The organism is Celeribacter sp. (assembly GCF_048259695.1).
Lineage (GTDB): Bacteria > Pseudomonadota > Alphaproteobacteria > Rhodobacterales > Rhodobacteraceae > Celeribacter.
The window spans coordinates 621,553-678,722 of record NZ_JBLXHL010000001.1 but is presented as its reverse complement, the minus strand read 5'-3'; the positions used below and the strand labels follow the sequence as shown (position 1 = coordinate 678,722).

Below are 57,170 nucleotides of genomic sequence, written 5' to 3'. Positions count from 1 at the left end.
CAACCTCGCCTTTGGCCAGTTCGTGGTCGCTATCGTAGCCGGTTTGAGTGGGGAGGTCGAAGGCCACCGAGAGGCCGGTTTGGCCCTTGGCGAGGTTGCCACGGTACAATTCATTTGAGGCTTTGGCGGTGGAATGTCCTGCGTAGGTGCGAAAGAGCCACGGACGATCGACTTGGCGATCGGACAAAGATGCCTGACGATCGACTTGGCGATCGGACTGCGGGGGCTGAGGCTGTGTTGCGTTCGGAGTGCTGTCGCGTTCGGGGGCGTTTTTAGCATCTGTCATGGCAGTCCTCGGCTTACTGTCGGGCAATAATGTTTCTCAAAAACAATTATGGGTGGAATATTGTACTGTTGTCAATTCGCCGCAGCGCGGCAGGGCCAGTTTTCTCAAGGCACGTAGGGTAATTACGTCACCTAGGCGGCCTGAATCGCCAATAATAATTGGCTTTGGTCGTGCTTTTCTGCATTTGCTCGGTTATAAAATTACAAAATATAGCAAACTAGAGTTGCAAAGTTACCTTGTCGTCCGTACTTCTATCTTTAGAGAGCCCGCGATTCTGCATTGCGGCGCAGGACGGGGCGCCCCACCGCACGGGGCGCCCCCCGACATTCAGCAAGGAGGGCATCCCATGGCGCTCGATACCAATCAGCCAGCTTATGACGCAGAACAAAAAGATCTCTACGAAATCGGTGAAATCCCGCCGATGGGCCATGTGCCGGATAAAATGTATGCGTGGGCGATCCGCCGCGAACGTCATGGCGAGCCTGACAAGTCGTTTGTTCAGGAAGTCGTAGGCACCCCCAAACTTGACAGCCACGAAGTGCTCGTTCTCGTGATGGCTGCGGGTGTTAACTATAATGGCGTCTGGGCGGGCCTTGGCGTTCCGATTTCGCCGTTCGATGGTCACGGTGCCGATTACCACATCGCGGGGTCTGATGCCTCGGGCATCGTGTGGGCCGTGGGCGACAGGGTCAAAAACTGGAAAGTGGGCGACGAGGTTGTCATCCACTGTAATCAGGATGACGGTGATGACGAGGAGTGCAACGGCGGCGATCCGATGTATTCCCCCTCACAACGTATTTGGGGCTACGAGACGCCTGACGGATCATTTGCGCAATTCACCCGCGTGCAAGCGCAGCAACTTTTGCCGCGCCCGCAGCACCTGACATGGGAGGAGAGTGCGTGTTACACGCTCACCCTCGCCACGGCCTACCGTATGCTGTTCGGTCACCATCCGCATGAGTTGAAGCCCGGCCAAAACGTTCTGGTTTGGGGGGCGTCGGGGGGGCTTGGCTCGTTTGCGATCCAACTGGCCGTCGCCGCAGGGGCCAATGCGATTGGCGTGATTTCCGGTGAGGACAAGCGTGATTTCGTGATGGGCCTCGGGGCAAAGGGCGTTATCAACCGCAAAGAGTTCGACTGTTGGGGGCAATTGCCGACGGTCAACACGCCTGAATACGCTGCATGGTTCAAAGAGGCGCGCAAATTTGGCGCAGCCATTTGGGAGATCACGGGCAAAGGCAACAATGTCGACATCGTATTTGAACATCCGGGTGAGGCCACGTTCCCTGTGTCGACGCTCGTGTGTAAAAAGGGGGGCATGGTCGTGATCTGTGCGGGAACGTCCGGATTTAACTGTACCTTTGACGTGCGATATATGTGGATGCACCAAAAGCGCCTTCAGGGGTCGCACTTTGCGCATCTCAAACAGGCGGCCTCTGCCAACCGTTTGATGATTGAAAAGCGGATTGATCCGTGCATGTCCGAGGTCTTCCCATGGGCGGAGATCCCCGCGGCGCACATCAAGATGCTGCGCAACGCGCACAAGCCCGGCAATATGGCTGTGTTGGTTCAGTCCCCAAAACCGGGTCTGAGAACGCTCTCGGATGTTCTCGGCGCCTAAGGCGCCACGCGACCGGAATTTAAAACTTATGTGCCGCTCCCGTTGTTCGGGGGCGGTATTTTTGATTCGCTTTCGACATAAATAGGTACACGCTAAGGTTGAATAAAATTTTATTAAAAATTACGAATAAGTATGTTAAAACGCTGCCAATTAGTATTAACAGGGACTTGAAAAATATCTCCTCGCTATTTCTGGGGAGTGTGAACTTGTGAATACCGTCAAGTTGCCTTCGTGTTGTACACTTAAGATCCTGCCACTTTGTCGAGGCGAGAGACTTTACATGCAAGATGAATGGATACTTGATGTTCTAGCAGATCTGCGATCTTTCGCGGAGCAAAAGGGTATGGACGCAACCGCGGACATTCTCACAGACGCATGCCTTTTGGCCGCAGCGGACCTGAAACGGGATCATGCGCGCCGGCAGCAGGAACTGATGGATCTACATGACCACGGAGTTGGAAACATTTCTGGAATCTATCCAGGACGTTGTCTCGTTTGAAGAGTTCCAGAGTGCGTCCGAACAGTTACGCGACATTTTGGCGGTTAAGCACGTTGTCTATCACTGGGTGAGCAGTACGGGCGAACAATTTGGCGTGGGGACCTATTCGTCTGATTGGGTAGACCGCTATCTTGAGCGCCAGTATTTGAGAATAGACCCCGTTATATTTGGGTGCTTTCAAAGGTTTACCCCAGTAAACTGGAAGCAGTTGGATTGGTCGTCCCGCGCCGCGCGGGCCTTTTTCATCGATGCATTGGCATATGGTGTAGGAACTCAAGGGTTCACGGTTCCCGTTCGTGGTCCTAATGGGCAATTTGCATTGTTTACTTTGAATGACGACACTAGCGACGCTAAGTGGGAGAGCTTTGTCGCACACAAAGAGCGGAACTTGGTGATCCTTGCCCATGAGTTTAATAAAAAGGCACTGGCATTCGAAAAGGACGCTATTGGAGTTTTTGCACAGCCTTTATCGCCAAGGGAGGTTACTGCAATGACCTACTTGGCTAATGGGTTGAGTCGTGCACAAGCCGCACAGAAAATGGAAATCTCTGAACATACTCTTCGTGTTTATATCGAGGCTGCTCGACATAAATTAGGAGCGCTTAATACAACGCATGCTGTTGCACGCGCGCTTTCATCGGGCGCTATTGTGATTTGACGTAACAAAGAGCTGTGTCTGAGCGTGCAACACTTGCGCGACTCAACCTAAAAGAGAACTCTGCGACTCCACGAGTTGCGGGCCTCCCGTTCATGGGTGTCTGTGATTCCTAATTCTTCCAGACAGGAGTCCTAATTATGCTACACTATATTTATGCCGACGAGCTTCATATGTACCCAACGCTGCGCGACACAATGTTTTGCGACCGTGCGGACCAATTCAAGCGTCGTCTTGAGTGGGATGTAAGCGTGAATGAGAATGGTGAAGAGCGGGATGAGTACGACAAACTTAACCCTCTCTACGTGATTTGGAAAAATGCCAATGGCACGCACGGTGGTTCTATGCGGTTGTTACCGACCACTGGGAACACAATGGTGAATGATCACTTCCTTGATTTAATCGACGGTGTACGCATTGAAAGTCCTTTCATTTGGGAGTGCACGCGGTTTTGCCTTGGGGCGAATGCAGATAGCCGTGTTGCAGCCGCGTTGATGCTTGCAGGGGGAGAGGTGATGCGTCAGTTTAATGTTAAACATTATGTTGGCGTGTTCGATGCGAGAATGGTTCGCATCTATCGTGCAATTGGCTCTTCGCCAGAAGTCCTTGGATCCCAAGGTGAAGGTCGCGACATGATTAGCGTCGGACTTTGGGAGTTCACAGAGGAAGCGCGGGCAAAAATTGGTGCACGCGCCAAGATTTCTCCTGATCTGTCCGAGTTCTGGTTCAATCAATCCTTTGGCCGACTCTCGGATGAGAAATTGCGGGCCATTGCCTAAGATCTATCTATCTGACTGGCACCTGATGCGGCGGCCCTGTAGGGTCGTCGCATGTCTCAAAGCCCTGTCATATATTCCGACGATCAAGCCGAAGCATTTGATGCGGTCAGCGCGTTGCTAAAAGCGGCGGGCGTTGATTTGGATGATGGTCTGACCACGCCGCGTGTCGATGAACGTAGCTCCGTGCGGGCGGTTATCGGTAAGGCGGGTTCGGGAAAAACGCTATTGCTCGCGCAACTTTACAAGGCTGTTGAGGATGCGGGTGTTGATGTGGTGTCCGGCGATTGGGAAGGGCGCAAACGCAAGGACCGGCGCACCTTGGCCATTCTTGCGCCCACGAACAAAGCGGCATCGGTGTTGCGCAATCGTGGTGTCCCCGCAACGACGATCCACCGTATTTTGTACACGCCGGTCTATGATCCCGAATACGAAAAGCTCGCGGAATGGCTCGCGGGGCAGGGGGATCGCCCTGTGGATGTCGAGGGATTAAGCGAAGAGGCGCTTGATCGTGCCTATGCGTTTTACCAGAACAACAAGTCCATTCCGGGGGCCTTGGCCGCGGCAGGTTTGCGCGGATCCGATTTCATCACGGGATGGAAGCGGCGCGAAGATCCGCTTGATATCGGGTTTGTTGATGAATCCTCGATGTTGGACAAAAAGCAGTTCGAGGATCTTCAGGAGATTTTCCCCACCCTCGTGTTGTTTGGCGACCCCGCACAGCTTGCCCCCGTCAACCAAGCGGGCGAGATGGTGTTCGAGCGGTTGCCAGAGGGCAAAATCAATACCTTGTCGCGCATCCACCGTCAGGAAAGCGACAGTCCCATTCTTGACCTCGCCCATGCGTTGGCCGACCCGGGTCTGAGCTATGATCGGTTTGACCGGATGATCGAGGAGGCCGCCAAACGCGACGACCGTGTGGTCTATGCGCAGCGGGTCGAAAGTGATCTGATGGCGCGCTCGCCCACGTTGGTGTGGCGCAATGCCACCCGCATCCGGTTGATCCAGGCCTTTCGCGGGGCGTTCGATGCGCCCGCTGATGCGCTCTTGCCCGGTGAGCCATTGATTTGTGACGGCATTGAATTGCCCGCCAAGCACCGCAAGAAGCGTCTCGACCTTGAGGCGCGGGGCCTGATCAAAGGGGCGCAGGTGGTCTATCTGGGCCCCGGGCGAAAACCCGGATTTTCGAAATTGCATGTGATGGGCGCGGAGGATCCTAATATCTCGGCGGCCTCAATTGTGAAAATCGAGTTTCCGGATGAGGAAGAGCCGTTTATTCCCTTTGCGGCCCGCATGGGGGCCACGTTCCTGCATGGTGCGGCGGTCACAATCCATAAGGCGCAAGGGTCGCAGTGGGAGAATGTTCAGGTGTTCGCCCCCGATCTCTATGCCGCGGCACGCGCGGGGCGGATGGAGGCGGGCATTCCCTTGTGGAAACGTCTGGCCTATGTGGCGATCACGCGGGCGGAAAAGCGGCTGTTCTGGGTGACGCGGGCGCGGTTGGCCAAGCCCTCCGATCCGTTGGACGTCGCTGACCTGACACAGCAACAGGCGGCTGGCTTCAGCTTGGAAATGCAAGACGATAACGGGCTGTGAGGCGCGGGCTGTGAGGTCGGCGTCAGCGCCGCAGCAAACGGAACCCTTCGGATGCGATCCACCCCGACAACGCCGCGATGAACAGCGCCAAAATTCCGTACACATAGGCGTGATCTTGGGCGAGGCGGTAAAGCCAACGCTCAATGCCGACCTTTTGCACATTGATCGAGGTGGCGTAACTGTCGATCACTTTGCCCTCGCGCAACAGGAATATCCGTGTGGTGTATTCCCCTTCGACGAGGTTGGACGGCAGTGTCACAGACGTGGAAAACAGGGTGTCCTGTGTCATCTGCACCGCGCCTTCGCGCACACGGTACAGATCGTCGGCCATGCGCAGGCGCAACAAGGCCTCACGTGATGGCGCCCCGCGCATTCCGGGCAGGATTTGCGCATTCGGTGTGATGCTCCACAGACTGTCGGTCAGCGATGTGATGGTCTGGTCAAGGGCGCGGCTTGAGGCCACTTCGTAAAACGTAGGCGTGTGGCCGATGATGGTATTTTCGACATTGATCCAGATGCCAAGGCGACGATCCTTGCGGCGGATGGTTTCGACCTGTTGCGGTCCCGCGACGGTGATGATCACGTCAAGCGGGCTCTCGTCGGGGGCCGGTGCGTCCCGTTTGACGGCGCCGTAAATCAAAATCTCCGACCCGTCGAAATTTGCGGTGATCGAGATGCGGTTCTGGCTCAGTGCGGCGACGACCTGTTCGGCCTGTGCGGCGAACGGGGCCAAAAGAACAGCCAGAACAACGAGGGGGGCAAGGCGCATCATATCATTGCCCCAACGAGAAAAGTTCGGACGGGGTCAGTAGCAAATCGATCCCGAGTTTGAGACAGACGGAGAGCACCAGAAGCGCCAGAAGGATGCGCAATTGCTCGGCCTTGAGCCGCAATCCGATTTGTGTGCCGAACTGCGCGCCGATAACGCCACCGACAAGCAGCAGCATGGCGAGCATGACATCTACCGTCTGGTTGGTGACGGCGTGCAGCATGGTGGTAAAGGCGGTCACAAAAATGATCTGGAACAGCGATGTTCCAATCACGACCTTTGTGGGCATCCCGATGAGATAGATCATCGCAGGCACCATGATAAAACCGCCGCCCACACCCATGATGGCAGCGAGCATCCCGACCAACACGCCGACGCCGAGCGGTGGAATGACGGAGATATACAGGCCCGAGGTGCGAAATTTCATCTTGAGCGGGAGGTTGTGGACCCATGTGTGTTTGGTGCGTTCCTTACGGGCGCCGGGGCGCCCTTTGGCACGTTTGAGCGCCCGCAGGGATTCCACCAACATCAATGCGCCGATGATGCCGAGAAAGACAACGTAGCACAGGGTGACGAGCAGATCGACTTGTCCCATGGCCTTGAGCATGTTGAAGATTTGCATGCCGATGGCCGATCCGACGAGCCCTCCGGCCAACAACACCATCCCCATGCGCAGATCGACGGTTTTGCGTTTGAGGTGTGCGAGAACGGCGGAGACCGAGGAGGCGACGATTTGATTGGCGGAGGTGGCCACGGCAACCGCAGGGGGGATGCCGACAAAAAACAGTAGGGGCGTGATCAGAAACCCGCCACCGACCCCGAACATGCCCGACAGGATGCCGACGAGACCACCAAGCCCCAAGAGGACGAAGGCGTTTACGGAGACCTCGGCGATGGGCAGGAAAATCTGCATATGGGTACTTTCGGCGTGCGTTTATTCAGGAATGCAATGAATTGCGCTCCGCGTCAAACCCAAGCCCGCCATTAAACGCGAAAAGCGGAGCCGAAGCCCCGCTTTTGTGCGCCCTGTGTGACCGTGGGGTCAGCGTTCCTTGACGTAGGGCTGTCCTCCTGCGCGTGGCGGGATCGCTTTGCCGACAAATCCCGCGAGGATAATCACGGTGAGGATATAGGGCAGCGCCTGCATGAACTGCACGGGGATTGTGAACTCGCCCAGTGAGATCGACTGGTAACGGTTGCCCAGAGCTTCCAACAGGCCGAACAACAGCGTGGCGGAAAGCGCATACCACGGACGCCATTTGGCAAAGATCAGGGCGGCAAGAGCGATATACCCGCGTCCCGCCGACATGTCTTTGACAAACCCCGCGGCGAGGGAGGCCAGATAGGTGCCGGCCATGCCGCACAGGATGCCCGCGATGACCAAAGCGGCAAAGCGCAGCCTGACGACCGAAACGCCCGCCGTGTCGACGGCAGAGGGGTTTTCGCCCACGGCGCGCAGGCGCAAGCCAAAGCGTGTGCGGTAAAGCACCCACCACGACAGCGGCACCGCCAAAAGTGCCAGATAGGTCAGTGCGGTGTGGCCGGAAATCAGGTCGTCATAGAACGGGCCGAAATAGGGGATGCCGGCCAGTTGGTCGGAGAACGGCAGGTTCCATTCCTGAAACCGCCCGTTGCCCGTCAGTGGCGGTGTGCGCCCCCCCAGTTGGAACCACGATTGACCGATGACAACCGTCAGGCCCGCCGCGAGGAAGTTCAGCGCGACACCGGAGATAAGTTGGTCGCCCTTGAAGGTGATAGAGGCCAGGCCGTGCAGCATGGAAAATGCGAGCGATCCGGCGATTCCCGCCAAAAGGCCGATCCAGATTGACCCCGTGGCATAGGATGCCGCCCCCGCGAGAAATGCTGCGGCAAGCAACTTACCCTCAAGGCCGATGTCCACAACGCCGGCGCGTTCGGAAAACAGACCCGCAAGACAGGTGAGCAAAAGTGGCGTGGCAAGGCGCACGGTACTGTCGAGAATTTGGATGAGCGTCAGATAATCCATATTACGCCTCCTCTCTCTTGCGTCCAAAGGTGAGGAAGAGCTTTTCGAGCGGACGGCGCACCATATTATCAAGCGCACCTGTGAACATGATCACGAGAGCCTGAATCACGATGACCAATTCGCGCGGAATGGCCTCCCACATCGAAAGTTCTGCACCACCTTGGTACAAAAAGCCGAACAACAGGGCGGAGAGCACGATGCCGACGGGGTGGTTGCGCCCCATGAGGGCCACGGCAATGCCGATAAAGCCCGCGCCCTCAACGGCATTGTCGATCAGGCGCTCGGCCTCGCCCATCACGTTGTTGATGGACATCAGACCGGCAAGCCCGCCGGAGATCAACATGGCCACAACGGTGATTTTGGTCGGGTTGATCCCCGCATATTTCGCCGCCGATTCCGAGTTGCCGTAGGCGCGAATCTCATAGCCCAGGCGTGACCGCCATATCAAAATCCAGAACAGGAAGGCACACAGCAGGGCGACGAGAAACGAGATGTTCGCAGGGGCGTGTTGGTTGAAATTGATCCCGAGCGGTGCAAGCATTTCGTGGAAGGTCGGCAGATGCGCCCCCGCCGGAAAGCTCGCCGTCTCGGATGCCATGCCGCCGGGCTTCTTGAGCACTTTCGTGAGCAGATACCCGAGCAATGCGGCGGCGATAAAGTTGAACATGATCGTGGTGATCACGATGTGCGAGCCGCGCTTGGCCTGAAGGTAGGCCGGGATAAACGCCCATGCCGCGCCAAAGGCCGCGCCGCCGATCATCGCCGCCGGAAGGGCGAGTGTCCAATGGGGCCACGGCACCGCGAGACAGACAAGAGCCACACCCAAGCCGCCGAGCATCGCCTGGCCTTCGCCGCCGATATTGAAGATTTTGGTGTGTGAGGCGACCGCGAACGACAGGCCGGTGAAGATAAAGTTGGTGGTGTAATACAGCGTGTAGCCCAAGCCGTTTGTGCTGCCGAACGCGCCGTTGACCATTGTTTTGATGGCCACAACCGGATCTTTGCCGATGGCCCAAATCACGATTCCCGAAAAGAAAAACGCGATAAGAATAGAGAAGATGGGAATGAGGACCGCATCGGCCCATTTTGGCATTTTCTGCATTATGTATCCTCTCCCGTCATACCCGCCATCATCAGGCCCAATTCACCTTCGTTCGTTTCCGAGGGGAGTTTTTCGCCCATGATATGCCCGTCGAACATCACCGCGATGCGGTCCGAGAGCGACAGGATTTCCTCCAACTCGACCGAGACGAGCAAAATGGCTTTGCCTTCGTCGCGCAGGGCCACAATCTGTTGGTGGATAAACTCGATCGCGCCGATGTCGACGCCGCGCGTGGGTTGTCCCACCAGCAACAGGTCGGGACTGCGGTCGATCTCGCGTGCGAGCACGATTTTTTGTTGGTTGCCGCCCGAAAAACTCTTTGCCTCAAGGCGCGGATTGGGCGGGCGCACGTCGAACTTTGCCATTTCTTCGGCGGTCTTTTCGCGGATTTTGGCGTTATCCATCAAAAAGCGGTTTTTTTGGTATTCGGGTGCGTGGTGGTAGCCGAACACCATGTTTTCCCACGCTTGGAACTCAAGGATCAGACCCTCATCGTGACGGTCCTCCGGGACATGCGCGATGGAGCGTTTGCGACGTGATTGCCCGTCGGAATGTTTGCCGGTGAGGTCCAGTTCCTGACCGTTCACGCGCACGATGCCGGTGCCGTCCTGATAGCCGCCCAATACTTCGAGCAACTCGGTCTGGCCGTTGCCCGCAACGCCCGCGATCCCGACGATTTCGCCCGCCCGCACGGTGAGGTTGATGCCTTTGACGCGCTCGACACCCTGTTCGTCGATCACGCGCAGGTTTTCGATTTCCAACACGGGATGCGTCGGCGTGGCGGGTTTTTTGTCAACCTGTAGCAACACCTTGCGTCCGACCATCAGCTCGGCCAGTTGCTCGGGCGAGGTCTCGGCGGTTTTCACGGTGGTGGTCATTTCGCCACGGCGCATCACGGAGACCGTGTCGGTTACTTCCATGATTTCACGCAGTTTGTGCGTGATCAGGATGATGGTCTTGCCCTGTTGTTTGAGCCCGTCAAGAATGCGAAACAGGTGACCGGCCTCGGCAGGGGTCAATACCCCCGTTGGCTCGTCGAGAATCAGAATGTCGGCCTGGCGGTACAGCGCCTTGAGGATCTCGACCCGTTGTTGGTGACCCACGGAGAGATCTTCGACCAAGGCATCGGGATCGACGGAAAGTTCATACTCGTCCGACAGTTGCTTGAGCAGTTTGCGCGCTTTGGCGAGAGACGGGCGGAGCAATCCGCCCTCTTCGGCACCCAAAATCACGTTTTCAAGAACTGTGAAATTTTCAACCAGTTTAAAGTGTTGGAACACCATGCCGATGCCGGCGGAAATCGCCTCCTGGCTGTCGGTGATCGAGACCTCTTTGCCGTCGATCAACACCGTGCCTGCGTCGGCTTTGTAAAATCCGTAGAGGATCGACATGAGCGTGGATTTCCCCGCTCCGTTTTCGCCAATGATCCCGTGAATGGTCCCTTTGGTAACGGAAATGGAGATGTCCTTATTGGCCTGAACAGGGCCGAACGCCTTTGAGATTCCACGCAGCTCGATTGCGAGCGGGGCGGAAGAGGTCGGGGCGGCAGTCTCCTGCCGCCCCTTGGTGTCTACTGCACACATACGAGCGCTGCCCTTAGTACGCGGGGCAGGTTTCGTCGGACATGTAATCGTGAACGATGATCTCGCCCGCGATGATTTTGGCTTTTGCGTCTTCGACAGCCGCTTTCATGTCTTCGGTGATCAGGTCTGCGTTGAACTCGTCGAGGGCGTAGCTCACGCCGTCGTTGGCCAGACCCATAACGGAGAGCGTTCCCACAGCGAGGTCATCGCCTGCCGTAAAGCTTTCATATACGGCGTTGTCGACGCGTTTCATCATGGAGGTCAGAACCGACCCGGGCTGCAGGTAGTTCTGGTTGCTGTCCACGCCGATGGACAGGATGCCCTCGTCGGCTGCTGTTTGCAAAACACCCATGCCGGTGCCGCCAGCCGCAGCAAAGACAACTTCGGAGCCCTGGCTGATCTGTGCCTTGGTCAACTCGCCGCCTTTTACGGGGTCGTTCCATGCGGACGGCGTGGTGCCGGTCATGTTCACGATCACTTTGGCGTCGGGTTTGGCGTATTTCACACCTTGGGCGTAGCCACATGCGAATTTGGAGATGAGCGGAATATCCATGCCGCCAACAAAGGAGACGGTGTCCCCTTTTGCTGCGAGAGCCGCAAGAACGCCGACAAGGAACGAACCTTCGTGCTCGTTAAACACGATGGAGCGCACGTTTGGTGCATCTACGACCATGTCGACGATTGCGAAATTCGTGTCGGGGAAGTCGGGAGCTACAGCGCCCAGAGCAGAGCCCCAAGAGAACCCTGTCATCACGACCGGGTTGTAGCCGCTTTCCGCAAAACGGCGCAGGGCCTGTTCACGCTGTGCGTCGGATTGCAATTCGAGATCGCGGTAGGTTCCGCCGGTTTCCTCTTTCCAACGCTCGGCGCCGTTAAAGGCCGCTTCGTTGAAGGATTTATCGAATTTGCCGCCGAGGTCGAAGATGATCGCCGGATCGGCCAATGCTGCGCCGGAGGTGACGGCGAGGGCCGCAGCCGCGCCGAGGAATGTCTTCATAAGGCTCATAGTAGTCTCCCGTTGGTACTTTAGTATTGGGGCAGCCCTTGCGCGTATTGCCAAGGCACTTGCCCAAAGAGCGAGCAGATCGCTTCTGTTCACGCACAGATTAGGGCGTGTCGGCGCGGGAGGGTCAACCGAAATTTTACCATTTGGTCGCGGACAAGGGGTGTTTGCCCGCTAACAGTCAAAGTGACGCGCCGTTATGCAACTCTGAGTAGCTTTGAGAGGACGAGTGCGTCGATTTTTGAACCGTCCGGCCGCGTGTAGTAATCCCGTCTGAGGCCAGATTCGCGATAGTGTTCCGACCGGTAGAGCGAAATTGCGGCGTGATTGTCGGCGGCGACCTCCAGAAACGAGGTCCGCGCCCCCATATCCAGAGCGCGTGCCTCATAGGCCCGAAGCATAGCGCGACCAAGTCCGCGGCCGCGGGCTGTTCCGGCCACGGCCAAGGTCAAAAGTTCGGCGTCGTCAGCAATGACGCGGCCCATGCTCATCGACGGGCCATCTGCCGCGATCAAAAAGACGCCAAAAGAATCAAGAAGCCCCGCCAATTCGGTCTGTGACCATGGGCGGGGCGTCTCGAAAGCCTCTGCGTGAAGCGCGGCCAATGCTTTTAGATCAAGGCCTTGTGGCACATCAACGGCCCGCTGTTCAGGCCGCGACGGGGCGCACTTCGAGCACCTCGGGGATATAATGGCGCAGCAGGTTTTCAATGCCCATTTTCAACGTCAGGGTCGAGGAGGGGCAGCCCGCACAGGCCCCTTGCATATGCAGGTAAACAACGCCTTTTTCAAAGCCGTGGAACGTGATGTCACCGCCATCTTGGGCCACCGCAGGGCGCACACGGGTATCGAGCAATTCCTTGATCTGTTCGACGATTTCGCTGTCGGGGCCGTCATGTGCGGCGTGGCCGGCATTTGCGGTTGCCTCGCCTTCCATGACGGGGGCACCGGATTGGAAATGCTCCATGATTGCCCCGAGGAGGGCGGGTTTGATGTGATCCCAATCGGTCGCATCGTCTTTGGTCACCGTCACGAAGTCATGGCCAAAAAACACGCCTGTGACGTTGCCGACTGCAAAAATGCGCGTGGCCAAGGGCGATGCCGCGGCGGCCTCTTGCGTCGTGAAATCCGCCGTACCTGCGTCGAGAACGGTCTGGCCGGGGAGAAATTTCAATGTTGCGGGGTTCGGTGTGGATTCGGTTTGAATGAACATGGGACGTATTCCTTACTTGTCAGGTCGGATATGCGCCTTTGGGGAACGAAAGTCAATATTTAGAACCATTCTAATACAAGGCGGGGCGCCTACGATTGCTCGTAGACGCCCCGTTTATGGGTCTGGAGTTGGTTTGGCTTACATGTCGTTTTGGTCGTCGTGGTCAAACACATACGAGTCGACCAATGTGCCGTTGATCGACAGTTCGGCCTGAACTTCATCCACTGTGATGGACTTGGTCTGGATACGGACGTCGGAGTTGTAGCCTGCGTCGATATTCACGGTGGAGATCAGTTCACCTTTCACGCCGCCGGTGTAATCGTAGAGGGCGAGTGTTGCAGGAGCGTCGGCAACGATGACGCCAAATTCGATGTAGGAACCGGGGAACTCGACTTCGGAAGAGTAGAGGCTGCTTGCGCTTGCGGCACCGAGTGTACCAACGACGAGAGCTGCGGAAATTGCGAGTGTTTTGAGAGTGTTCATGATTTTAGTCCTTGCTGGTATTGGCCACGACCACCGTGGCGTTCTGAACAATAAACGTCGCAACTCGGCAATTCGTTCGCTGTCATCGGGTAAAGAGTTTGTGATGGAAGCCGGCCTTTTTGCGCCCTTGAATTGTCTGCATGCGGACAGGAAAAGGGTTCTGGCTCATGGTGAGAGAGGCATGGTGCAGGGATGCGCAGAAGGGAGCAGGTTTCGGGCGTAAAGCCGCCGGATCCGGCGCTATTCGTGCCGAAATCTTTTTTGAATTATTTTGGAACGGGTCAGAAAAACGCCAAAAAATCTGCGGCGGGGTGCGCATAATGTCGCAGGTTGCGGGTCAGGTGATCTCTTCGAGGCGGATTTTGGAGATTTCGCCAGGCACAAGCGTCATCGGGATCGGCAAAAAACCCGCCTGTTTCGTCATCGCGGCAATAAGCGGGCCGGGGCCGTGCTTTTCCGTCCCCGCGCCAAGCACCAAAACGCCAATGCCGGGGTCCTCTTTGATCTGTGACAGGATTTCGTGAACGGCCTCGCCTTCGCGAATGACCAGTTCCGGGTCGATGCCCTGACGGTCGCGCATCCATTTGGCGAAGACTTCAAAGTGCGCGACGATCCGGTCGCGGGTTTCCTCGCGCATCAAATCGGCCACGCCAATCCAGTGATTGAACTCTTCGGGCGGAATGATCGACAATATAGTGACGCCCGCACCGGTGTTGGCGGCGCGCATTGCGGCGAACCGCATGGCGTTCAGGCATTCGCGGCTGTCATCTAGGATCACAAGGAACTTGCGCATCTGGCCCCTCCGTCAGGCGCATTGGTCATGGGGGGGATGATGACCGAGACTGGGCGTGGGGGCAAGCGACGTGAGCAAAGAAATGCCCGCCCCCAAAAGGACGGTGTGGGCGCGCATGTCTCACGGGGATGGTGTGGCACGGCTTTCGGCCTGAAGACACGGCCACCTGAACCAATTGTGAATTGCGAATATGTGGCAGGGATGAAACCAAAGGGCAAACCAAGGCCAAATGGCCATGCCGAGCAACTGCACAAGGAAACGCCACATGTCCCGACTAACCCGCCGCTCTGTTTTGGGCTTTTTCGCCGCAACGCCGTTTTTGGTCCGCAGCGCCATTGCCCAAGAGGCCGATGCCCAGATCGAGGCGCTCAATGCCCCAACGGATGGGGGGGTGCGCCGCAACCTGTCAAGTTTTCGCACGGTAAACTGGCGGGATCATTTCGACACGTTGGGCGAGGGGGCAATTGTGGCCGATACGGTCAGCCGCGCCTTGCATTTCTGGTCCAGGGACGGCGAAGACTACAAGCTCTATCCGACCTCTGTGCCGATCTCGGAGGAATTGACCAAGCGTGGCTATACCGAAGTGATCAAAAAGGTCGAAGGCCCGACATGGACGCCGACACCGTCGATGCGTGAACGCGATCCGTCATTGCCAAAGGTTGTGCCTGCGGGGCCGCGCAATCCGCTTGGCACCCACGCGCTTTATTTGTCGTGGCAATATTACCGTATCCACGGCACCCATGACACGCGCAAGATCGGGCGACGGTCGTCAGACGGGTGCATCGGGCTGTATAACGAAATGATTGCGGACCTTTATCCGCGTGTCCCCGTTGGCGCACGCGTGCGTTTGATCTAAGCGGGGCGACACCGTTACAGGACACCAAAGGGCGCCCCGATGGAGCGCCCTTTCTAATGTGATATTGGCCGCATATATCGCGCCGTATAGAACCGTCCGGTTTTGCGGCGTGCGCTTAGCGGACAAATCCCATGATGTCGAAAGTCTTGTTCAAAATCGGATCGGCGATGGCGCGGGCTTTATCGGCCCCATGCGCCATGATGCGGTCAATTTCGGCGGGGTCATCCATGAAACGTTTCATCTCTGACGAAATCGGTGCGAGTTTGTCGACCGCCAGATCGGCGAGCGCGGGTTTGAATTTCCCCCAGCCCTGACCGCCGAACTCGGCCAAAACCGCGTCACCCGATTTGTCGGATAGGGCGGAGTAGATATTCACGAGGTTGCGGGCCTCCGGGCGGTCCGCCAAACCGTCCATGGTCTCGGGCAGGACATCCTGATCGCTGCGGGATTTTTTGAATTTCTTGGCGATAGTGTCGGCATCATCAAGCATGTTGACGCGCTCCATGTCGCTCTCACCCGATTTCGACATCTTTTTCGTGCCGTCACGCAGATTCATCACGCGCATGGCGGGGCCTTCGATGACGGGGGTCGTCTCGGGGAAAAAGTCCACTTTGTAGTCGTGGTTGAATTTCTTTGCGATGTCGCGGGTCAATTCGACGTGCTGTTTTTGATCCTCGCCCACCGGTACATGCGTGGCGTGATAGGCCAAAATATCGGCGGCCATCAACGACGGGTAGGCATAAAGGCCAAGCGATACCTGCTCGGAATTTTTGCCCGCTTTGTCTTTGAACTGCGTCATGCGGTTCATCCAGCCCACGCGCGCGACACAGTTAAAAAGCCACCCAAGCTCGGCGTGTGCCGAGACGCGGGATTGGTTGAACAATATGGATTTGGCCGGATCAATGCCGGATGCCAGATAGCCCGCCGCCACTTCGCGTGTGGCCGAGCGCAGATCCTCGGGGTTTTGCCACACGGTGATGGCGTGCATGTCGACCACGCAATAGATGGTCTCGAAATCGCCACCCTGCATGCCCACAAACCGCTTGATCGCGCCAAGGTAATTGCCAAGCGTGAGGCCGCCCGAAGGCTTGATCCCCGAAAAAACGCGAGGGATAAAATCAGCGTCGGCCATGTGTTCTCTCCGTCAAACTGGATGTAGCGTGCTGTTTGGATTACTAAAGCGTTTCGCGATGGTATTGAAGCCATATTAGTCGGGAAAAGCGTGCTCAACGTATTGATGTTGCGTGCGTTTCGAAATCAAATAGGGGGTAACGCGCTCTCGAAACGCTTTTGCGCGCTCCCAAACTCAAGGAAACGCACCACATGTCCAGTCCTTTTGATGACTCTGACGACACACCAGAGTCACCGTTTAATGCGCTGCCTCCGGCCGTGATTTTGTTGGCTGTGGTGATCGGCGGCATCGAGCTGTTGTTCCAGATCGGCTCTTACGGGATCGTTGGCGGGCCGGATGCCATCGGGTGGCGGATCACCGCGATGGAGCGATTTGCCTTTTTCGATACGGTGTTCGACGCCATGCGCGACCAGAGCGTCTGGCCGTTCGAACATGTGCAGCGCTTTGTGACGTATGCCTTTGTCCACCACTCCTTTACCCACGCGGCGATGGTCGTGGTGTTCATTCTGGCACTGGGCAAAATGGTGGGGGAGACCTTTGGCGACATCGCGGTGCTTGTGGTCTTCTTTGTTTCCGTGATCGCGGGCGCGCTTGCCTACGGTTTTTTCCTCGACACCTCGACGCCGCTTGTCGGGGCCTATTCGGGGGCCTATGGCCTGATCGGGTCGTATACCTTGATGCTCTGGATCGGGCTTGGCGCGATGAAGCAAAACCAGATGCGGGCCTTTTCCCTGATCGGGTTTTTGCTTGCCATTCAATTGATCTTTGGCCTGCTGTTCGGGGCCACCCCCGATTGGCTCGCGGATATTGCGGGCTTTATCACGGGGTTCGCGGTGTCGATCCTACTCGTTCCGGGCGCACCGCGTCGCATCATGGCGCGCATCCGCGCCCGCCGTTAGATCACCCGCGTTTGACGGCGGCCTTGAGGTCCGAGAGTTTCATGGCGCCGATGGCGTAGGCGGCGGCGAAATAGACCGCGATGCCGCTTGCGACCATGATGAGCACGGCCAATCCGCGCGACAGGTCGTAGACCGGCGCGAGCAAGATGTTCACGCCATACACGTAGGCCCCCATCAGGGCTGCGGCGACCAAGATGCGTGGGGTGCGGGCGCGGAGGCGGGCATCGGCGGTGACGCCCTCGCCCATGCTTTTGGTGCCACGCCACAGCAACCACACCATTGTCCATGCCGCCAAAGTGGTGGCGACAGCCGCAGCCAGATAGCCGATTGCAAACGACAGGCTGACGGCGACCACGGCGTTGATGACCATCGCCCAAAGGGCAAAACGGAACGGCGTTTTGGTGTCTTCGCGGGCAAAATAGAGCGGTTGCAGCACTTTCTGGATCACAAATGCGGGCAGGCCGGCACCGTAAACCGAGACGGCAAGAGCGGTTTTCTGCGCGTCCTCGACCGAGAATTTTCCGCGTTGGAACAGGAACGAGATAAGCGGTTCAGGCACCACCATGAGCGCCACAGCCGACGGTACGGTCAACAAGAGGGCAAATTCCATCGCGCGGTTGGAGGCATCGCGTGCGCCCACCGCATCGTCCGCCTGAAGTCTGCGTGACAGGTCGGGTAGCAACACCACACCAATGGCAATGGCGACGACACCGAGCGGCAGTTGGTAGAGGCGGTCGGCCAGATTGAGGTACTGCAACGCGCCTGCCTCGCCAAAGGAGGCCACTTGACGGCCGATCAACAGGTTGATCTGGACCACCCCTCCCGCAAGGGCGGCAGGTCCGGCGAGGATCAACAGGCTTTTGAGTTCGGGGGTCATGCGGGGCAAGCGGAGCCGCAGGTTAAATCCGATCTTTGCGGCGGCCCGCCACACGACATAAAGCTGTGCAGCCCCCGCGACGGGCACCGACCAGATCAGCGCCTTTGACACGTCCCACCCCATCCACGAGGCGCCGACCATCGCGCCCGACAGGATAACGTTGAGCATCACAGGGGCGGCGGCGGCGGCGGCAAATTTGCCAGACGCGTTCAGGATCCCCGCAAACAAGGCCGAGAGCGCGATAAAGAAAATATAGGGAAAGGCGATGCGCCCGAACCCCACGGCGAGGTCAAACCGTTCGTCCCCGATAAAACCCGCCGCCATCGCCGAGACCAAAAACGGCATCGCCAGGGTCGCCACCAAGGTCAGCATGATGAGCATGGTGGCCAGAACCGATAGCGTGTCCTCGGCAAATTCCTTCGCGTCCTGTTGCGCCGCGAGTTTTTTGGAGAACATCGGCACAAAGGCGACGTTGAGCGTGCCTTCGGCAAAGAAGCGGCGGAACATATTGGGCAGGGAAAAGGCCACGACAAAAGCCTCGGCGGCAGGCCCCGCGCCCAAAAACGCGGCGATCAATGCGTCACGCACGAACCCCAGAATGCGGCTCATCAGGGTCCAGCCGCCAACGGTCACAAAGCCTTTGATCAGGCGGATCGGTTTCATGAGTCTTTCGCGCGTTGGGCGCCTTTGGTGATGGCCTCGCGCAGTTTGCGCTCCAATGAGGCCTGTTTGCTCTCTGCGTGAAGCTTCATGCCGAACATATCCTTGACGTAAAAGCTGTCGACAACCTGTTCGCCGTAAGTGGCGATCTGTGCGGTTGCGATAGAGATATGGTTGTCGGCCAAGGCGCGTGTGAGATCATACAAAAGACCGGCACGGTCGCGGGTGTCCACCTCGATGATTGTGAAAATCTCCGAGCCGTCATTGTCGAAGCTGATCGAGGTCGGCACGCGAAACTGGCTCTCGCGCTTTTTGATCTTGTCGCGGGAGACAAGGGCGTCGCGGGCCACAACCTCGCCTTTCAGGGTCTTTTCAATCATCTGGCGCAAACGCGGCAAGCGGCGTTGTTCGAACGGATGACCGTCGTTGTCCTGGATCCAGAATACCGCGGTCGCATAGCCATCCTTGGTCGTGTAGGTCCGCGCATCCACAACGTTCGCACCGACAAGCGCCAAGGCCCCCGCAAGCCGTGAAAAGATCCCGGGGTGATCGGCCAGAGCAAAGCAGGTGCGGGTGGCATCACGGTCCTCGTCGGGGGTGATGTCGATGCTGATATGGTCGTCTTTGATGTCCTTCAGCAGGGTCGCAAAAATGACATGGGCCGAGGTCGGCAGGCCTTGCCAGTAGGGGCCGTAATGGCGTTGCACCTCGCCGCGAACGGCGGCTTGCGGCCAGTCGGCCAAGGCCGCACGCAGGGACTTTTTCGCCTCACCCTCGCGGGCCTCGCGGTTGACGGCCTCAAGCCCGTGTTCGAGCGCATGTGCGGTTTGGGCATGCAGGTTGCGCAGCAACACCGCTTTCCAGTTGTTCCAGACATTCGGCCCCACGCCGCGAATGTCGCAAACCGTCAGAACCGTCAACAGGTCCAGACGTTCGCGGGTTTTAACGGCTTTGGCAAAATCGCGCACGGTGCGCGGGTCGGACAGATCGCGTTTTTGGGCCACGTCCGACATCAGCAGGTGATAACGGATCAGCCATTCGACTGTTTCACATTCCGCAGGTTTCAGGCCCAGACGCGGGGCGACCTTGCGCGAGATTTGCGCCCCCAAAATCGAATGGTCCTCTTTGCGGCCCTTGCCGATATCATGCAGCAGCAGCGCCACATACATGATGCGGCGATTGATCCCGTTTTTGAGGATGCCGGAGGCGACGGGCAGTTCCTCGACCAATTCCTCGCGCTCGATTTGCGCGAGGTTGGAAATCACCTGAATGGTGTGCTCGTCGACGGTGTAGCTGTGATACATGTTGAATTGCATCATCGCCACGATCACTTGGAATTCGGGAATAAACGCACCAAGCACGCCCAACTCGTTCATGCGACGTAACGCCCGTTCAGGGTTGCCGTTTTTGAGCATGAGGTCGAGGAAAATGCGCTGTGCCTCGGGGCTTTCGCGCATGGTGTTGTCGATCTTGTCAAGGTTGGCGGAGATGCACCGCATTGCATCGGGATGGATCAGGTTTCCCGTGCGCAATGACTGCTCAAACAGCCGCAAGATATTGAGAGTGTCCCCGAGGAACTCGGCCTCGTTTGAAAAATTGAGCCGGCCGCGTTCGACATAGAACCCGTGTGCAACCTTTCGCTTCCGTTTGAAAAAGCGCTGCAAGGCGGGTTCTTGTTTGACGTGCATATCCTCAAGAGTGGTGATGAAAATGCGGGTCAATTCGCCCACGCGGGTGGCGTGACGGAAATAGGCCTGCATGAAATGCTCGACCGCGCGGCGCCCCGTGTGGTCAATAAAGCCTAAAAACTCGGCAACCTCGACCTGAAGGTCAAAGGTGAGTTGGTCCATCGGGCGATCTGCAATGAGATGCATCGCATTGCGCGTGGCATAGAGAAACGTTTCGGCCTCTTCGAACTGGCGGTATTCATCAGCGGTGAACACGCCGGCCTTGACCAGATCGGCGGTACGGCGCACGCCGTGGACGTATTTTGCTATCCAGAATAGCGATTGCAGATCACGTAAACCGCCTTTGCCCTCTTTGACATTGGGTTCCACCACATAGCGTTGTCCGCCTTGTTTGCGGTGCCGCTCGGAGCGTTCTTCGAGTTTGGCCTCGATGAACTCGCGGGCTGTGCCTTTGAACAATTCATCACGCAGCTTGGCGTGCAAATCGCTGACCAACTCTTCGTTTCCGGCCAGATACCGGATTTCGAGCATGGAGGTGCGAATGGTAAAATCCTCGCGCCCCAAACGGATGCAATCCTTGATCGTGCGGGTGGCGTGTCCCACCTTGAGGTGCATGTCCCAGAACATATAGAGCATGCTCTCGACGACGCTTTCGATCCAACCGTTGATTTTGAACGGGGCAAGGAACAACAGATCGACATCGGAGTGGGGCGACATTTCCCCGCGCCCGTACCCGCCCACGGCAAGCACCGCGATCCGTTCGCCCTCGGAGGGGTGCGGGTTGGGGTGCAATTGGGTCATGGCGGTGAACAGCACGGATGTCACGAGGCAATCTGTGAGCCATGCATAGGACGTGACCGCCGGACGGGCGTTGCTTGGGGCTTGTTTGATCGAGGCTTCGATCACCGCACGGCCATTGGCGTTGGCGTCGTTGAGAACGGCAACTGTGGCCGCACGAATTGCGGCCGCATCCGATGCGTTTGCCCACGCATCGGATAGGGCGTTATTCACCGTTTCGACATCAAAGATCGCTTGCGGAGCACAGATTGTGCTGCGTGGCGGGGCCGGAACGAATGACGTCAGGCTTGGCTTAGAGGCCAAACCCACCGAAGGCTCTTGGGGCAGGGTCAATCTCAACTACCTGACTGTTTTGAATGGTGGCAATGGACAATCCGCGCTCGTTGGTGCCGTTGGGCAAGAGGCGGAACACCCCGTTTACGCCCGCAAAGCCGGAGGAGCGTGTGAGGGCCTGTGCGGTGAGCGCGTTTGCATCGCCCGATTTGACGAGGGCGCCAATGGCCGCAATGCCGTCATAGCCGAGACCGGCCAAGGCGTGTGGCTGTTGGCCATAGGTGGCGGCATAGCGGTTCGAAAAGGTTTGGGTCAGTGCCACATCGGGAATGGCAAACCAACTGTTTTGCAACCCGGGGAGGGACATCGCGGTCGGTGGAATGTTCCAACGCTGCAGGCCGATATACTGCGTACCCGGGCTTGTGATGCCATTTTCGGGGAGCATCTGTGCCAAAAGGGGCATTGCGCCATCATTGCCGGACGTAAAGAAGATCGCGTCGGCGCCCGTCGAGCGCGACGAGGTGGCAATTTCGGGAATGGCTTGGGTCACGCCCGTTTGGCTCATCTCGAAAGAGGTCTGGCCCATCATGGACGCGCCGTTCCGACCAAGCGAGGCCACAATGGCCTTTGCGCCCGCGTTCTCGGCGGGGTTTTCACCGTTCACAACAAGGATCTTTTTCTTGCCGTTTTGCACCGCGTAACGCACCAGACGGTCCGCTGTGTTGTCAAAGGTTGGCCCGAGGATAAAGACGTTGCCGCCCGCAACGTCGGGGTTGTTCGAGAAGGACAAGACGTTGACGCCTGCGTTTGCGGCGGGGATGCCTGCGAGTTTGGCAGAGCCGCCATAGACAGGGCCGAGAATGATTTTCGCGCCGTTTGCCACAGCCTGGCTTGCGGCGGCGGAGGCGCGCTCGGCCTGTCCACCCGTCGGGTAGACGGTGAGTGCGATGTTCACGCCTTGCAGGTCGGCCATCGCCATGCGCGTGGCGTTCTCGATGGATTGGGCCAATGCGATGTCGGAGGCCTGCGCCGAATCGTAGGGGACCAGTAGCGCGACCGGCACGGGTTTGCTTGTGTCGATCTTTGGGCCAGTGCCACCGGAACGCGGCATTGTTGCCATGTCACAAGAGGCGAGTGCTACGAACGAGAGCCCGGCAATGAGTTTAACGAGCGGGGTGCGAATGGCGAAAAGGCGGGCAAACATAGGGAAAATCACTCCTGACAGTGGGGTCATCTACAAGGGGTGTGTAAACGTGCGTTTTGACTTAAGGTCGCCTAGCAGACTAAGGCACTCAAGCCAATGAGTAAACGCCACATAACGGGACCCCACCGCGTGACATATCAAATCAAGCCACTTACCGCCGGCCTCTACTTTGTCGCCACACCAATCGGCAATGCCCGTGACATCACGTTACGCGCCCTCGATGTGTTGGCCTCTGCCGATGTCCTTGCCGCCGAGGACACGCGCACGTTGCGTAAGCTAATGGAAATACACGGTATTCCGTTGGAGGGGCGCCACATCATTGCCTACCACGACCAAAACGGCGTCAAGGCGCGCCCGCGTCTTTTGGGGCTACTGGCGGCAGGTAAATCTGTGGCTTATGCATCCGAGGCGGGGACGCCACTTGTCGCTGATCCGGGGTTTGTGCTGTCGCGGGAGGCCTTGGCCGCGGGCTATGCGGTGACATCCGCGCCGGGTCCGTCGGCGATGATCGCGGCATTGACCATTGCGGGCCTGCCCTCTGACCGTTTCCTGTTCGCGGGTTTCCCGCCATCGTCCAAAGGGGCGCGGCGGACATTTTTCACCGAATTCGGCCAGATCCAGGCCACGCTTGGCTTTTATGAAAGCCCCAAGCGCATTAACCGAACATTAAGTGAACTTTGCGACATCTATGGTCCAACCCGTATTGTTGCGGTGTGCCGCGAATTGACCAAACGGTTCGAGGAAGTGATCTCTGGCCCTGTGAGTGACGTGATTGCCGCCCTTGAGGGGCGTACGATCAAGGGTGAAATCGTGCTTTTGGTGGATCGCCCGTCAAAGGTCTCGACGGAGGATATCGATCTGGATGCGGAATTGGACCGTGCGCTCGAAACGCTCTCGGTCAAGGATGCCGCAGCGCAAATTGCTGCGCAGTTCGGCCTGAAAAAGCGCGAGGTCTATCAACGGGCTTTGGAGCGCAGCAATGCGGATGGTGGGGACGGCGACGAATAGGAGATAGAGGTCCATGGACGATCGCGGCGCCGACACGAAGGCTTCCGGTGAGGCGCGCAGCCTGCGCGGTCAACGGGCCTATCTGTCGGGTCTGAGTGCCGAAGGCCGCGTGACGGATCATTACCTTGCGCTTGGCTATGAGCGGGTCGAGGAACGGTGGCGCGGGACGGCGGGGGAGATTGATCTGATCTTTTGGAAGGACGCGGTGTTTGTCTTTGTCGAGGTCAAGGCCTCCAAAACCCTCGCCAGTGCCGCCGAACATTTGCGGCCCGCGCAAATGAAACGCATCATGCGCTCGGCGGAGGATTACATCGGGCGCCAACCCAAGGGGCTGTTGTCCGAAATGCGCCTCGATGTGGCGCTTGTGGACGGGCGCGGCGAGATCGAGGTCATTGAAAACGCGCTGATGTGACGGCTCCGGACGGGGGTGTTCATTTGCGCAATGGACCTTTCTCATTGAAAGCATGCGGGTGGTGGTCCATCTATTGAGAAAGCCAACCGGAGTATTCTTATCGTGACCAACGCCTCTCTCAAAGTCGCCATTCAGATGGACCCCATCGGTCCGATCGACATCAACGCCGATAGCACCTTTCGCATTATGGTGGAGGCACAGGAGCGGGGGCATTCCCTGTTTTACTACACGCCGGATAAACTGGCGTTTCAGGAGGGGCGTTTGACCGCACGCGGTTGGCCCGTCGAGGTGCGCCGCGAGGTGGGCAACCACTATACGCTCGGCGAGGAGCAAGAGGTCGACCTGTCCACCTACGATGTGGTGTGGCTACGCCAAGACCCGCCGTTCGATATGGGCTATATCACCTCCACGCATCTGCTCGATATGATCCGCGACACCACATTGGTGGTCAATGATCCGTTCTGGGTGCGCAATTATCCCGAGAAATTGCTCGTGCTGCAATTTCCAGATCTGACCCCGCCCACGACCATCGCCCGCGATCTCGCCACGATCCGCGCGTTCAAGGACAAGCATGGCGATATCATCCTCAAACCGCTCTACGGCAATGGTGGCGCGGGGGTGTTCCGCCTTGGCCCTGACGACAAAAACCTCTCATCGCTGCACGAGTTGTTCACGGGCATCAACAACGAGCCGTTGATTGCGCAAAAATTCCTCCCCGATGTGTCCAACGGCGACAAGCGGGTGATTTTGGTCGACGGCGCCCCCGTTGGTGCCATCAACCGTGTGCCGCAAAAGGGCGAAACGCGCTCCAACATGCATGTTGGCGGCCGGCCGGAAAAAATCGCCCTCAGCGCCCGCGACCGTGAAATTTGCGACCGCATCGGGCCGCTGTTGAAAGAAAAAGGTCAGGTGTTTGTCGGCATCGACGTGATTGGCGATTACCTCACCGAAATCAACGTGACCTCGCCCACAGGCATTCAGGAGTTGGAACGGTTTGACGGGACCAACACAGCGGCGCTGTTGTGGGAGGCAATTGAGGCCAAACGCGCATGAGCCTGCGGATGCGGATCATCGGTGGCGCATTGCGTCCCATGATCCGTGCCGTGATGGCGCGGGCGCAAGATCCCGTGCCGCTGCGTCGTCACCTTGACCGCAGCATGAAATATCAGTTTCGTGCGCCGCCCCTTGCGCGGTTTGACGCGGTGGATGTTGGCGGGTGCCGTGCCCTTTGGGTCGTGTGTGGTCCTGCGTTGCGTCAACCCGCCGCCGATCCCCGTGTGATCCTGTATCTGCACGGCGGCGGCTATATTGCGGGCAGTCCCGACACCCACAAAAAGATGGTGGCGCGGCTTTCCAAAATGACGGGCGTGCGGGTGTTTTTGCCAAGTTACCGCCTTGCGCCCGAACATCCGTTGCCTGCCGCTCTGGACGATGCCCGTGCCGCATGGGACCACTTGATTTCGCTCGGCTATGGGCCTGACGATATTGTCCTCGGGGGCGACAGCGCGGGGGGCGGTTTGGTGCTTTCGCTGCTGTCGCAGCTGTGCCTCACAGGCACGCCGCCCCGCGCCGTTTTTGCGTGGTCGCCGTTTACCGATCAGACGTTTTCAGGCGCATCGGTACACGAGAATGCGCGGCGTGATCACTTTTTTCCCGCGGCCCGCGTGCATGATCTTCCCGCTATGATCCTTGGGGATTTGTCGCCGACCGACCCGCGTGTCTCGCCGCTGTTTGCTGACTTTCCCGATTGCCCGCCGGTATTGCTTCAGGCGTCGGATTGCGAAATTCTGTACGATGATTCCGTGCGCATGGAGGCCGTGCTGCGTGCCGGTGGCGGGCAGGTCCTCCTGCAAACCTTTGCGGGGGCGCCGCATGTCTGGCAGCTGTTTGACGGATGGTTTCCCGAGGCTCGCGAGGCGATCGGCCTGACGGCGGATTTCATACAGACGTGCGCGAGGCCACAACACGGTAACTGAGCGCCTCGGCCACATGCAGGCGATTGACCCCCTCCGATCCGGCGAGATCGGCGATGGTGCGGGCCACACGCAGCACGCGGTGGTATCCACGGGCCGACAGGCCCAATTTGTCCGCCGCCAGGGACAGCAGTTCGCGCCCTTCGGCGTCGGGCGTTGCGACCTCTTCAAGGGCGCGCCCCTCGACACGGGCGTTGGTGCGCGTATCTGTCCCCTCATATCGGACGGCCTGAATGGCGCGTGCGCGGGCGACCCGCTCGGCAATCACGGCGGATGGTTCCCCCGAGGGTGCGCGTTCGAGGTCGGCCATTTCCACAGGTGGCACTTCGAGCCGTAAATCAAACCTGTCCATCAGCGGACCGGAAATGCGCCCCAGATAATCCTCGCCACACACCGGCACCTTTGAACAAGCCCGTGCGGGATCGGGCAGGTAGCCGCATTTGCACGGATTGGCGGCGGCGATCAACATGAACCGTGTCGGGTAGCGCGTGTGGGCGTTGGCCCGTGCGATCATCACCTCGCCGGCTTCGATCGGTTGGCGCAGGCTGTCAAGCACGGCACGCGGGAATTCGGGCAACTCGTCAAGGAACAAAACGCCGTTGTGCGCGAGTGAAATTTCCCCCGGTTGGGCCGTGCGCCCGCCACCGACAATCGCCGCCCGTGAGGCCGTGTGATGCGGTTCGCGAAACGGGCGGGCGCGGCTAATCCCGCCCGCATCCAACAGGCCCGCGAGCGAATGCACCACAGAGGTTTCAAGCGCCTCTTGTGCCGAGAGTTCGGGCAAAATGGTCGGCAATCGCGCCGCCAACATTGATTTTCCCGATCCCGGCGTGCCGACAAGAAACATGTGGTGATGTCCTGCGGCGGCAATTTCCAAGGCGCGTTTTGCTTTTTCCTGTCCTTTGACATCCATGAGGTCGCGGGCGTGGTCGGGGCGGCGCACCTCGCCGGGTTCCGAGGGGGTGAGCGGCGCGTCGCCTGTGGCGTGGCGGATGAGTTTTGCGAGGGTTGCGGGGGCGAATACGGGTGTGGCCCCGACCCATGCGGCCTCTGGTCCGCACATCTCGGGACAGATCAGGTTGCACCCAAGGGCGCCTGCGGCCAACGCGGAGGGCAAGGCCCCCGCCACGCCGACCAATGTGCCGTCGAGGGACAGCTCCCCGATTGCGAGCATCTTTTCGGCGGCGTCCTCGGGGATCAATCCCGTCGCGGCCAAAAGCGCAATGGCGATGGGCAAGTCGAAATGTGACCCCGCTTTGGGGAGGTCTGCGGGCGACAGGTTGATGGTGATTTTCTTTGACGGCAGTGCGATCTGCATCGCGGCAAGAGCGGCGCGGACCCGTTCGCGCGCCTCCGAGACGGCCTTGTCAGGCAGGCCCACAATGGTGAAACTCGGCAAGCCCGGAGAGACGGCGCATTGAACGTCGACGGGGCGGGCCTCGACGCCTTCAAATGCGACGGTCCATGTGCGTGCAATCATGGTGAACCTCCCGTTAAAGCCTCTTAACCTTTCTTACCCGCCTAAAGCGACTTGGTTAGGAAGTGGTTAACGGGAGCGCTGACGTCAGTCGGCTACGGGCCAGTCTTCGGTGGGCAAGCCAAGGTCATAGGGCATCGGGTCATAGGTGACCTCCAACCCCTCGCGGCGCCATTTGCGAAAGGCGGGATCATTGAGATGCGCCATCGCATAGGCGCGAAGGCGGTCGGAGACGGGCAAGTCATAGCCGACAATCCGTGCCGCGACAGGGGCATAAAACGCATCCGCGGCACAGTATGCGCCAAACAGCCACGGCCCGTCGCCGCCAAAGCGGTCCATCGCGCGGCCAAGCAAATCATCAATGCGTGCAAGGTCCGCGTTTACTGCATCGCTCGGGGTGAACCCTTTCATCACATGGATAAGTTGCATGCTGCAATCATTGCGCAGCGCACCAAATCCGGCGTGCATTTCACCGACAAGCCACCGTGCATAGCTACGCGCTTCGGCGTCTTCGGGCCAAAGACCGGCATCGGGGTGGCGCTCTGCGAGGGTTTCGGCAATGGCCGATGTTTCGCCCACAACCCACCCTTCAGGCGTGCGCAGCGTTGGCACGAGGCGCGCAGGGGCAAGGGCGGCCATCTCGGTCGACATCGTTCCCGCGTATAGCCCAAGCATATGTTCGGAGTAGGGAATTCCGAAATTCTCCAACAGGAGCCAACCGCGCAGACTCCAGCTTGAAAAGGATTTATCGCCAATAAACAGATCGTAAGACATATGAAACTCCTGTGCGTTATCGGGCTACGCTACGGGGTTTTTACAAATCACAAAACCGAATAATCGAGATACATTTCATTCAGGGAAGTGATTGATCCGGGCCGCCTCCCATCCGCCTGTTTTCCAGTCGGTTTTGCGGTGGATGACGGTGAGGGACAGCGGTGCGATTTCATGGCCAAGCGTCTCATAGGGCGAGCAGGTCAGCGCCTTTTGCAACAGCGACAGGATCACGCCCATATGTGCGACCACGATCACATCGCCCGTAAGCGCATCCACGGCACTTGCCACCCGTGCCGAGAGGGTGTTCCAACTTTCGCCATCGGGCGGTGCGGTATCGCCGGGGGTCTCGAACACTGTGCGGGCAAGTGCGCCATCGCGGGATTCGATTTCGGCCCATGTCAGGCCTTCCCACGCGCCGAAATAGGTTTCGCGCAGGCGTGGATCATGGGGCAGGCGCGGCCTTTGTCCCTGAATGGCATCCGCCGTTTTGACCGCCCGCGACAGGTCTGACGAGATGACCGGCGCGTGGGGCAGGGCGGCGGCGAGGCGTGCAATTTTATCCGTCTCGGACAGATCGGCGGGAACATCCGTCCACCCGACAAAGCGTTTGGCATGGGTCGGCCCGTGGCGCACAAGGTAGAGGTGGCTCATCCGAGTGCCTCGGGCCGCGGACCTTTGAGCATGAATGGCAGGCCCGCCATAACGCCGATCACCGTTCCCGCGGTGTCGGCCAATTGGCGGTTGAGTGTGCCTTGGGCGATGCGGAACCGGCGCGACAGGGCGTTGTCCGGCACGATCCCTTGGCCGACCTCGTTAGAGACGATGACGACCCGTGCGGGGGTGTCACGCAGCGCAGCCAGTAGCGTCCGGGTCTGCGCAGCCAGATCGTGTCCGGCCAACAGATGGTTGGTGAGCCACAACGTCGCGCAATCAAACAGTACGATCTGATCCGGCTGTGCCGCGCGGATCACCCGCGCCGCGTCAAACGGTTCCTCGATGGTGGTCCAGTCTGTGCCGCGCTCGGTGCGGTGGCGATCAACCTTTGTGCGCATCTCGTCGTCAAAGCACTGCGCAGAGGCCAGGTACACGCGATCTAACGCGCTGTGAAAGCATAGCTTTTCCGCGATGTTCGATTTTCCGGAAGAGGCTCCGCCGAGCACAAGGGTGAGGGTTGCGCACATATTTTTGAAACTTTCTGTCATCCGTATGCGTTAGCGTTTCGTAACAGGACTATCAAATGCCCGCAATGAGGCCTCCCGATGAGACCTTCATCAGCCGTGGCATAGCCAACCTGGGAGTTTCACAATGGCCCTCGATATCACTGCGCAGGATCAACGTTTTTCACGCCGCGCGATGAAGGCGGAGATGCTCGACGCCGACACGGAACGCGACCTTGCGATTGCATGGCGTGATCATCGTGACGAGGCCGCATTGCACCGCCTGATCAGTGCCTACATGCGGCTCGCTATTTCGCAAGCTGCAAAATTCAAACGCTACGGTGCGCCGATGAATGACCTGATCCAGGAGGCGGGATTGGGGTTGATGAAGGCCGCCGACAAATTCGACCCCGATCGGGGCGTGCGGTTTTCGACCTATGCGGTGTGGTGGATCAAAGCCTCGGTACAAGATTACGTGATGCGCAACTGGAGCCTTGTGCGAACGGGGTCCACTTCGTCACAAAAGTCGCTGTTTTTCAATATGCGCCGCGTTCAGGCGCGGTTCGAGCGCGAGGCGTCCACCCAAGGTGAGCGCCTTGATCGCGACCAGTTGCACCAAAAAATCGCGATGGAGCTTGGTGTACCGCTGCGTGATGTCGATATGATGAACGGGCGCCTGTCGGGGTCTGATTTTTCGCTCAATGCGCAGCAATCGGGCGAGGATGAAGGCCGCGAATGGATCGACACCTTGGCCGATGACGGTGAAACCACGGCGGAGATGGTGGGCGAGGCCCATGACCAGATGCAGCTCAAAGGGTGGATCACGGACGCCATGAATGGCCTGAGCGAACGCGAACGGTTGATCCTGCGCGAGCGTAAACTGGCTGATGATCCGCGCACATTGGAAAGCCTTGGCGATGAATTGTCGCTGTCCAAAGAGCGCGTGCGCCAGTTGGAGGTCGCGGCCTTTGGCAAGATGCGCAAGTCGCTTGAACAGCATGGTGAGGCGCTGCAGTCTTTGCTGCATTAAGGTCGCGCGGATCGGCCGCGCATGTCCGCCAAGTCCTTGTTTTTCGGCACTGGCCCGCTTACACCTTTGTCCATTGGCCAAGGGGGTTCATCATGCTGCACGGCAAGACCATTCTGCTCATTATCGGCGGCGGGATCGCCGCGTTTAAATCGCTCGATCTGATCCGGCGGATGCGCGATGAGGGCGCGCGGGTTGTGCCTGTGCTCACCAAAGCGGCCGAAGAGTTTGTGACGCCGCTGTCAGTGTCCGCCCTGTCCGCCGAGAAAACCTATCGCGACCTGTTCGACCTGACCGATGAGGCCGAGATGGGCCACATCGAACTATCCCGTGCCGCCGATCTGGTTGTGGTTGCCCCCGCCACCGCCGATCTGGTGGGCAAAATGGCCAGTGGTCTGGCCAATGATCTGGCATCCACCCTGTTGATGGCGACGGACAAACGCGTGCTGATTGCGCCGTCGATGAACGTGCGGATGTGGCATCACCCCGCCTGTCAGCGCAATGTGGCCACGCTCGCCTCCGACGGTATTTTGTGTGTCGGTCCGGATGAGGGCAATATGGCTTGCGGTGAATTCGGCCTTGGCCGTATGGCCGAGGTGAGCGACATTATTGCCGCCGCATCCGCCGCGCTTTCGGGTGGCCCGCTCAAGGGCAAACATATCCTTGTCACCTCTGGTCCGACCCATGAGCCGATTGATCCCGTGCGCTACATCGCCAACCGGTCGTCGGGGGCGCAAGGCACGGCGATTGCGGCTGCTCTGCGTGATCTCGGGGCGCGTGTGACCTTTGTCACGGGACCCGCCGATGTGGCCCCGCCCGCGGGCGTCACCGTCGTTGCGGTCGAGACCGCGCGTGAGATGAAAGAGGCGGTTGAGGCGGCCTTGCCGGCGGATGCGGCCGTGTTCGCCGCCGCTGTTGCCGATTGGCGTGTGGCCGCGCAAAGCGGATCAAAGATCAAGAAAAAAGACGGGGCCTTGCCTGTTCTGGAATTTGCGGAAAACCCCGATATTCTCGCGGCTGTGAGCCAGATGACAGCGGGGCGCCCGCCGCTTGTTGTGGGGTTCGCTGCCGAGACGGATCAGGTGTTGGAAAACGCCACAGCCAAGCGGGTGCGCAAAGGCTGCGACTGGATTGTGGCCAATGATGTCCGTCCCGAAACAGGCATTATGGGCGGCGCGGACAACGCGGTCACCTTGATCTCGGGGACGGGTGCGGACGTCTGGCCGCGTATGGGCAAGGCCGAGGTGGCGCAAAAACTGGCGCTTCGGATTGCGGATGAAATCGCCTGAGCAAAGGATTTCAGGCATAGTGAAAGAGAGCAATGCGATGGGCGTTCCCGTTAAAATCCAATGGCTTGATGATGCCGACCGCACGGTGGCTCTTCCTGCCTACGAAACGGCGCAAGCGGCGGGGGCGGACCTTCGGGCGAATTTGCCCGAAGCGGTTCGGGCCTCGGGGATCGTGATCGATGCAGGGGCGCGGACCCTGATCCCGACCGGGATGAGAATGGAGATCCCTGTCGGTTTCGAGGTGCAGATCCGCCCCCGCTCGGGATTGGCGCTCAAACACGGCATCACGCTTGCCAATGCCCCCGGTACGATTGACGCGGACTACCGCGGGCCTGTGGGTGTGATTTTGATCAACCACGGCACCGCGGCGTTCACCGTGGCGCATGGCGACCGCATCGCCCAGATGGTTGTGGCCCCCGTGGTGCAGGCGGCGTTCGACGTGGTGGATGACCTCAGTGCGACAGTGCGCGGCGATGGGGGGTTTGGCTCCACGGGGCGCAGGTAAGGAACGGTTATGACGGTTTTTCTGCTTCTTGCGGCTTGTCTTTGGGGTATCGGGGCGCTGACGGGTGCGCCGTCCCGCGCCCGATGGGCGATGATCGGTGTGCTTTACGCCGCGGTGCTTCTGGCCGTGATGATTGCGCCCGCGAGCAACCCGTTCGGGGGGGCGTTCGGGGAATGGGCGCTGCTTGGTGGCGGGGCAATTGTGGTCATCGGATATCGGTTCGGCCTGTCGAAATTGCGTGCGCGTGTGCCGCAAAACGACCCCGGAACGCCGGAAACAGGCCCGTTTCGCGAGGCCGAACTGGAACGCTACATGCGCCATATCATCCTGCGCGACATTGGCGGAACAGGTCAGAAAAAGCTCAAAGAGGCGAAGGTTCTGGTGATCGGAGCGGGCGGACTTGGTTCGCCCGTGTTGCAATATCTCGCGGCCAGTGGTGTCGGGACGATCGGGGTGATCGACGACGATGTGGTCGATGCCTCGAACCTGCAACGCCAGGTGATTCACACCGACGCGAGTCTTGGCATGCCCAAGGTGTTTTCTGCCGAAATGGCAATGACGGCGCAAAACCCCTTTGTCGAGGTGCGCCCCTATAACCGGCGTTTGGATGAGGACAGCGGGGCCGTGGTTGCGGAGTACGATCTCGTGCTTGACGGCTCCGACAATTTTGCCACGCGCTATCTCGTGAACCGCCTTTGTGCCGCGCATCAGACGCCGTTGATCGCCGCCGCGATTACCCAGTGGGAAGGCCAGATCAGCACCTATAACAGCGATGCCACGGCCCCGTGTTATCAATGTGTGTTTCCCCAACCGCCCGCCGCAAACATGGTTCCGACCTGTTCCGAGGCAGGGGTTGCCGCACCCTTGCCCGGGGTGCTTGGCACCATGATGGCGATGGAAGCGATCAAGCATATCACGGGTGCGGGACAGGGCCTGTCGGGGCGTTTGGTCATCCACGACGCGCTTTACGCGGAAACACGGGTGATTTCCGTGAAAAAGCGGGCCGATTGTCCGATTTGTGGCGGCTGACACTTTTCCTTTACCTGCGCCGCACATAGCTTGTCTCTCAAAGGAGACACGCATGACCAACCCGCTTCTCGACCCTTGGGATCCCCCGTTCGATTTGCCGCCGTTTGCGCAGATTGAGGATGCCCATTTCCAACCCGCATTCGACACCGCCCTTGCCGAGGGGCACGCCGCGATCCGTGCCATCGCGGACAATCCCGAGCCGCCCACGTTTGCCAATACGATCGAGGCGATGGAGCAGGCCGAGGATGCGCTGAGCCGTGTGCTCGGGGTGTTTTACAATCTCGCAGGGGCCGACAGCAACGATGCCCGTCAGGCGTTGCAGCGTGTTTTTTCGCCCGCTTTAGCCGAGTATTCGACCCAAATCACCCAAAATGCCGCGCTTTTTGCCCGTATCGAGGCGCTTTGGGAGGCGCGTGACACGCTTGCCCTCGACGCCGAACAGGCGCGGGTTTTGATGCTGACGCGGCGGTCGTTTGTGCGCTCTGGCGCGAAACTCGAAGGCGCGGACAAGGCCCGTATGGCAGAGATTTCGTCACGTCTGGCGACACTTGGCACCGAATTCACACAGCGTCTGTTGGCCGATGAGGCGGAATGGTTTCTGGAATTATCCGAGGCGGATCTGGACGGATTGCCCGCCTTTGTCGTCGATGCCGCACGCGCGGCGGGTGAGGAAAAGGCGCTGTCTGGTCCTTGCCTGACCACGTCGCGTTCGTTGATTTCGCCGTTTTTGCAATTCTCGCCGCGTCGCGACCTGCGCGAAAAGGCGTTTCATGCGTGGACGTCACGCGGGGCGCGCGGGGGCAAAAACGACACCCGTGCAATCGCCGCCGAGACGCTGAAGCTGCGCGAAGAGCGTGCTGCGCTTTTGGGCTATGACAGTTTTGCCGATTTCAAACTCGAAACCGAAATGGCCAAGACACCCGATGCGGTGCGCGGGTTGTTGATGCAGGTCTGGACCCCCGCTAAACAGGCCGCCGAACGTGATGCGCGTCTTTTGGAAACCATGCTGCACGCGGACGGGTTCGAGGGACCGTTGGAGCCGTGGGACTGGCGCTATTATTCCGCCCGTCGCCGCAAGGCCGAGCATGATCTCGATGAGGCGGAGTTAAAGCCCTATCTGCAACTGGATCGCATGATCGAGGCGTCCTTTACCTGCGCCACGCGCCTGTTCGGGTTGCAGTTCGAGGCGCTCGATGTGCCGCTGTATCACGGTGATGTACGGGCGTGGAATGTGACGCGCGATGGCAAACATCTCGCGGTCTTTATCGGCGACTATTTCGCGCGTGGATCAAAGCGGTCCGGTGCGTGGTGTTCGGCGATGCGCAGCCAGAAAAAGCTTGGCGCCCCCGTGGCGCCGATCGTTGTCAATGTGTGCAATTTTGCCAAAGCACCCAAAGGGCAACCCAATTTACTGTCCTACGATGATGCGCGCACATTGTTCCACGAGTTCGGACATGCGCTACATCAAATGCTGTCGGATGTGACCTACGAGTCTATTTCCGGCACTTCGGTGGCGCGTGATTTCGTCGAGCTTCCGTCGCAACTGTACGAGCACTGGTTGGAGGTTCCTGCCGTGCTTGAGGAGTTTGCAACGCACGCCGAGACAGGCGAGGCGATGCCCGCCGATATGCTGGCGCGGCTGTTGGCGGCCCAGACCTATGATCAGGGGTTTGCAACGGTCGAATATGTGGCTTCGGCGCTTGTCGACCTTGATTTCCATGACGGGGCCGCCCCCGCCGATCCGATGCAGGCACAGGCCGAAATATTGGAGCGGATCGGCATGCCGCACGCGATTACCATGCGCCACGCCACGCCGCATTTCGCCCATGTGTTTTCTGGGGATGGCTATGCCTCGGGCTACTACAGTTACATGTGGTCGGAGGTGATGGATGCCGATGCTTTCGAGGCTTTTGATGAGAACGGCGCGTTTGATCCTGTGACGGCGAAAAGCCTTGAGGACAACATCCTGTCACGTGGTGGATCAAGCGACCCTGAGGCGCTTTACACCGCGTTTCGTGGACGGATGCCGGGTGTCGGCGCGCTGCTCAAAGGGCGCGGTCTGGTCGAGGGCTAGGACGTAAAATCGGGCGAGGCGGTTCAATCTGCCTCGCCTGTCACATCCTTGTGGATGATGACATCGGCGCGCGGGTAGGCATCGAGAATGGCGCGTTTTAGGCCTGCAGAAATGGCATGGGCCTCGCGCAGGGTTTGATCTCCGTTCACCTCGATATGCACGTGGACAAAGGGCTTTGACCCCGCCATGCGCGTCTTTAGGTCATGGAAATCGTCAACGCCGTCAAAGTTGCGGGTGATCCGTTCGAGGTCGTCCACGATGTCTTGGGGTGCGGAGCGATCCATGAGGGCGTCCCATGCCCCCTTGCCAATCTGTAGCGCGCCAAAGGCAAGCATCCCCGCGGCGCCCAAGGCGACCACACTGTCGATCATGGTGAGCCCGAATGCGGCGGAGGCCATGAGGGCGATGATTGCGCCGATGTTGGGGACGAGGTCGCCGAGGTAATGCAGGCTGTCGGCAGCGACAACTTTGGACCCCGTGGCCTGTGCAACGCGGCGTTGCCACAGTACGAGAGCGACAGTGAGCGCAATGGAGAATACCATCACCGCGATGCCTTCGGCCTCCTGTCCGACCTGTACGGGGGCGGGCGACAACAGGCGGCGCAGTGCCGAGACGGCGATAACACCGCTCGAGATCAGGATGAAGACGGATTGACCGAGGGCGGCGAGGTCTTCGGCAGAGGTATGGCCGAACCTGTGGTCGTCATCGGGGGGGCGGGCGGCGTAGTAGATGGCCATCAAGCCGCCGAGCGCCATCATCAGGTCCATTGCACTATCGGCAAGGGAAGCCCCGATGGAGAGCGCGGATGTTTGGGACAATGCCCACAGTTTGGCGATCACCAATATCGCGGCGACGCTCACGGAGGCGATGCCTGCGGAGAGGTTTAATCTATTGTCTGTCATCATCCGTAGTGTCGCGCTTTTCGAGCGGTCAGTTCAACATCAATTTGTCGCGGATGCGCGCCCACGCGCGGGCGGCGAAATCGTCCTTGGCGGGTTCGAGGCAATTGCGGGCGAGGAACCAATGGAAATAGCCGGCGTAGTCGAAGTCGCGCATCGTTTCGGCCCCGTGGGTCAGGGCGGCACTCAGATCGTCGGTGGTTCGGGGGGTGAGGGTGGCGTGCCAGTAATCGGATTTGGCGCAGGTTGCGACCGGTTTGCGCTGCATCAGTGCCTCGAACCCCGTTGACGAGTTTTGGGTGATGACCATGGCCGAGGCTTTGATAAGATCATGGACCGAGGCGTCTATCACCTTGACGTTGGGCAGGGTGGCGGCGATGTCCATCACCCGCAATCGGGCCTGCTTTGATTGAAGCGGGTGCGGTTTGACGTAGACGAAGGAGGTGGGATCATGCGCAGACGCGGTGCGGATCATTTGTTCGGTGGTCAGGTAGTGGCGGCGCGGCGTGCGGTGTTCGATCCCCTGACAGAATACCACCGCCGATGCGGGGGCGAGGGGCGCCGCCAGACGCGGTTCCTGCCATAGTTTCGAGACGTTTTGCGTCAACATGTAGCTGCTCACGCCATTGTTGAAATAGTCGGCCTGTTCGCGGTCGACATCGGCGGCGGAAAATGCGGCGAACCGCAATGAGCTTTCCCATCCGAAGCCAAGTTCGTCGAGATACCAGAATCCCCAAATATACGAGGGGTGCGCGTGCAGGATGGTCGGGCCAAACATTGCGGGGCCGCCCACAATAATGTGCAGGTGGGGACTTTGCAAAAGTGTCTGGCTGGTGCGGCTGTTGCCCTCGACAAGGTGGACACGCATGGCGCGGGCGTCCAGTTGCGCGGACAGTTTGACGAAAAAATCGTGCTTTGACCGGGTGATTGCGTCAAACCAACTGCCATAGGCATGGATGACAACCGATTTCAGCCCTGCGGGAATATTGCGGGCGGCAAGGGGAGATGTCAGGTGCTCTATCATCACCGGCTATTCTAGGATCTCGTCGTCGTAAACGCCCCAAAGGCCCGATTTGAGCACCCACCCTTTGTAGCCCCCCGCACTCGCTTCGCACCACGAGATGTTGCATTCGAGCAGCTTGAGGATTGCGCCTTTTTCCGCATGGGCGGACAGGCGGCTTGCGCTGTCTGGTTTGCGGTACAGATCGACGGTGTCGTTTGTCACGATTGCGGTGCGCACGCCCGAGATCAGCGTGTAGTGAATCCACCCCGTCGCGTCCTCGTTGTCGCGCACGCGCCGCCAGTGGCCGTATTCCGCGATCACCTCGAACGGGTAACCGCGTTGCTTGAACACCCAATCGATACGGTGGCTCAGGGACGGACCCCGCCGCAAGTTGGCATTGTTGGCCTTGAGCGAAACAAATCGTGGCAGCGGCAGGTTGGTCACTGTGCCACGGTCCGTTTGGGGTTCGGCGGGGGCTGCGGTGACGTCGTTCGGCTTTGCTTGAGGCTGTGTTTGCGGGGTGCTTTGGGTGTCTTGCTCCACGGTTGTGGCCGTGGTCGCGGCCTCTTGGGCGGAGGCCTGTCCGGTGAGGACCAGTGCAATCAACGCGGCCAATAGTGCATATTGCACCACACACCCCTTGATGCGGCGACGCGTCGGCTTTGTGTCTTGTGGATGCTGCGTGTTCTTTTTCAAGGACACTGTGTTCAACCCCTGCATTTCCACCCTCATGGCCTCAAAAGCACTTATTACGATCGTGTATAACAATAAAAGGCGCGCGCCCGTTGGTCGGGCGTCTTACCATCACGTTGTTATCGGATACCCCTTGCCCAGATGCAATGCTGTTTGCACAATGGGGGTCAGCAACGGCGTCTCCATTGACGCCACGAAGGAGCAAAAATGCCGGACAAACGTCCCAAGGTCATCGTCACCCGCCGCCTTCCTGTCGCGGTCGAGACGCGGATGCGTGAACTGTTTGATGTGCGATTGAGCGAGACGGATCAAAAGATGTCGCGCGCGGCCTTAATTGACGCGATGCGCGAGGCGGATGTGATCGTCCCCTGTGTCACCGACCGCATTGATGCGCAAATGTTGGACGCTGCGGGGGGGCGGTTGAAGCTGATCGCCAACTATGGCGCGGGGGTTGATCATATTGATGTGGTGGGCGCCCATGCCCGTGGCGTGCTTGTGTCCAACACCCCGGGTGTGATGACCGAAGACACCGCCGACATGGCGTTGGGGCTGATCCTTGCCGTGACGCGGCGGATGCCCGAGGGGATGAAGTTCATGCAGTCGGGGGAGTGGGGCGGATGGGCGCCCACGGCCTTTATGGGACAACGTATTGGCGGTAAATCACTCGGCATTCTGGGCATGGGCCGGATCGGACGGGCCTTGGCGCGGCGTGCGTCGGCGTTTGGCATGTCGGTGCATTATCACAATCGTACGCGGCTACATCCGGCCACGGAAGCGGATTACAAGGCACAGTGGTGGGACAGTCTCGATCAGATGTTGGCGCGGGTCGATGTGGTATCGGTCAACTGCCCCCATACGCCCGCCACGTTCCATTTGATCAATGAACGGCGCCTCAAGTTGATGAAGCCCTCCGCCGTGATCGTCAACACGTCCCGTGGCGAGGTCATCGACGAGAATGCGCTCACCCGTGCGCTGCGCCGTGGCGAGATTGGCGGGGCGGGGCTCGATGTGTTCGAGCACGGCAACCAGATCAACCCGCGTTTGCGTGAATTGCCCAACGTTGTGTTGTTGCCGCACATGGGGTCGGCCACGGTCGAGGGGCGTGTGGAAATGGGTGAAAAGGTGCTGCTCAATATCTACACCTTTGCCGATGGCCACCGCCCGCCTGATATGGTCGTTCCCGACATGATTTGAGGTTTTCGGGAACCTTTCATGCCCCTGAATGCGTTGTCTCTACAGATACGAAACGCATTTTGCACGAAAGGACGATCATTATGTCTTGGGATATTATCGAAGGAAAATGGAAACAATTCAAAGGTAAAGCCCGCGAGGAATGGGGCGAGTTGACCGATGACGAACTGGATCAGGCCGAGGGCGACCGTCAACAACTCGAAGGCTTGTTGCAAGAAAAGTACGGCAAGACCAAAGCCGAGGCGAAAGAGGCCGTGGACAGTTTTGCGGCCCGCGTGTCGAGTATGTAATCGGGTCTGGTGCGACACATAAGCGGAGCCGACCGGCTCCGCTTTTTGCTGTGTGGATCGGGGTCAGTCGCGCTGATCTTTGATGAACGTGCCGTTGTTGAGGTCTTGCATCGCTTGGTGCAATTCGGCACGGGTATTCATCACGATCGGGCCGTGCCACGCCACAGGTTCCTTGATCGGCTGACCGGAAATAAGCAAGAACCGCACACCCTCGGGACCAGAGCGCACCACAACCTCGTCGCCCGTGTCAAAGTTGACCAAGGTACGGTTGCCCGACAGGTCACGGATGTTGATTTCCTCTCCCGCGACCTCTTTTTCGACGCGCACGCCATACGGGTCGGAGGCATCGCGAAAGCTGCCCGCGCCCGCAAACACATAGGCAAATGTATTGGCGTAGGTGTCGACAGGCAGACGTTTGGTGGTGTTGGGCGGCACGCTCACATCAAGGTAGAGCGGATCGGCGGCAATGCCGTCCACAGGGCCGCGCTTGCCCCAAAAACTGCCCGTTACGATTTTCACGCGGGTGCCGTCATCGTCGATGATGTCGGGAATGTCGGAGCCCTGGATGTCTTGATACCGCGGCGCGGTCATCTTGAGCGCGGAGGGCAGGTTGGCCCATAGTTGGAACCCGTGCATCTGGCCGTTGGCGTTCCCGCGCGGCATCTCTTGGTGCATGATGCCGGATCCGGCGGTCATCCATTGCACCGAGCCTGCGCCCAACACGCCGCGATTGCCAAGGCTGTCGCCGTGTTCGACTTCGCCGTCGAGCACATAGGTGATTGTCTCGATGCCGCGGTGCGGATGCCACGGAAACCCCTTGTCGAACTTCGCAGGGTCATCGTTGCGAAAGTCGTCAAAGAGCAAAAACGGATCAAACTCGCGGGGCTTGTGAAAGCCGAACGCGCGGTACAGGTGAACGCCCGCACCCTCGAGGGTCGCTTCGGCGAGGCTTTCTGATTTTACAGGGCGGAATGTCATAGCGCGCCTCCTTTTCTGTTCCCTATATGGGAGTGTTCGGTGGCGCGCGTAAACACCGCTTTGCGAAGGGCTTTTGTGCGCAGCCGCGCAGAGGCCTCCGGTTTATGTTTTGTTGTTATAGACGTTGTCGGGACCGGGGAAGGCGCGGGATTTTACGTCGTCTGCGTACTGCGCCACGGCGTCCTCAATGGCGGGGCCAAGTGCGCCATATTTTTTGACAAACTTCGGGACCCACGGGTTGAGGCCAAGCATATCTTCGAGCACCAAAATCTGCCCGTCACAATTTTTGGACGCGCCAATTCCGATTGTCGGAATGTCGACGGCTGCGGTGATTTGATCTGCGAGCGGCTCCACGACACCCTCGACGACCACGGCAAAGGCACCGGCCTCGGCGACGGCCTTGGCATCGGCGATGTGCATGTTCCACGTGTCCTCATCGCGGCCTTGGGTTTTGAACCCGCCCATGACGTTGGTGGATTGGGGCGTGAGGCCGATGTGGGCCATCACGGGGATGCCACGCTCTACGAGGAATTTGATGGTCTCGGCCATGCGGGCGCCGCCTTCGAGTTTGACCGCCTGACACTGGGTCTCTTTCATGATCAGCGCGGCGTTGCGAAACGCCATATTGGGGCTTTCCTCATAGGTGCCGAACGGCATGTCGACGACGATCAGCGCCCGTTTGGTGCCGCGGACAACGGCACGTCCGTGCATGACCATCAGGTCGAGCGGCACACCAACGGTGCTTTCCATGCCGTGCATCACCATCCCGAGGCTGTCACCGACGAGGATGAAATCGGCATGTTTGTCGACAATCGCCGCTGTGTGTGCGTGATAGGAGGTCAGGGAGACAATCGGCTCGCCGCCTTTGCGATCACGGATTTGCGGGACGGTGATGCGGCGGATCATTTCGTTTTGGGCTGACATATCTGGCTCCTTAGCTCGGGTCGGCGACGCGTTGGTCGATCAGTAGCACATCGCCGAAACGCACGGCGAGAAGAATGACCGCAGGGGCCGAAATCTGTCCCTCGACCGGCTCTAACGTTGCGGCGTCACGCACATCGACGGTTTCGATTTTGGCGCGGGGTTCTTTTTCGATAAAGGTGCGGATCGAGGATTCGAGGTCGGCAGCGGTGCGCCCGTCCGAGGCCTCGTAATCGCCGAATGCCAGAGCCTTGTTGAGGATGAGGGCGGCTTGACGGTCCTCGGCGCTTAGCCGCACATTGCGGCTCGACATGGCCAATCCGTCGACCTCGCGTACGGTTGGCACGCCGTTGATGCCCACGGGAATGTCCAGATCGCGCACCATCGTGCGAATAACCAGAAGTTGTTGATAGTCTTTCTCGCCAAAGAATGCCTCGTCCGCACCCACAATGTTGAACAGTTTGGTGACGACCGTACACACGCCTTTGTAGTGATCGGGTCGCAGGGCGCCCATCAGCATGTGTTCCAACCGTTCGGTTACAACCGTGGTCTGTTTGTGCGGGTGATACATCTCGTCAACGTCGGGGCAGAATACCGCATCCACGCCCTCAGCCTCAAGCAGCGCAAAATCGCGGGCCTCGTCGCGCGGGTAGGCGTCGAGGTCGGCACTGTCGCCAAACTGGGTCGGATTCACAAAGATCGTTACAACAACGCGGTCGCATTTGGCCTTTGCGGCGCGTACGAGTGTCATATGCCCGTCATGCAAGAATCCCATGGTTGGCACCAACCCGACCACGTCGCCGCCGGATTTGAACCCTGTGACGGCTGCGCGGATTTCGGCCTTTGTGCGGCAAATTTTCATATGGACGGCTCCCTCGTCATTCGGCCCACAGATTAGCGCCCATGCGGCAGCGCGGCAAGGCGCCTGCGCCCCCGCTCGCCGCAAGACGGGTCAGCCGTTGTGAACCAACAAAGACCATCGAGGCTTCAAACTTTTGCCCGATTTCGATGTGAGGTTAGAGCCGGATATTTTAAAGATGTGGATTGTCTTATGGCGTCATTGGGTAAAGTGTTTGCGGTTGCTGTTTTGGTCACAGGCTTGGGTGCGATCGGGTTTGTCGGAGTTGAGTACTCCAAAATGTCGGGCGGATTTGCGCAGGCCGGAGAGGATCATCAGGCCGCAGCGCAGATGACCGTGACGGATGCGGATGGTGCATTTGCGGCGGCGCAGGACGCTACGCAAAAGGCGGGATTTTTTGCCCGTTTCAAATCCAGCGAGGACGAAGGCACCGAGATTGCGCAGGTTCCGACCGAAGAGATTCTCACGATCGAATGCAACCAACGCGGCGCGCGTAAAAGCTGTAGCGTGACGCGAGAGGTCGAAGAGATTGAAGAGGTTGCTGAATAGCTGACCTGAATTTACGACTGAAAAAACGCGCCAACGGTTCTGCCGTGGCGCGTTTTCCTTTGGCGTGTGTCCGGCGTTATGCCGTTAATTCATCCCATGCTTCCAATGCTTTAGCGGCGTACATCAACACCGGACCTCCGCCCATCTGGACGCACATGGCGAGCATCTCGGCCAGTTCCTCGCGTGTTGCACCTTGCTTGGCCAAGGCTTCGACGTGAAAGCCGACACAGGGTTCACACCGCACGCCGATGGCGATGGACAGGGCCACCATTTCCTTGGTCTTGCCGTCCAACAGGTCGCCTTCCATCGCGGCCTGCGACATCGCCCCGAACCCTTTGGGGATGTTGCGGTTGGCTTTGTTGAGGCTGCGCAGCGCATCGCGCATGGTTTCGTTTTTTTCGGCCCAGTTCATTGAGGAAACTCCTTTGTCCGCATGACTTGTTTGCGCCACCATGCGCATGGCGCGGGGGGCGGGGCTTTGATCTTTGTCAAAAATATTCGATATTTTGAATAAGTTGACGTCGGCGCGGGCGGAGGCGTTCTGCCGTCATCATATTGCGGCTTGGGCCTATGCCGTCCGGTCCCGTCCGGCGGGGGCGCAGGCCGTAAAACCGCCAGTTCAATAGAAAAAGGGCCCGTCGTAAAACGGGCCCTGATCGCGTGTCGGACATGTGTCGGACCTTTGTCGGACCCTTGTCGGGCCGCGACCGAGGTGCGGCTTATTGTGGGATGTCGCCTGTCAGGCCTTCCACAAAGAACGACATGCCGGCGAGTGTGCCATCGTCGGCCACTTCGCCCTCGGCAAGCCACGGTGTCCCGTCTTGCTTGTTGAGCGGGCCGGTGAACGGGTGGTAGGTGCCCGCCGCGATGGCGTCACGCATGGCTTCGGCTTCGGCTTTGACGTCCGCGGGAACCGCGTCGGTGATCTCGCCAATGCCGACCATGCCGGTGGAAATGCCGTCCCATGTCATCACGCTCTCCCATGTGCCATCCATGACGGCTTGGGTGCGGGCGATGTAGTAGGGCGCCCAGTTGTCGATGATGGAGGACACGCGGGGGGATGGCGCATACTCATACATGTCGGAGGCTTGACCAAATCCGATCACGCCGCCTGCATCGCGGGCTGCGGCGAGGGGAGCAGTGGAGTCGGTGTGTTGCAAAATCACGTCCGCGCCCTGTTCGATAAGCGCTTTGGCGGCGTCTGCTTCTTTGGCGGGGTTCATCCACTCAAAGATCCAGATGACTTTGAACTCGACATCGGGGTTCACTTTTTTGGCGTGGATGTAGGCGGAGTTGATGCCGCGCACAACTTCGGGGATCGGCACGGAGGCGATGTAACCGACGATGTTGGATTTGGTCATCTTGCCCGCGATGTGGCCCTGAATTGCGCGACCCTCATAGAAGCGTGCGGAATAGGTGCCAACGTTGTCGGCGGTTTTGTAGCCTGTTGCGTGTTCGAATTTCACGTCCGGAAATTTTTCGGCCACGTTGATGGTCGGATCCATGAACCCGAAGGAGGTGGTGAAAATCAGGTCGGTGCCGGTCAGCGCCATCTGGGTCATCACGCGCTCGGCATCGGGGCCTTCGGGAACGTTTTCAACGAAGACTGTTTCAACGCTGTCCCCGAAGTGCTCTTCGAGCAGGAGGCGGCCATGATCGTGACCTTGGGTCCAGCCGCCATCGTTGACGGGGCCAACGTAGACAAAGCCGACTTTGGTTTTTTCATCATCAGCCACGGCAGCACCGGCAAGGCCAAGAGCCAAGGCGGTCGAGGCAAGAAGTGTTTTGAACATATGGTGTTCTCCCAGGTGTTATGGGGCCGCAGCCCCGTTGATGTCCGCCCTAGCGGGCTTCGAAAATACGTCCGAGCATGGCGGGACCGCTGATCCCTCCCTTACTGCGGGCGGAAATGGCAACAAGCACCACGATGGTGGCGATAAAGGGCGACATGGACAAGAGTTCCACGGGAACCTTGGCACCGGCCGCCTGAAGGTTGAGCTGTAACACGGTAATGCCGCCAAAGAGGTAGGCACCGATCAGGACGCGCAACGGGCGCCATGAGGCGAACACGACGATGGCCAATGCAATCCATCCGATCCCCGCGGTGATCCCGTCGGTCCACTGCGGCACGCGGATGAGCGAAATATAGGCCCCGCCCAGTCCCGCCATCGCGCCGCCAAAGCCGATGGCGCAAAAGCGCACGAGGCGCACTTTGTACCCGAGCGCGTGGGCGGCGGTATGGTTTTCGCCGACCGCCCGCAAGATGAGGCCCGCACGGGTGAATTTGAGCACGGCCCAGACGGCGAGGACGGCAAGCAGGCTAAAGTACACCATCGCGTCGTGTTGGAACATAATCGGACCGATAACGGGAATATCCTGTAGCACGGGGACCGGCATCTCGGGTGTGCGTGGCGACTGGACGCCGACGTAGTTCTGACCGAGCATCGAGGCCAACCCGACACCGATGAGCGTGAGGGCAAGCCCTGCGGGGACCTGGGTGGCGAGGAAGAACTGTGTCACAATACCAAAGAGCATGGACAAAAGTGCGCCGCCCGCCGCCGCCGCGATAAACCCGACCAGTGGCGATCCGCTTTCCACCGAGGCGATAAAGCCGCACACGGCGCCGGTGATCATCATGCCCTCGACGCCGAGGTTCAGTACGCCTGATTTCTCCACGACCATCTCGCCGAGCGCGGCAAGCAAGATCGGGGTCGAGGCGACCATGAGGGAGGCCAGAAGAACGACAGGGTTGATTGATCCGAAATCCATCACGCGACCTCCGTCTTTTTGAGAACGATGCGGTAATTGACGAAAATATCCATCGCGAGGAGGATCATCAGCAACATGCCCTGAAACACCTGGATCGAGGCGGAGGGTAGCCCGAGCATGAATTGTGCAAGCTCGCCGCCGATAAAGGTCAGGGCAAGAAGCAGGCCCGCGAACAGGATGCCGACGGGGTGCAGGCGCCCCAGAAAGGCGACGATAATCGCGGTAAAACCGTAGCCCGCGTTAAAATCGATGGAGACCTGACCGGCCGGTCCCGTGACCTCGAACAGGCCGGCAAGGCCCGCGAGGGCGCCCGCGGTGCCAAGGCAGAATATGATCAGACGTGTCGCGTTGACGCCTGCAAATCCCGCCGCACGGGGGCTTTCTCCGGTCAGGCGGATTTGAAACCCGAGCATGTGTTTGTTGATCAAGACATAGGCGGCGACCACGGCGGCAAACGCGGCGATGACGCCCCAGTGTATTCCGGTCCCCGTGAAAAGTTCGGGGTTCGACATGGCGTCGATCTTGGACAGGTTCCGCGATCCGGGAAAGCCGTTGCCCTCGGGATTGCGCAGCCACGACAGCGAGGCGGAGGCCATGAGTTGTTCGGCCACATAGACAAGCATGAGGGACACGAGGATTTCATTGGTGTTGAACCGCGTCTTTAAAAGGGCGGGGATCATGGCCCATAAAAAACCGCCCAAGGCGCCCGCGATGACCATCAGGGGAAAGAGGAACCATGCGTCCAACGGGTAGAGGGCGAGGCCCACGGCAGCACCCGATAGCGCGCCCATGATGTATTGCCCTTCGGCGCCGATGTTCCAGATCCCCGCCTTGAACCCGAGCGACAGGCCGATGGCGATCAGGATCAGCGGACCGGCTTTGACGAGGAGTTGCGGCCGCGAATAGGCTGCGAATTGCTCGTGGAACAGCGGGTCCCAGAAAATCGTGCGGATCGCCTCGAACGGGTCCTTGCCCATCATTGCGAACAAGATCCCGCCAAGGATCATCGTGATCAACACGGCCAGAACGGGGGTGGCAAGGGTCCATAGTTTCGACGGCTGTGGCCGTTTGACGAGCGCAATCATATCTCTGCCACCTCCATGTCGTGGGCCCCGCCCATCATCAGGCCGATTTCCTCGACCGAGAGCCCCTTTGCCACGCGCGGCGGGCTGAGACGGCCCTCGTTGAGGGCGGCGAAATGGTCGGAGATTTCCATCAGCTCATCAAGGTCCTGACTGATGCAAATCACCGCCGCCCCTTTTTCGGCAAGGTCCAGAAGCGACTGGCGGATTTGCGCCGCGGCAGAGGCGTCAACGCCCCAAGTGGGTTGATTGACGACAAAGACTTTCGGGTCCTGAAGCACTTCGCGACCGATCACGAATTTCTGTAAATTCCCGCCCGACAAAGACCGCGCCGCCGAGGCAGGGCCCGGTGTGCGCACATCAAAGGCGGTGATGATGTCGCGCGTGAATGCTTCGGTCTTTTTCCAGTTGATAAAGCCGTTTTTCGACAGGTCCTTGCGGGTGTTGGCGGTCAAAAGCGCATTTTCGGTGAGGCTCATGTCGGGGGCTGCCGCGTGGCCGAGGCGCTCCTCGGGGGCGGCCAACAGGCCAAGGGCGCGGCGTGCGTTCGGCCCTGTGCGGCTGATGTCCTGTCCGTCAAGGATCACGCTGCCTTTGGCCGTTTTCGCCTCGCCGGACAGGACCGATAGCAATTCGTCCTGACCGTTGCCCGCGACCCCGCCGATGCCAAGAACCTCGCCGGCGCGCACGGACATCGCGACATCCTTGAGGCGTGTGCCGAACGGGTTGGCGGGGGCAAAACTGAGGTCGCGGACCTCAAGGCGGATTTCGCCCGTCTCGCCGCCTTCGCGGGTGGGGGTGTGTAGTGTTGCGCCGACCATCAGTTCGGCCATTTCGCGTGCTGTGGTGGCCTTTGGGTCGCATTCCCCCACGACTTTGCCCAAGCGCAGGATCGTGGCCTCGTCGCAGAGCGACCGGATTTCTTCGAGCTTGTGGGAGATATAGAGGATCGATGTGCCTTCGGACTGCAATTTGCGCAGCGTTGTGAACAAGATGTCCACCTCTTGCGGGGTCAGAACCGAGGTGGGTTCGTCCATGATCAACAGTTTGGGATCTTGCAACAGACAGCGGATGATTTCGACCCGTTGACGTTCCCCCGCGGACAAATCACCGACAATCCGGTCGGGGTCGAGCGGCAAGCCGTAGGTTTCGGACACCTCGCGGATCGCGCGGGCGAGTTCGCGCATTTTGGGCGGCTTTTCCATGCCCAAGGCCACGTTCTCGGCCACGTTCAAGGCTTCGAACAGGGAAAAATGCTGAAACACCATGGCCACGCCGGATGTGCGGGCGGCCTGTGGGCTGTTGGGGGTATAAGGCGCGCCACGCATGTGCATCGTGCCGCTGTCGGGTTTGACCAACCCGTAAATCATTTTGACGAGCGTGGATTTGCCCGCACCGTTTTCTCCCAACAGGGCATGCACTTCGCCTGCGCCAATTGTAAACGACACCGTGTCGTTTGCGACGACGCCCGGATAGGCTTTGGTCAGCCCGCTGATCTTGAGAAGGTCACTCACCCCGTGCGTTCCTCACCCGTGTTGTGTGCGATAGAATCTTTTTGTCCCGCCGGTGATAGTAGGCGGGCGGCAACCCCGACCGCAATGGCCTGTGGGTGTTTTCCAAGCTCGGGTTGCCCGATCGGGCAGCAAATCCGTGCAATTTCAGTGTCCAGATGCCCTAATGTGCGCAGTTTGCTACGAAAGCGTGCCCATTTCGTCTTTGATCCGATCAACCCGAGGTCCGCGAACCCGTGTCCCAAAAGCAGGTGACACAACTCGAGGTCGAGCGCATGGGAATAGGTGAGGATCACATGTTCGGCCCTTTCGGGGGCATGGCGCACGGCCCCGGCGGGGGTGGTGGCCACGAGGGGGGAGACGCCGTCGGGGACGTCAGCGGGAAACCGGTCGGCATGGGTGTCGACCCATGTGATGTCAAATGCCGGCAAGGGGGCCAGAGTGGTGACGATCGCACGGCCGACATGGCCCGCGCCCCAGACCCAGAGCGGGCGCGAGGCGGGGCGCACGGGCTCGATCATCCACCCGTCGATCAGGTCCGGCGGGGTGGTTCCCGTGGCGCGGGCCGTGGCGAGGGCGCGTGTCACGCCAAAGGGCATATCGCCCGGGCCGCGCGCAAACACATCCTCGGGGATCTGTGTCACATCGGTGAACACTTCGGTGAGCAAGGTCACCGCCCCGCCACAGCATTGTCCCATCGCGGGGCCAAGCGGGATGCGGGACAAACGCGGCGCTGTGAAGGCGGTTTTCGCCGCCTCGTATTCCAAGGCACCACCGCCGATGGTTCCCGACTGTGCAAGGTCGCCGTTTTCGTGCCAGACCAACATGGCCGCACCGGTTTCGCGCGGGACAGAGCCGTGTGTTTCGGCGATGACCACGCGGGCAACGGGGCCGTGTGTGGCGATGGCGCGGGCGAGGGCCGCGCGGTCAAAGCTCACGCGGGGACCTCCCCTGCCGCGCGGTTTATGGCGGCCCGCACTTCCTCTGGCGTGGCGGGGGCGTTGAGGGCGGGATAGTGCGGCCCGCAACTCGCCACTGCGTCCGACAGCGCGAGAAAGGTGGAGATGCCAAGCATAAAGGGCGGCTCGCCCACGGCCTTTGAGCGATAGATGGTGTCTTCGCGGTTGGGCGCGTCCCAGAGTGCGACGTTGAAAATGTCGGGCGCATCAGATGCGGTGGGGATTTTGTAGGTCGAGGGGGCATGGGTTTTGAGCGTGCCGTTCGCGTCCCATACCAGTTCCTCGGTGGTCAGCCATCCCGCCCCCTGGACAAATCCGCCCTCCACTTGGCCGATGTCGAGCGCGGGGTTCAGCGATGTGCCCGCGTCGTGCAGGATGTCCGTGCGCAGCATGCGGTTTTCGCCGGTGAGCGTGTCGAGCACCACCTCGGTCAGGGCAATCCCGTGGGCGAAATAGAGGAACGGGCGTCCGTGGCCCTTGATCCGGTCCCACTCGATTTTCGGGGTCTTGTAAAATCCCGTGGCCGAGAGGCTGATGCGGTTTTGATAGGCGAGGGAAATCACCTCCGCGAAGGCCATATCATACGCGCCAAACATCACCCTGTCGTCGCGCCACTCAAAAGCGGTTTCACCGAAGTGGTCGCTCAGGAACGCTTCCAGACGGGCGCGCAGGGTGTCACAGGCGGCTTTGACCGCCATGCCGTTGAGGTCCGAGCCGCTTGAGGCGGCGGTGGCCGAGGTGTTGGGCACTTTGGCGGTATCGGTCGCGGTGATTTTGACGCGGGCGGTGTTGACGCCAAACGCGGTGGCGGCCACTTGGGCGACCTTCTGGAACAATCCCTGTCCCATTTCGGTGCCGCCGTGGTTCATGCGAATGGAGCCGTCTTGGTAGATATGCACCAAAGCGCCCGCTTGGTTGAGGTGGGTCAGGGTGAACGAGATGCCGAATTTCACGGGGCTGATCCCGAGGCCTTTTTTCAGGATCGGATTGGCTGCGTTCCATGCGTCCACCGCGGCGCGGCGGGTTTTGTAACCGGCGCTGTCCAACAGGTTCGCCGTCATCGCGCCAAGGATGAAATCCTCGACCTCCTGACCATAGGGCGTGGTTTGGGTCGCAGGGGTGGCGACCTCTGGCGTGCCCATGTCGGCGTAATAGTTGCGGCGGCGAATGTCGGCGGGGTCGGTGCCAAGCGTATGCGCGATGTGGTCCATCACGCGCTCGATGCCAATCACGCCCTGAGGGCCGCCAAAGCCGCGATAGGCGGTGGCGCTTTGGGTATTGGTGCGCAAACGGTGGCTTTCAATGCGCACGTTGCGCAGGTGATAGGCGTTGTCGGCGTGCAACATGGCGCGGTCGGCCACGGGCAGGCTGAGATCCTGCGCCCACCCGCAACGGGTCATGTGGACGAACTCGATCCCCGTGATCGCGCCTGCGTCATCAAAGCCGCAGGAATAGCGGATGCGGAACTCGTGACGTTTGCCGGTGATGGTCATGTCGTCATCGCGGTCGTAGCGCATTTTACACGGTCGCCCCAGACGGGCGGCGGCGACAGCACAGGCGATGGCAAGCGCGTTGCCCTGACTTTCCTTGCCGCCAAAACCGCCGCCCATGCGGCGTGTCTCCACCCGTACGGCACTCATCGGCAGGTGCAGCGCATGGGCCACTTTGTGTTGGATTTCGGTGGGGTGTTGCGTCGAGGAATGCACCACCATGTCACCGTTGTCATCCGGGAACACGAGGGCGGCCTGCCCCTCGAGGTAAAAGTGTTCCTGTCCGCCGATCTCGAATGTCCCCTCGATGCGGTGGGGGGCTGCGGCGATGGCGGTGGCGGCGTCGCCTTTGGTGTAGATGCGCGGGCCGTCCTCAAAACGGGAATTGGCCGCAAGCGCGTCCTCATAGGACAGGATCGCGGGTTTGGGCGCATAGGTGATGTCGGCAAGGCGTGCGGCCTTGCGGGCGATCAGGTGCGATGTGGCCACGACCAGAAACACAGGTTGGCCGACGTAGTGGACCGTTCCCGTGGCCAAGAGCGGCTCGTCCCCCACGGAGGGCGAACAATCGGGCATCTCGTCGAAATCATCCGCCGACAGCACGGCCACGACCCCCGCAAGGGCGCGGACTTTATCAAGGTTGATTGCGGTGATGCCGGCGTGGGCCTCGGTCGACAGGCCAAAGGCCAGATGCAGCGTGTTGGCCGGTGTCGGAATGTCATCGACATAGCGCGCAGCACCCGTGACGTGCAGGCGGGCGGCATCGTGGGGGAGGGATGTTCCGACACTCATGGGCGCACCTCCAGAACGGATGTGGGCGCGCCGTGTGTCGTGCGCTCCATCAGGTAGCGCACCAACATGTTGCGGGCGCTGTTCAGGCGATAATCGGCGGAGGCGCGCATGTCGGACAGTGGTTGGAAATCCTGCGCAAAGGCGGGTAGGGCGGCGTCGATTGTCGTGCGGGTGAACGGTTGTCCGATGAGGGCGGCCTCAACGGCGCTGGCGCGTTTCGGGGTCGCGGCCATGCCACCAAAGGCGATGCGGGCGGCGGTGATGATGTCGTCCGCAACGGTGATGTTGAACGCGCCGCAGACGGCAGAAATATCCTGGTCGAACCGCTTGGACAATTTGTAGACGCGCAGGTCCGCGAGGCCCGATTTCGGCACGGTGATGCTCTCGACAAATTCCGAGGCTTGGCGGTCTTGTTTGCCATAGGCGACAAAGAAATCCTCAAGCGCGAGTGTGCGGCGGGTGTCGCCACGGCGCAGGGTCAGTGTCGCGTTCGCCGCAATCAGGGGCGGCGGGCTGTCCCCGATGGGCGAGCCGTTCGCGATATTGCCGCCAAGGGTCGCGGCGGTGCGCACCTGAACCGATGAAAACCGGCGGAACATCTCCGCAAGCGAGGGGCAATAGGGGGCGACGGCGGGGGCCAGATCGGCGATGGGGGTCATCGCGCCGATGGTCAGTTCGGTGTCGGTGTCGGTGAGGCCGACAAGATCTTTGACGCCGCCGAGGAAAATCACATCGTCGAGGTCCATCAGCCGCTTTGTAACCCATAGCCCGACATCCGTAGCGCCCGCGATCAGGGTGGCCTCGGGGTTGCGTGCATAGAGTGCGGCGAGCTCGTCGGATGTTTCGGGGCGCCCGGCCAGAGCCGGCACATCAAGCGGCGCGGGCGACAGGGGCGGGGCGGGCTGTGGTGCGGCCTTGTCGGCGGCCCGCAGAATGGGCGCATATCCGGTGCAGCGGCACAGGTTTCCGGCCAACGTATCGGCGTGGTTCGTCTCGCCCTTGGCGTGGGCGGTGGCGAGGGACATCACGATGCCCGGCGTGCAAAACCCGCATTGGCTGCCGTGCTCGTGAATCATCGCCTCCTGAACGGGGTGAAGGGTCCCGCCCTGTGACAATCCCTCAACCGTGGTGACGGATTTGCCGTGCAGTTGTGGCATGAACAGGATGCAGGCATTGAGCGCATGGGGGCCGCGTTCATCGTGCACCATGACGGTACATGCGCCGCAATCGCCCTCGTTGCAGCCCTCTTTGGTGCCTGTAAGCCCGCGCGTTTCGCGCAGGTGGTCAAGCAGGGTATGGGTGTGCGTTGTGTCGGTTCGGACAATCTCGCCATTGAGGCGGAACGTGATTTCCATCTGTCGGACCTGCCGCTGTCTTTTATAAAGGAGTCGCGCCCGATGCGGCGGAAAGCGCGGTCCGTTTCAGATAGAAGACCATCCCGAAGGCGGCGTTGGCAAGGGTTTGTGTGCCGGTTTCCCCTGTTATTTTTCCGGACAATCAAAATCCGGCGTGTTCGGGAGGCGGGTTTGTTTGCGTTTGCCAACCGGCACAGGGGCGCCAATGTCAGGGGGCTGCGTGCTTTTTGGGTTGGCCCGCCCCATGTGCTTGGGATAGCGTGCGCCCAATGAGCAGCCCCAATTTCATCCACCTTCGGGTCCACACCGAATATTCCCTCCTTGAGGGCGCGATGCGTCTCAAGAAGTTGAGCGGGATGGTCGCGGATGCGGGGATGCCGGCGGTGGCGGTGACGGACACCAACAACCTGTTTTGTGCCTTGGAGTTTTCCGAATACGCAAGCGGCGCAGGGGTGCAGCCGATCATCGGGTGCCAGATCGATCTGGCCTATGATGTGGCGGCGACAGGTGAGCGCCCGCGTGGCCCCGCGCCGGTGGTTTTGCTGGCGCAGAGCGAACAGGGCTATGAGCATCTGATGAAGCTCAACTCGTGTCTTTATGTGGATAAACACGACGGTATTCCGCAAGTGACCGTGGACGAGTTGGAGCGCTATAGCGCGGGGCTGATTTGCCTCACGGGCGGATCGAACGGTCCCGTGGGCAAGTTGATTCAGGCGCAGCAAATGCCCAAGGCCCGTGCGCTATTGGAGCGTCTCAAGGCGATTTACCCCAACCGTTTGTATGTGGAATTGCAGCGCCACCGCGGCGAGGACGGGCAGGCCACCGAGGCCGAGCGCCTCACCGAGCGCCCGTTTGTGGAATGGGCCTATGATTTGGGTCTGCCGCTTGTTGCGACCAATGATGTCTATTTTCCCGATGCGGAGATGTACGAGGCGCATGATGCGCTGATCTGTATCGCCGAGGGCGCCTATGTCGATCAATCCGAGCCGCGCCGCCGGTTGACGCCCGAGCACTATTTCAAGACCCCTGCGGAGATGGCAGCACTCTTTGCCGATCTGCCCGAGGCCCTGGAAAACACCGTCGAGATCGCCAGGCGCTGTGCGTTCAAGGCCTACACACGTGATCCGATCCTGCCGAAGTTTGCCGACGACGAGGTCGAGGAATTGCGCAAACAGGCGTGGGAGGGATTGGACGCGCGTCTGGCCGTGATCGAACCCGCCGCGCCGCGCGAAGAGTACGACAAACGGCTCGAGTTCGAGTTGGGCATCATCGAGCAGATGGGTTTTCCGGGCTACTTTTTGATCGTGGCCGACTTTATCAAGTGGGGCAAGGAGCAGGGCATTCCTGTGGGGCCGGGGCGCGGGTCCGGTGCGGGCTCGCTCGTGGCATATGTGCTCACTGTGACGGACCTTGACCCGCTGCGCTATTCCTTGCTGTTCGAGCGGTTCTTGAACCCCGAACGTGTGTCGATGCCCGACTTCGATATCGACTTTTGCATGGATCGCCGCGAGGAGGTGATCCGCTATGTGCAGGAGAAATACGGCCGTGACCGCGTGGGCCAGATCATCACCTTCGGTGCGCTTTTGTCCAAGGCGGCGGTGCGTGACATCGGACGGGTGTTGCAGATGCCATACGGTCAGGTCGACCGCCTATCCAAGCTGATCCCCGTCGAGGGCGTCAAACCCGTGTCGATCCATCAGGCGTTGCAAGACGAGCCGCGCCTGCGCGAAGAGGCGCGGGCGGAGGAGGTTGTGGACCGCCTTTTGAAACACGGCCAAAAGGTCGAGGGCCTGCTGCGCAATGCGTCCACCCACGCGGCGGGGGTGGTGATCGGGGATCGTCCGATTGACGAGCTTGTCCCTCTGTATCAAGACCCCCGTTCCGACATGCCCGCCACCCAGTTCAACATGAAATGGGTCGAGCCCGCGGGTCTGGTGAAATTCGACTTTTTGGGTCTGAAAACGCTGACGGTGATCCAGTCGGCGATGAATCTGATTTTCAAAGAGGGGCGTGATTTGCATGTCGCGGCGGATGGCACGCAATTGTACACGCCGCCCGAGGGGGCCAAGAACCAGATCAACCTCATCCCGCTTGATGACGAGAAAACCTACAAACTCTACTCGGATGCCAAAACGGTTGCGGTGTTTCAGGTGGAAAGCTCGGGCATGATGTCCGCGCTGCGCCAGATGAAGCCGACCTGTATCGAGGACATCGTCGCGCTCGTGGCGCTCTACCGTCCGGGTCCGATGGAAAACATTCCGACCTATTGCGACGTGAAACACGGGCGCAAGGAACTGGAATCGGTTCACCCCACGATCGACCATATCCTCGAAGAGACCCAAGGCATCATCGTTTATCAGGAACAGGTGATGCAGATCGCGCAGGTCATGGCGGGCTACTCGCTTGGCGGTGCCGACCTGTTGCGTCGCGCGATGGGGAAAAAGATCAAAGAGGCGATGGACGCCGAGCGCCCGAAATTCGAGGCCGGTGCGGCCAAGAACGGCGTGACGGCGAAAAAGGCCTCCGAGGTCTTCGACCTGTTGGAAAAATTCGCCAACTACGGTTTCAACAAATCCCACGCGGCGGCCTATGCGGTTGTGTCCTACCAGACGGGGTGGCTCAAGGCGAACCACCCTGTCGAGTTCATGGCCGGTGTGATGAATTGCGATATCCATCTCACGGACAAGCTGTCGGTCTACGCCGAAGAGGTGCGTCGCGGTCTTGATATCGAGATCATTCCGCCCTGTGTGAACCGGTCGTTGGCAACTTTTGATGTGGTGGATCAAAAACTGGTCTATGCGCTCGGCGCGCTCAAAAACGTCGGCGGCGAGGCGATGCAGCTGATCGTCAACGCCCGCAACGAGGGCGGCAAGGAGTTCGTGACGCTGTTCGATTTTGCCCGTCGTGTGGACCTGAAACGTGTGGGCAAGCGCCCGCTTGAAATGCTGGCGCGTGCGGGGGCGTTCGATCTGTTGGATAGCAACCGCCGCCGCGTGTTCGAGAGCCTTGATGCGCTCGTGCAATACTCCGCCGCGATCCACGAGCAAAAGGCCTCCAATCAGGTGTCGCTGTTTGGTGACGCGGGTGAGGATTTGCCTGAACCGCGCCTGTCGCCTGCGGGCGATTGGGTCGCCTCGGAACGGTTGATGGAAGAGCAAAAGGCGATCGGGTTCTTTTTGTCGGGTCACCCGCTTGATGATTATGCATCGGCGCTCAAGCGCAAGAAAATCGGCACCCTTGTGGGCGCACAGGCCAAGGCCGAAGCCGAAGGCTCTGCCGTGATGCAGGTCGGCGTCATGGTCTCGGGCTTTCGCGAGATGAAATCGTCAAAGGGCAACCGCTATTTCCGCATGAACATTTCCGACAGCACCGGACAGCTCGCGGGCATCGCGATGTTTGCGCGCAAACCCGAGGATCTCAACGCGGCCCGCGCGGTGTTCGAGAGCACGGACAAGGTTGTCGTGACCCTGGAGGGGCGGTTCAATGACGGGCAGTTTGACCCGACCATCCGTGCCGTTGCCCCGATGGATACGGTCGTGGCCGATGCCGGTGCTGCGGGTCTCAAGGTGTTTTGTGATCAGGCTTCGGCCATCATCACCGTCAGTGAATTGTTGACCCGCGTGACGCGGGAGGCCAAACAACCGGCCAAGGGTGTGTTGTCCTTTTGTCTCATGGCCCCTGACTTGCCGGGGGAGGTCGACATAGAAATAGACCGGCCGTTCGTGATCTCGCCCGAAGTCAAAGGCGCGATCAAATCGATGGATGGCGTTGTTATGGTGGAAGACGATTGATGCGGATTTTGGCAGGCGTGATGGCGATGACGGTTCTGGCGGGGTGCCAGATGGAGTTGCCCGCATTCGGCGCGGCAAAGGTGGCCCCCGATGATGCGGCGGTGGTCGCAATGGTGCCGGATGCCACGGGGACGCAGGTGTCCGGGGCGGATGTGACCGCGGGCGAGGGTGAGGGCGGTTCGGCTCAGGCGCGGGATCTTGCGGCCGCGTTCGAACAGGCGGCGACCCCCGCGCCCGAACGCAAAGGGCTTTTTGCATTCCTGAAAGCCGCACCGCCGCCCTCCCCGCTTGAGGGGACCGACATCGAAGTGATCGCAAGTGCCGGGGCCCAAGAGGCGGAGACGGCGGCGGCGGGCGCGGGCAAGGGCGGAATTTTCGCCTTTCTCAAACCCAAGGCGGCAGCCGGCGTCTCAATTGACGCCGTGCCACAAGCCGCTGCGCCTGATGGTGCTGCGGATGTCGACGTGGCTGCGGTGTCGCCAGATGCGGCCGCACCCGAAGTGCATCCCGAAACCGTTGGTGTCGCGCCGGACGCTCCGGCCC

The 57,170-nt window shown here is 59.7% G+C and carries 53 protein-coding genes (2 of these 53 only partly in view); 20 read left to right on the top strand and 33 right to left on the bottom strand.

Annotated features, from left to right (window positions below; translation table 11 throughout):
* Positions 1 to 286 carry the beginning of a methylmalonyl-CoA mutase family protein gene (locus ACN0Q0_RS03235; protein ID WP_417241910.1) on the bottom strand. It extends 1,781 nt beyond the left edge of the window, so the window shows 286 of its 2,067 coding nt (coding positions 1-286); the start codon lies at positions 284 to 286; the stop codon falls past the left edge of the window.
* Between the two features lie 346 nt (positions 287 to 632).
* Here ACN0Q0_RS03235 and ccrA point away from each other — a divergent pair, with 346 nt between their 5' ends.
* The 4 genes from ccrA (at position 633) to ACN0Q0_RS03215 (ending at position 5,433) form a co-directional block, all read left to right on the top strand.
* Complete coding sequence (gene ccrA, locus ACN0Q0_RS03230; RefSeq protein ID WP_417241909.1) at positions 633 to 1,907, top strand: crotonyl-CoA carboxylase/reductase; 1,275 nt, start codon at positions 633 to 635, stop codon at positions 1,905 to 1,907.
* A gap of 443 nt (positions 1,908 to 2,350) precedes the next feature.
* A complete protein-coding gene (locus tag ACN0Q0_RS03225) occupies positions 2,351 to 3,064 on the top strand; it encodes a helix-turn-helix transcriptional regulator (RefSeq protein ID WP_417241908.1) in 714 nt (237 codons plus the stop codon).
* A 137-nt stretch (positions 3,065 to 3,201) separates the two neighbouring features.
* Positions 3,202 to 3,840, top strand: a complete 639-nt coding sequence (locus ACN0Q0_RS03220; protein ID WP_417241907.1) for an acyl-homoserine-lactone synthase — start codon at positions 3,202 to 3,204, stop codon at positions 3,838 to 3,840.
* A 51-nt stretch (positions 3,841 to 3,891) separates the two neighbouring features.
* Entirely contained in the window at positions 3,892 to 5,433 is a 1,542-nt protein-coding gene (locus tag ACN0Q0_RS03215) for an ATP-dependent DNA helicase (RefSeq protein WP_417241906.1), read from the top strand.
* Between the two features lie 22 nt (positions 5,434 to 5,455).
* Here ACN0Q0_RS03215 and ACN0Q0_RS03210 read toward each other — a convergent pair whose 3' ends face one another.
* From ACN0Q0_RS03210 to ACN0Q0_RS03165, 10 genes are all read right to left on the bottom strand, one after another.
* Complete coding sequence (locus tag ACN0Q0_RS03210; protein ID WP_417241905.1) at positions 5,456 to 6,205, bottom strand: TIGR02186 family protein; 750 nt, start codon at positions 6,203 to 6,205, stop codon at positions 5,456 to 5,458.
* Between the two features lies 1 nt (position 6,206).
* Positions 6,207 to 7,115, bottom strand: coding sequence for a sulfite exporter TauE/SafE family protein (locus ACN0Q0_RS03205; protein WP_417241904.1), 909 nt, complete (start codon positions 7,113 to 7,115; stop codon positions 6,207 to 6,209).
* Positions 7,116 to 7,244: 129 nt separating this feature from the next.
* Positions 7,245 to 8,207, bottom strand: a complete 963-nt coding sequence (locus ACN0Q0_RS03200) for an ABC transporter permease (protein ID WP_417241903.1) — start codon at positions 8,205 to 8,207, stop codon at positions 7,245 to 7,247.
* A 1-nt stretch (position 8,208) separates the two neighbouring features.
* Positions 8,209 to 9,309 carry an ABC transporter permease gene (locus ACN0Q0_RS03195; RefSeq protein ID WP_417241902.1) on the bottom strand — a complete coding sequence of 367 codons (1,101 nt, stop codon included), beginning with the start codon at positions 9,307 to 9,309 and terminating at the stop codon, positions 8,209 to 8,211.
* Entirely contained in the window at positions 9,309 to 10,892 is a 1,584-nt protein-coding gene (locus ACN0Q0_RS03190; RefSeq protein ID WP_417241901.1) for an ABC transporter ATP-binding protein, read from the bottom strand. Before ACN0Q0_RS03190 ends, ACN0Q0_RS03195 begins: the two co-directional genes overlap by 1 nt.
* Before the next feature lie 13 nt (positions 10,893 to 10,905).
* Entirely contained in the window at positions 10,906 to 11,898 is a 993-nt protein-coding gene (locus ACN0Q0_RS03185) for a BMP family lipoprotein (protein ID WP_417241900.1), read from the bottom strand.
* 194 nt (positions 11,899 to 12,092) lie between these two features.
* A complete protein-coding gene (locus ACN0Q0_RS03180) occupies positions 12,093 to 12,527 on the bottom strand; it encodes a GNAT family N-acetyltransferase (protein ID WP_417241899.1) in 435 nt (144 codons plus the stop codon).
* 16 nt (positions 12,528 to 12,543) lie between these two features.
* Positions 12,544 to 13,107: a NifU family protein gene (locus tag ACN0Q0_RS03175; protein ID WP_417241898.1), complete on the bottom strand. Its 564-nt coding sequence runs from the start codon at positions 13,105 to 13,107 to the stop codon at positions 12,544 to 12,546.
* Between the two features lie 138 nt (positions 13,108 to 13,245).
* A complete protein-coding gene (locus ACN0Q0_RS03170; protein WP_417241897.1) occupies positions 13,246 to 13,590 on the bottom strand; it encodes a hypothetical protein in 345 nt (114 codons plus the stop codon).
* A gap of 337 nt (positions 13,591 to 13,927) precedes the next feature.
* Positions 13,928 to 14,383: a universal stress protein gene (locus tag ACN0Q0_RS03165; protein ID WP_417241896.1), complete on the bottom strand. Its 456-nt coding sequence runs from the start codon at positions 14,381 to 14,383 to the stop codon at positions 13,928 to 13,930.
* Positions 14,384 to 14,648: 265 nt separating this feature from the next.
* On the opposite strand from ACN0Q0_RS03165, the gene ACN0Q0_RS03160 reads away from it, so the two are divergent.
* On the top strand, positions 14,649 to 15,239 hold the full coding sequence (locus ACN0Q0_RS03160; RefSeq protein ID WP_417241895.1) for a L,D-transpeptidase: 591 nt from the start codon (positions 14,649 to 14,651) through the stop codon (positions 15,237 to 15,239).
* 115 nt (positions 15,240 to 15,354) lie between these two features.
* Here ACN0Q0_RS03160 and trpS read toward each other — a convergent pair whose 3' ends face one another.
* Positions 15,355 to 16,371: a tryptophan--tRNA ligase gene (trpS, locus tag ACN0Q0_RS03155; protein WP_417241894.1), complete on the bottom strand. Its 1,017-nt coding sequence runs from the start codon at positions 16,369 to 16,371 to the stop codon at positions 15,355 to 15,357.
* A gap of 191 nt (positions 16,372 to 16,562) precedes the next feature.
* Here trpS and ACN0Q0_RS03150 point away from each other — a divergent pair, with 191 nt between their 5' ends.
* On the top strand, positions 16,563 to 17,270 hold the full coding sequence (locus tag ACN0Q0_RS03150; protein WP_417241893.1) for a rhomboid family intramembrane serine protease: 708 nt from the start codon (positions 16,563 to 16,565) through the stop codon (positions 17,268 to 17,270).
* 1 nt (position 17,271) lies between these two features.
* Here the strand turns inward: ACN0Q0_RS03150 and murJ are convergent, their stop codons facing one another.
* From murJ to ACN0Q0_RS03135, 3 genes are read right to left on the bottom strand one after another with little or no spacing between them, the layout of a single operon-like run.
* Positions 17,272 to 18,810, bottom strand: a complete 1,539-nt coding sequence (gene murJ / locus ACN0Q0_RS03145; protein ID WP_417241892.1) for a murein biosynthesis integral membrane protein MurJ — start codon at positions 18,808 to 18,810, stop codon at positions 17,272 to 17,274.
* Positions 18,807 to 21,626: a [protein-PII] uridylyltransferase gene (locus ACN0Q0_RS03140; protein WP_417241891.1), complete on the bottom strand. Its 2,820-nt coding sequence runs from the start codon at positions 21,624 to 21,626 to the stop codon at positions 18,807 to 18,809. The genes murJ and ACN0Q0_RS03140 overlap by 4 nt, the downstream gene beginning before the upstream one ends.
* Positions 21,586 to 22,770, bottom strand: coding sequence for a penicillin-binding protein activator (locus ACN0Q0_RS03135; protein ID WP_417241890.1), 1,185 nt, complete (start codon positions 22,768 to 22,770; stop codon positions 21,586 to 21,588). Before ACN0Q0_RS03135 ends, ACN0Q0_RS03140 begins: the two co-directional genes overlap by 41 nt.
* Positions 22,771 to 22,899: 129 nt before the next feature.
* On the opposite strand from ACN0Q0_RS03135, the gene rsmI reads away from it, so the two are divergent.
* From rsmI to ACN0Q0_RS03115, 4 genes are all read left to right on the top strand, one after another.
* A complete protein-coding gene (gene rsmI, locus ACN0Q0_RS03130) occupies positions 22,900 to 23,778 on the top strand; it encodes a 16S rRNA (cytidine(1402)-2'-O)-methyltransferase (protein ID WP_417241889.1) in 879 nt (292 codons plus the stop codon).
* Positions 23,779 to 23,791: 13 nt separating this feature from the next.
* Complete coding sequence (locus tag ACN0Q0_RS03125) at positions 23,792 to 24,190, top strand: YraN family protein (protein WP_417241888.1); 399 nt, start codon at positions 23,792 to 23,794, stop codon at positions 24,188 to 24,190.
* A 102-nt stretch (positions 24,191 to 24,292) separates the two neighbouring features.
* Positions 24,293 to 25,243: a glutathione synthase gene (gene gshB, locus ACN0Q0_RS03120; RefSeq protein ID WP_417241887.1), complete on the top strand. Its 951-nt coding sequence runs from the start codon at positions 24,293 to 24,295 to the stop codon at positions 25,241 to 25,243.
* Entirely contained in the window at positions 25,240 to 26,166 is a 927-nt protein-coding gene (locus tag ACN0Q0_RS03115) for an alpha/beta hydrolase (protein ID WP_417241886.1), read from the top strand. Before gshB ends, ACN0Q0_RS03115 begins: the two co-directional genes overlap by 4 nt.
* On the opposite strand, the gene ACN0Q0_RS03110 is transcribed toward ACN0Q0_RS03115, so the two are convergent.
* The 4 genes from ACN0Q0_RS03110 to cobU all read right to left on the bottom strand — a co-directional run bounded on the left by ACN0Q0_RS03110 (position 26,129) and on the right by cobU (position 29,595).
* Complete coding sequence (locus tag ACN0Q0_RS03110; RefSeq protein WP_417241885.1) at positions 26,129 to 27,643, bottom strand: YifB family Mg chelatase-like AAA ATPase; 1,515 nt, start codon at positions 27,641 to 27,643, stop codon at positions 26,129 to 26,131. The two genes, ACN0Q0_RS03115 and ACN0Q0_RS03110, sit on opposite strands and share 38 nt — an antisense overlap.
* A gap of 84 nt (positions 27,644 to 27,727) precedes the next feature.
* Positions 27,728 to 28,414, bottom strand: a complete 687-nt coding sequence (locus ACN0Q0_RS03105) for a glutathione S-transferase (protein ID WP_417241884.1) — start codon at positions 28,412 to 28,414, stop codon at positions 27,728 to 27,730.
* Between the two features lie 75 nt (positions 28,415 to 28,489).
* A complete protein-coding gene (locus ACN0Q0_RS03100; RefSeq protein ID WP_417241883.1) occupies positions 28,490 to 29,065 on the bottom strand; it encodes a histidine phosphatase family protein in 576 nt (191 codons plus the stop codon).
* On the bottom strand, positions 29,062 to 29,595 hold the full coding sequence (gene cobU, locus ACN0Q0_RS03095) for a bifunctional adenosylcobinamide kinase/adenosylcobinamide-phosphate guanylyltransferase (RefSeq protein ID WP_417241882.1): 534 nt from the start codon (positions 29,593 to 29,595) through the stop codon (positions 29,062 to 29,064). The genes ACN0Q0_RS03100 and cobU overlap by 4 nt, the downstream gene beginning before the upstream one ends.
* A 124-nt stretch (positions 29,596 to 29,719) precedes the next feature.
* Between cobU and ACN0Q0_RS03090 the strand changes: the two genes are divergently transcribed.
* The 5 genes from ACN0Q0_RS03090 (at position 29,720) to ACN0Q0_RS03070 (ending at position 35,495) form a co-directional block, all read left to right on the top strand.
* Positions 29,720 to 30,601, top strand: a complete 882-nt coding sequence (locus ACN0Q0_RS03090; RefSeq protein WP_417241881.1) for an RNA polymerase factor sigma-32 — start codon at positions 29,720 to 29,722, stop codon at positions 30,599 to 30,601.
* Positions 30,602 to 30,693: 92 nt separating this feature from the next.
* Positions 30,694 to 31,887 (top strand): bifunctional phosphopantothenoylcysteine decarboxylase/phosphopantothenate--cysteine ligase CoaBC, encoded by a 1,194-nt coding sequence (gene coaBC, locus ACN0Q0_RS03085; RefSeq protein WP_417241880.1) that lies wholly within the window; start codon positions 30,694 to 30,696, stop codon positions 31,885 to 31,887.
* 37 nt (positions 31,888 to 31,924) lie between these two features.
* A complete protein-coding gene (gene dut / locus ACN0Q0_RS03080; RefSeq protein ID WP_417241976.1) occupies positions 31,925 to 32,392 on the top strand; it encodes a dUTP diphosphatase in 468 nt (155 codons plus the stop codon).
* A 9-nt stretch (positions 32,393 to 32,401) separates the two neighbouring features.
* Positions 32,402 to 33,421, top strand: a complete 1,020-nt coding sequence (locus ACN0Q0_RS03075) for a HesA/MoeB/ThiF family protein (protein ID WP_417241879.1) — start codon at positions 32,402 to 32,404, stop codon at positions 33,419 to 33,421.
* Between the two features lie 52 nt (positions 33,422 to 33,473).
* Entirely contained in the window at positions 33,474 to 35,495 is a 2,022-nt protein-coding gene (locus ACN0Q0_RS03070) for a M3 family metallopeptidase (protein ID WP_417241878.1), read from the top strand.
* A gap of 23 nt (positions 35,496 to 35,518) precedes the next feature.
* Here ACN0Q0_RS03070 and ACN0Q0_RS03065 read toward each other — a convergent pair whose 3' ends face one another.
* From ACN0Q0_RS03065 to ACN0Q0_RS03055, 3 genes are read right to left on the bottom strand one after another with little or no spacing between them, the layout of a single operon-like run.
* Positions 35,519 to 36,397, bottom strand: coding sequence for a cation diffusion facilitator family transporter (locus ACN0Q0_RS03065; protein WP_417241975.1), 879 nt, complete (start codon positions 36,395 to 36,397; stop codon positions 35,519 to 35,521).
* A 28-nt stretch (positions 36,398 to 36,425) separates the two neighbouring features.
* Positions 36,426 to 37,418, bottom strand: a complete 993-nt coding sequence (locus tag ACN0Q0_RS03060; protein WP_417241877.1) for a hypothetical protein — start codon at positions 37,416 to 37,418, stop codon at positions 36,426 to 36,428.
* A 6-nt stretch (positions 37,419 to 37,424) separates the two neighbouring features.
* Entirely contained in the window at positions 37,425 to 38,027 is a 603-nt protein-coding gene (locus ACN0Q0_RS03055; protein WP_417241876.1) for an SH3 domain-containing protein, read from the bottom strand.
* A gap of 270 nt (positions 38,028 to 38,297) precedes the next feature.
* On the opposite strand from ACN0Q0_RS03055, the gene ACN0Q0_RS03050 reads away from it, so the two are divergent.
* Both ACN0Q0_RS03050 and ACN0Q0_RS03045 read left to right on the top strand, forming a co-directional pair.
* On the top strand, positions 38,298 to 39,284 hold the full coding sequence (locus ACN0Q0_RS03050; protein ID WP_417241875.1) for a 2-hydroxyacid dehydrogenase: 987 nt from the start codon (positions 38,298 to 38,300) through the stop codon (positions 39,282 to 39,284).
* Positions 39,285 to 39,364: 80 nt separating this feature from the next.
* Positions 39,365 to 39,571: a CsbD family protein gene (locus ACN0Q0_RS03045; protein ID WP_417241874.1), complete on the top strand. Its 207-nt coding sequence runs from the start codon at positions 39,365 to 39,367 to the stop codon at positions 39,569 to 39,571.
* Positions 39,572 to 39,634: 63 nt separating this feature from the next.
* On the opposite strand, the gene ACN0Q0_RS03040 is transcribed toward ACN0Q0_RS03045, so the two are convergent.
* The 3 genes from ACN0Q0_RS03040 to panC all read right to left on the bottom strand — a co-directional run bounded on the left by ACN0Q0_RS03040 (position 39,635) and on the right by panC (position 42,332).
* Positions 39,635 to 40,549: a pirin family protein gene (locus ACN0Q0_RS03040; RefSeq protein WP_417241873.1), complete on the bottom strand. Its 915-nt coding sequence runs from the start codon at positions 40,547 to 40,549 to the stop codon at positions 39,635 to 39,637.
* 102 nt (positions 40,550 to 40,651) lie between these two features.
* A complete protein-coding gene (gene panB, locus ACN0Q0_RS03035; RefSeq protein ID WP_417241872.1) occupies positions 40,652 to 41,473 on the bottom strand; it encodes a 3-methyl-2-oxobutanoate hydroxymethyltransferase in 822 nt (273 codons plus the stop codon).
* A 10-nt stretch (positions 41,474 to 41,483) separates the two neighbouring features.
* Positions 41,484 to 42,332 (bottom strand): pantoate--beta-alanine ligase, encoded by an 849-nt coding sequence (panC, locus tag ACN0Q0_RS03030; protein WP_417241871.1) that lies wholly within the window; start codon positions 42,330 to 42,332, stop codon positions 41,484 to 41,486.
* Positions 42,333 to 42,521: 189 nt separating this feature from the next.
* Between panC and ACN0Q0_RS03025 the strand changes: the two genes are divergently transcribed.
* Entirely contained in the window at positions 42,522 to 42,878 is a 357-nt protein-coding gene (locus ACN0Q0_RS03025) for a hypothetical protein (protein WP_417241870.1), read from the top strand.
* A 76-nt stretch (positions 42,879 to 42,954) separates the two neighbouring features.
* On the opposite strand, the gene ACN0Q0_RS03020 is transcribed toward ACN0Q0_RS03025, so the two are convergent.
* From ACN0Q0_RS03020 to ACN0Q0_RS02985, 8 genes are all read right to left on the bottom strand, one after another.
* Complete coding sequence (locus ACN0Q0_RS03020; protein ID WP_417241869.1) at positions 42,955 to 43,290, bottom strand: carboxymuconolactone decarboxylase family protein; 336 nt, start codon at positions 43,288 to 43,290, stop codon at positions 42,955 to 42,957.
* A gap of 307 nt (positions 43,291 to 43,597) precedes the next feature.
* Entirely contained in the window at positions 43,598 to 44,671 is a 1,074-nt protein-coding gene (locus ACN0Q0_RS03015; RefSeq protein WP_417241868.1) for a BMP family ABC transporter substrate-binding protein, read from the bottom strand.
* Between the two features lie 49 nt (positions 44,672 to 44,720).
* Complete coding sequence (locus tag ACN0Q0_RS03010; protein WP_417241867.1) at positions 44,721 to 45,647, bottom strand: ABC transporter permease; 927 nt, start codon at positions 45,645 to 45,647, stop codon at positions 44,721 to 44,723.
* Positions 45,647 to 46,732, bottom strand: coding sequence for an ABC transporter permease (locus tag ACN0Q0_RS03005; protein ID WP_417241866.1), 1,086 nt, complete (start codon positions 46,730 to 46,732; stop codon positions 45,647 to 45,649). Before ACN0Q0_RS03005 ends, ACN0Q0_RS03010 begins: the two co-directional genes overlap by 1 nt.
* The gene (locus ACN0Q0_RS03000; RefSeq protein WP_417241865.1) at positions 46,729 to 48,243 is read right to left on the bottom strand and encodes an ABC transporter ATP-binding protein; all 1,515 of its coding nucleotides are present in this window, start codon (positions 48,241 to 48,243) and stop codon (positions 46,729 to 46,731) included. Before ACN0Q0_RS03000 ends, ACN0Q0_RS03005 begins: the two co-directional genes overlap by 4 nt.
* Complete coding sequence (gene xdhC / locus ACN0Q0_RS02995; protein WP_417241864.1) at positions 48,240 to 49,178, bottom strand: xanthine dehydrogenase accessory protein XdhC; 939 nt, start codon at positions 49,176 to 49,178, stop codon at positions 48,240 to 48,242. Before xdhC ends, ACN0Q0_RS03000 begins: the two co-directional genes overlap by 4 nt.
* Entirely contained in the window at positions 49,175 to 51,481 is a 2,307-nt protein-coding gene (gene xdhB, locus ACN0Q0_RS02990) for a xanthine dehydrogenase molybdopterin binding subunit (protein ID WP_417241863.1), read from the bottom strand. The genes xdhC and xdhB overlap by 4 nt, the downstream gene beginning before the upstream one ends.
* Positions 51,478 to 52,836, bottom strand: a complete 1,359-nt coding sequence (locus tag ACN0Q0_RS02985) for a xanthine dehydrogenase small subunit (RefSeq protein WP_417241862.1) — start codon at positions 52,834 to 52,836, stop codon at positions 51,478 to 51,480. Before ACN0Q0_RS02985 ends, xdhB begins: the two co-directional genes overlap by 4 nt.
* A 269-nt stretch (positions 52,837 to 53,105) precedes the next feature.
* On the opposite strand from ACN0Q0_RS02985, the gene dnaE reads away from it, so the two are divergent.
* Positions 53,106 to 56,627 (top strand): DNA polymerase III subunit alpha, encoded by a 3,522-nt coding sequence (gene dnaE / locus ACN0Q0_RS02980; RefSeq protein ID WP_417241861.1) that lies wholly within the window; start codon positions 53,106 to 53,108, stop codon positions 56,625 to 56,627.
* Positions 56,627 to 57,170, top strand: partial view of a hypothetical protein gene (locus tag ACN0Q0_RS02975; RefSeq protein ID WP_417241860.1) — the 5' end (the start) only. 623 nt of this gene lie beyond the right edge of the window; the window shows 544 of its 1,167 coding nt (coding positions 1-544); it begins with the start codon at positions 56,627 to 56,629; its stop codon lies off the right edge, out of view. Before dnaE ends, ACN0Q0_RS02975 begins: the two co-directional genes overlap by 1 nt.

Coding starts and splice junctions, on each gene's coding strand:
- ccrA (WP_417241909.1), top strand. CDS start 633: ATGGCGCTCGATACCAATCAGCCAGCTTATGACGCAGAACAAAAAGAT.
- ACN0Q0_RS03225 (WP_417241908.1), top strand. CDS start 2,351: ATGACCACGGAGTTGGAAACATTTCTGGAATCTATCCAGGACGTTGTC.
- ACN0Q0_RS03220 (WP_417241907.1), top strand. CDS start 3,202: ATGCTACACTATATTTATGCCGACGAGCTTCATATGTACCCAACGCTG.
- ACN0Q0_RS03215 (WP_417241906.1), top strand. CDS start 3,892: ATGTCTCAAAGCCCTGTCATATATTCCGACGATCAAGCCGAAGCATTT.
- ACN0Q0_RS03210 (WP_417241905.1), bottom strand. CDS start 6,205: ATGATGCGCCTTGCCCCCCTCGTTGTTCTGGCTGTTCTTTTGGCCCCG.
- ACN0Q0_RS03205 (WP_417241904.1), bottom strand. CDS start 7,115: ATGCAGATTTTCCTGCCCATCGCCGAGGTCTCCGTAAACGCCTTCGTC.
- ACN0Q0_RS03200 (WP_417241903.1), bottom strand. CDS start 8,207: ATGGATTATCTGACGCTCATCCAAATTCTCGACAGTACCGTGCGCCTT.
- ACN0Q0_RS03195 (WP_417241902.1), bottom strand. CDS start 9,309: ATGCAGAAAATGCCAAAATGGGCCGATGCGGTCCTCATTCCCATCTTC.
- ACN0Q0_RS03190 (WP_417241901.1), bottom strand. CDS start 10,892: ATGTGTGCAGTAGACACCAAGGGGCGGCAGGAGACTGCCGCCCCGACC.
- ACN0Q0_RS03185 (WP_417241900.1), bottom strand. CDS start 11,898: ATGAGCCTTATGAAGACATTCCTCGGCGCGGCTGCGGCCCTCGCCGTC.
- ACN0Q0_RS03175 (WP_417241898.1), bottom strand. CDS start 13,107: ATGTTCATTCAAACCGAATCCACACCGAACCCCGCAACATTGAAATTT.
- ACN0Q0_RS03170 (WP_417241897.1), bottom strand. CDS start 13,590: ATGAACACTCTCAAAACACTCGCAATTTCCGCAGCTCTCGTCGTTGGT.
- ACN0Q0_RS03165 (WP_417241896.1), bottom strand. CDS start 14,383: ATGCGCAAGTTCCTTGTGATCCTAGATGACAGCCGCGAATGCCTGAAC.
- ACN0Q0_RS03160 (WP_417241895.1), top strand. CDS start 14,649: ATGTCCCGACTAACCCGCCGCTCTGTTTTGGGCTTTTTCGCCGCAACG.
- trpS (WP_417241894.1), bottom strand. CDS start 16,371: ATGGCCGACGCTGATTTTATCCCTCGCGTTTTTTCGGGGATCAAGCCT.
- ACN0Q0_RS03150 (WP_417241893.1), top strand. CDS start 16,563: ATGTCCAGTCCTTTTGATGACTCTGACGACACACCAGAGTCACCGTTT.
- murJ (WP_417241892.1), bottom strand. CDS start 18,810: ATGAAACCGATCCGCCTGATCAAAGGCTTTGTGACCGTTGGCGGCTGG.
- ACN0Q0_RS03135 (WP_417241890.1), bottom strand. CDS start 22,770: ATGTTTGCCCGCCTTTTCGCCATTCGCACCCCGCTCGTTAAACTCATT.
- ACN0Q0_RS03125 (WP_417241888.1), top strand. CDS start 23,792: ATGGACGATCGCGGCGCCGACACGAAGGCTTCCGGTGAGGCGCGCAGC.
- ACN0Q0_RS03115 (WP_417241886.1), top strand. CDS start 25,240: ATGAGCCTGCGGATGCGGATCATCGGTGGCGCATTGCGTCCCATGATC.
- ACN0Q0_RS03110 (WP_417241885.1), bottom strand. CDS start 27,643: ATGATTGCACGCACATGGACCGTCGCATTTGAAGGCGTCGAGGCCCGC.
- ACN0Q0_RS03105 (WP_417241884.1), bottom strand. CDS start 28,414: ATGTCTTACGATCTGTTTATTGGCGATAAATCCTTTTCAAGCTGGAGT.
- ACN0Q0_RS03100 (WP_417241883.1), bottom strand. CDS start 29,065: ATGAGCCACCTCTACCTTGTGCGCCACGGGCCGACCCATGCCAAACGC.
- cobU (WP_417241882.1), bottom strand. CDS start 29,595: ATGTGCGCAACCCTCACCCTTGTGCTCGGCGGAGCCTCTTCCGGAAAA.
- ACN0Q0_RS03090 (WP_417241881.1), top strand. CDS start 29,720: ATGGCCCTCGATATCACTGCGCAGGATCAACGTTTTTCACGCCGCGCG.
- coaBC (WP_417241880.1), top strand. CDS start 30,694: ATGCTGCACGGCAAGACCATTCTGCTCATTATCGGCGGCGGGATCGCC.
- dut (WP_417241976.1), top strand. CDS start 31,925: ATGGGCGTTCCCGTTAAAATCCAATGGCTTGATGATGCCGACCGCACG.
- ACN0Q0_RS03075 (WP_417241879.1), top strand. CDS start 32,402: ATGACGGTTTTTCTGCTTCTTGCGGCTTGTCTTTGGGGTATCGGGGCG.
- ACN0Q0_RS03070 (WP_417241878.1), top strand. CDS start 33,474: ATGACCAACCCGCTTCTCGACCCTTGGGATCCCCCGTTCGATTTGCCG.
- ACN0Q0_RS03065 (WP_417241975.1), bottom strand. CDS start 36,397: ATGACAGACAATAGATTAAACCTCTCCGCAGGCATCGCCTCCGTGAGC.
- ACN0Q0_RS03060 (WP_417241877.1), bottom strand. CDS start 37,418: ATGATAGAGCACCTGACATCTCCCCTTGCCGCCCGCAATATTCCCGCA.
- ACN0Q0_RS03050 (WP_417241875.1), top strand. CDS start 38,298: ATGCCGGACAAACGTCCCAAGGTCATCGTCACCCGCCGCCTTCCTGTC.
- ACN0Q0_RS03045 (WP_417241874.1), top strand. CDS start 39,365: ATGTCTTGGGATATTATCGAAGGAAAATGGAAACAATTCAAAGGTAAA.
- ACN0Q0_RS03040 (WP_417241873.1), bottom strand. CDS start 40,549: ATGACATTCCGCCCTGTAAAATCAGAAAGCCTCGCCGAAGCGACCCTC.
- panB (WP_417241872.1), bottom strand. CDS start 41,473: ATGTCAGCCCAAAACGAAATGATCCGCCGCATCACCGTCCCGCAAATC.
- panC (WP_417241871.1), bottom strand. CDS start 42,332: ATGAAAATTTGCCGCACAAAGGCCGAAATCCGCGCAGCCGTCACAGGG.
- ACN0Q0_RS03025 (WP_417241870.1), top strand. CDS start 42,522: ATGGCGTCATTGGGTAAAGTGTTTGCGGTTGCTGTTTTGGTCACAGGC.
- ACN0Q0_RS03020 (WP_417241869.1), bottom strand. CDS start 43,290: ATGAACTGGGCCGAAAAAAACGAAACCATGCGCGATGCGCTGCGCAGC.
- ACN0Q0_RS03015 (WP_417241868.1), bottom strand. CDS start 44,671: ATGTTCAAAACACTTCTTGCCTCGACCGCCTTGGCTCTTGGCCTTGCC.
- ACN0Q0_RS03010 (WP_417241867.1), bottom strand. CDS start 45,647: ATGGATTTCGGATCAATCAACCCTGTCGTTCTTCTGGCCTCCCTCATG.
- ACN0Q0_RS03005 (WP_417241866.1), bottom strand. CDS start 46,732: ATGATTGCGCTCGTCAAACGGCCACAGCCGTCGAAACTATGGACCCTT.
- xdhB (WP_417241863.1), bottom strand. CDS start 51,481: ATGAGTGTCGGAACATCCCTCCCCCACGATGCCGCCCGCCTGCACGTC.
- ACN0Q0_RS02985 (WP_417241862.1), bottom strand. CDS start 52,836: ATGGAAATCACGTTCCGCCTCAATGGCGAGATTGTCCGAACCGACACA.
- dnaE (WP_417241861.1), top strand. CDS start 53,106: ATGAGCAGCCCCAATTTCATCCACCTTCGGGTCCACACCGAATATTCC.